This is a genomic window from Methanocorpusculum bavaricum DSM 4179 (assembly GCF_000430905.1).
GTDB lineage: Archaea > Halobacteriota > Methanomicrobia > Methanomicrobiales > Methanocorpusculaceae > Methanocorpusculum > Methanocorpusculum parvum.
Genome location: NZ_KE387269.1, coordinates 1 through 57671 on the forward strand (window position 1 = coordinate 1; position 57671 = coordinate 57671).

Annotated in this window: 50 protein-coding genes and 3 tRNA genes (1 of these 53 running past the window's edge); 30 read left to right on the forward strand and 23 right to left on the reverse strand. The window is 53.7% G+C overall.

Annotation, left to right across the window (positions count from 1 at the left end; translation table 11 throughout):
- Positions 1 to 86: 86 nt before the first annotated feature.
- The 11 genes from H575_RS07370 to H575_RS07420 form a co-directional block, all read right to left on the reverse strand.
- Positions 87 to 989 carry a beta/alpha barrel domain-containing protein gene (locus H575_RS07370; protein WP_042700225.1) on the reverse strand — a complete coding sequence of 301 codons (903 nt, stop codon included), beginning with the start codon at positions 987 to 989 and terminating at the stop codon, positions 87 to 89.
- 53 nt (positions 990 to 1042) lie between these two features.
- The gene (hycI, locus tag H575_RS07375; RefSeq protein ID WP_042700426.1) at positions 1043 to 1486 is read right to left on the reverse strand and encodes a hydrogenase maturation peptidase HycI; all 444 of its coding nucleotides are present in this window, start codon (positions 1484 to 1486) and stop codon (positions 1043 to 1045) included.
- 48 nt (positions 1487 to 1534) lie between these two features.
- Positions 1535 to 1606: transfer RNA gene (locus tag H575_RS07380), tRNA-Gly, on the reverse strand.
- Between the two features lie 67 nt (positions 1607 to 1673).
- Complete coding sequence (locus H575_RS07385) at positions 1674 to 2420, reverse strand: RNA methyltransferase (protein ID WP_042700227.1); 747 nt, start codon at positions 2418 to 2420, stop codon at positions 1674 to 1676.
- Positions 2420 to 3100 carry a phosphoglycerol geranylgeranyltransferase gene (locus tag H575_RS07390; protein WP_042700231.1) on the reverse strand — a complete coding sequence of 227 codons (681 nt, stop codon included), beginning with the start codon at positions 3098 to 3100 and terminating at the stop codon, positions 2420 to 2422. Before H575_RS07390 ends, H575_RS07385 begins: the two co-directional genes overlap by 1 nt.
- On the reverse strand, positions 3097 to 5904 hold the full coding sequence (locus tag H575_RS07395; protein ID WP_042700233.1) for a DNA topoisomerase I: 2808 nt from the start codon (positions 5902 to 5904) through the stop codon (positions 3097 to 3099). Before H575_RS07395 ends, H575_RS07390 begins: the two co-directional genes overlap by 4 nt.
- A 2-nt stretch (positions 5905 to 5906) precedes the next feature.
- Positions 5907 to 7340 carry an Asp-tRNA(Asn)/Glu-tRNA(Gln) amidotransferase subunit GatB gene (gene gatB / locus H575_RS07400; protein WP_042700237.1) on the reverse strand — a complete coding sequence of 478 codons (1434 nt, stop codon included), beginning with the start codon at positions 7338 to 7340 and terminating at the stop codon, positions 5907 to 5909.
- The gene (gatA, locus tag H575_RS07405; protein ID WP_042700240.1) at positions 7341 to 8615 is read right to left on the reverse strand and encodes an Asp-tRNA(Asn)/Glu-tRNA(Gln) amidotransferase subunit GatA; all 1275 of its coding nucleotides are present in this window, start codon (positions 8613 to 8615) and stop codon (positions 7341 to 7343) included.
- A 1-nt stretch (position 8616) separates the two neighbouring features.
- Positions 8617 to 8886: an Asp-tRNA(Asn)/Glu-tRNA(Gln) amidotransferase subunit GatC gene (gene gatC, locus H575_RS07410; RefSeq protein ID WP_042700242.1), complete on the reverse strand. Its 270-nt coding sequence runs from the start codon at positions 8884 to 8886 to the stop codon at positions 8617 to 8619.
- Between the two features lie 313 nt (positions 8887 to 9199).
- Complete coding sequence (gene speD / locus H575_RS07415; RefSeq protein WP_042700243.1) at positions 9200 to 9616, reverse strand: S-adenosylmethionine decarboxylase; 417 nt, start codon at positions 9614 to 9616, stop codon at positions 9200 to 9202.
- Between the two features lie 475 nt (positions 9617 to 10091).
- Positions 10092 to 12866 carry a M1 family metallopeptidase gene (locus H575_RS07420; RefSeq protein ID WP_052320017.1) on the reverse strand — a complete coding sequence of 925 codons (2775 nt, stop codon included), beginning with the start codon at positions 12864 to 12866 and terminating at the stop codon, positions 10092 to 10094.
- A gap of 214 nt (positions 12867 to 13080) precedes the next feature.
- Between H575_RS07420 and H575_RS07425 the strand changes: the two genes are divergently transcribed.
- Positions 13081 to 14277 (forward strand): C45 family autoproteolytic acyltransferase/hydolase, encoded by a 1197-nt coding sequence (locus H575_RS07425; protein ID WP_245554506.1) that lies wholly within the window; start codon positions 13081 to 13083, stop codon positions 14275 to 14277.
- A 266-nt stretch (positions 14278 to 14543) separates the two neighbouring features.
- Here H575_RS07425 and H575_RS09320 read toward each other — a convergent pair whose 3' ends face one another.
- The gene (locus H575_RS09320) at positions 14544 to 14702 is read right to left on the reverse strand and encodes a hypothetical protein (protein WP_155897867.1); all 159 of its coding nucleotides are present in this window, start codon (positions 14700 to 14702) and stop codon (positions 14544 to 14546) included.
- A gap of 469 nt (positions 14703 to 15171) precedes the next feature.
- Here H575_RS09320 and H575_RS07430 point away from each other — a divergent pair, with 469 nt between their 5' ends.
- Positions 15172 to 16026 carry a BRO-N domain-containing protein gene (locus H575_RS07430; RefSeq protein WP_042700247.1) on the forward strand — a complete coding sequence of 285 codons (855 nt, stop codon included), beginning with the start codon at positions 15172 to 15174 and terminating at the stop codon, positions 16024 to 16026.
- A gap of 434 nt (positions 16027 to 16460) precedes the next feature.
- Here H575_RS07430 and H575_RS07435 read toward each other — a convergent pair whose 3' ends face one another.
- Entirely contained in the window at positions 16461 to 19709 is a 3249-nt protein-coding gene (locus H575_RS07435; RefSeq protein ID WP_081406705.1) for a UvrD-helicase domain-containing protein, read from the reverse strand.
- Complete coding sequence (locus H575_RS07440) at positions 19616 to 22363, reverse strand: PD-(D/E)XK nuclease family protein (RefSeq protein WP_052320018.1); 2748 nt, start codon at positions 22361 to 22363, stop codon at positions 19616 to 19618. Before H575_RS07440 ends, H575_RS07435 begins: the two co-directional genes overlap by 94 nt.
- A 581-nt stretch (positions 22364 to 22944) precedes the next feature.
- Between H575_RS07440 and H575_RS07455 the strand changes: the two genes are divergently transcribed.
- Positions 22945 to 23685 (forward strand): protease inhibitor I42 family protein, encoded by a 741-nt coding sequence (locus tag H575_RS07455; RefSeq protein ID WP_042700260.1) that lies wholly within the window; start codon positions 22945 to 22947, stop codon positions 23683 to 23685.
- A 73-nt stretch (positions 23686 to 23758) separates the two neighbouring features.
- Here H575_RS07455 and H575_RS07460 read toward each other — a convergent pair whose 3' ends face one another.
- The 4 genes from H575_RS07460 to H575_RS09325 are packed head-to-tail and all read right to left on the reverse strand — an operon-like array spanning position 23759 to position 27374.
- Positions 23759 to 24052: a DUF3566 domain-containing protein gene (locus H575_RS07460; protein ID WP_042700263.1), complete on the reverse strand. Its 294-nt coding sequence runs from the start codon at positions 24050 to 24052 to the stop codon at positions 23759 to 23761.
- Between the two features lie 33 nt (positions 24053 to 24085).
- Positions 24086 to 26275, reverse strand: coding sequence for a DEAD/DEAH box helicase (locus H575_RS07465; protein WP_052320019.1), 2190 nt, complete (start codon positions 26273 to 26275; stop codon positions 24086 to 24088).
- Positions 26268 to 27212 (reverse strand): ribonuclease H-like domain-containing protein, encoded by a 945-nt coding sequence (locus H575_RS08990; protein WP_052320020.1) that lies wholly within the window; start codon positions 27210 to 27212, stop codon positions 26268 to 26270. The genes H575_RS07465 and H575_RS08990 overlap by 8 nt, the downstream gene beginning before the upstream one ends.
- 9 nt (positions 27213 to 27221) lie before the next feature.
- Positions 27222 to 27374: a hypothetical protein gene (locus H575_RS09325; protein WP_155897868.1), complete on the reverse strand. Its 153-nt coding sequence runs from the start codon at positions 27372 to 27374 to the stop codon at positions 27222 to 27224.
- A 239-nt stretch (positions 27375 to 27613) separates the two neighbouring features.
- Here H575_RS09325 and H575_RS07475 point away from each other — a divergent pair, with 239 nt between their 5' ends.
- Genes H575_RS07475 through glmS form a run of 8 tightly spaced genes read left to right on the forward strand, consistent with a single transcriptional unit; the run spans position 27614 to position 35926 of the window.
- Complete coding sequence (locus H575_RS07475; RefSeq protein WP_042700269.1) at positions 27614 to 28342, forward strand: ABC transporter ATP-binding protein; 729 nt, start codon at positions 27614 to 27616, stop codon at positions 28340 to 28342.
- The gene (locus tag H575_RS07480) at positions 28330 to 29439 is read left to right on the forward strand and encodes a SufB/SufD family protein (protein WP_042700271.1); all 1110 of its coding nucleotides are present in this window, start codon (positions 28330 to 28332) and stop codon (positions 29437 to 29439) included. Before H575_RS07475 ends, H575_RS07480 begins: the two co-directional genes overlap by 13 nt.
- Positions 29440 to 29970, forward strand: a complete 531-nt coding sequence (locus H575_RS07485; protein WP_042700273.1) for a cyclase family protein — start codon at positions 29440 to 29442, stop codon at positions 29968 to 29970.
- The gene (locus H575_RS07490) at positions 29967 to 30557 is read left to right on the forward strand and encodes a hypothetical protein (RefSeq protein WP_042700276.1); all 591 of its coding nucleotides are present in this window, start codon (positions 29967 to 29969) and stop codon (positions 30555 to 30557) included. The genes H575_RS07485 and H575_RS07490 overlap by 4 nt, the downstream gene beginning before the upstream one ends.
- Positions 30558 to 30593: 36 nt before the next feature.
- Entirely contained in the window at positions 30594 to 31853 is a 1260-nt protein-coding gene (locus tag H575_RS07495) for a phosphopentomutase/phosphoglucosamine mutase (protein WP_042700280.1), read from the forward strand.
- 3 nt (positions 31854 to 31856) lie between these two features.
- Positions 31857 to 33056, forward strand: a complete 1200-nt coding sequence (gene glmU, locus H575_RS07500) for a bifunctional sugar-1-phosphate nucleotidylyltransferase/acetyltransferase (protein ID WP_042700282.1) — start codon at positions 31857 to 31859, stop codon at positions 33054 to 33056.
- Position 33057: 1 nt separating this feature from the next.
- Positions 33058 to 34182: a sugar phosphate nucleotidyltransferase gene (locus H575_RS07505; protein ID WP_052320021.1), complete on the forward strand. Its 1125-nt coding sequence runs from the start codon at positions 33058 to 33060 to the stop codon at positions 34180 to 34182.
- Position 34183: 1 nt separating this feature from the next.
- Positions 34184 to 35926, forward strand: a complete 1743-nt coding sequence (glmS, locus tag H575_RS07510) for a glutamine--fructose-6-phosphate transaminase (isomerizing) (RefSeq protein ID WP_042700285.1) — start codon at positions 34184 to 34186, stop codon at positions 35924 to 35926.
- A gap of 2 nt (positions 35927 to 35928) precedes the next feature.
- Here the strand turns inward: glmS and H575_RS07515 are convergent, their stop codons facing one another.
- Positions 35929 to 37059: a glycosyltransferase gene (locus tag H575_RS07515; protein ID WP_042700288.1), complete on the reverse strand. Its 1131-nt coding sequence runs from the start codon at positions 37057 to 37059 to the stop codon at positions 35929 to 35931.
- 126 nt (positions 37060 to 37185) lie between these two features.
- Here H575_RS07515 and H575_RS07520 point away from each other — a divergent pair, with 126 nt between their 5' ends.
- The 13 genes from H575_RS07520 to H575_RS07575 all read left to right on the forward strand — a co-directional run bounded on the left by H575_RS07520 (position 37186) and on the right by H575_RS07575 (position 46598).
- Positions 37186 to 39798 (forward strand): oligosaccharyl transferase, archaeosortase A system-associated, encoded by a 2613-nt coding sequence (locus H575_RS07520; RefSeq protein ID WP_042700290.1) that lies wholly within the window; start codon positions 37186 to 37188, stop codon positions 39796 to 39798.
- A 50-nt stretch (positions 39799 to 39848) separates the two neighbouring features.
- On the forward strand, positions 39849 to 40124 hold the full coding sequence (locus H575_RS07525; protein WP_042700293.1) for a DUF2098 domain-containing protein: 276 nt from the start codon (positions 39849 to 39851) through the stop codon (positions 40122 to 40124).
- 68 nt (positions 40125 to 40192) lie between these two features.
- Positions 40193 to 41428 (forward strand): translation initiation factor IF-2 subunit gamma, encoded by a 1236-nt coding sequence (locus H575_RS07530; protein ID WP_042700295.1) that lies wholly within the window; start codon positions 40193 to 40195, stop codon positions 41426 to 41428.
- Complete coding sequence (locus H575_RS07535) at positions 41392 to 41805, forward strand: type II toxin-antitoxin system VapC family toxin (RefSeq protein WP_042700297.1); 414 nt, start codon at positions 41392 to 41394, stop codon at positions 41803 to 41805. Before H575_RS07530 ends, H575_RS07535 begins: the two co-directional genes overlap by 37 nt.
- A gap of 25 nt (positions 41806 to 41830) precedes the next feature.
- The gene (locus H575_RS07540; RefSeq protein ID WP_042700300.1) at positions 41831 to 42403 is read left to right on the forward strand and encodes a DNA-directed RNA polymerase; all 573 of its coding nucleotides are present in this window, start codon (positions 41831 to 41833) and stop codon (positions 42401 to 42403) included.
- Positions 42403 to 42621 carry a transcription elongation factor subunit Spt4 gene (spt4, locus tag H575_RS07545; RefSeq protein ID WP_042700304.1) on the forward strand — a complete coding sequence of 73 codons (219 nt, stop codon included), beginning with the start codon at positions 42403 to 42405 and terminating at the stop codon, positions 42619 to 42621. The genes H575_RS07540 and spt4 overlap by 1 nt, the downstream gene beginning before the upstream one ends.
- A complete protein-coding gene (locus H575_RS07550) occupies positions 42622 to 43107 on the forward strand; it encodes a GTP-dependent dephospho-CoA kinase family protein (protein WP_042700306.1) in 486 nt (161 codons plus the stop codon).
- Between the two features lie 44 nt (positions 43108 to 43151).
- Complete coding sequence (locus H575_RS07555) at positions 43152 to 43445, forward strand: 30S ribosomal protein S24e (RefSeq protein WP_042700308.1); 294 nt, start codon at positions 43152 to 43154, stop codon at positions 43443 to 43445.
- Positions 43446 to 43447: 2 nt separating this feature from the next.
- Positions 43448 to 43630, forward strand: a complete 183-nt coding sequence (locus H575_RS07560; protein WP_042700311.1) for a 30S ribosomal protein S27ae — start codon at positions 43448 to 43450, stop codon at positions 43628 to 43630.
- A gap of 12 nt (positions 43631 to 43642) precedes the next feature.
- Positions 43643 to 45220: a bifunctional N(6)-L-threonylcarbamoyladenine synthase/serine/threonine protein kinase gene (locus tag H575_RS07565; RefSeq protein ID WP_042700314.1), complete on the forward strand. Its 1578-nt coding sequence runs from the start codon at positions 43643 to 43645 to the stop codon at positions 45218 to 45220.
- Positions 45217 to 45774, forward strand: coding sequence for an RdgB/HAM1 family non-canonical purine NTP pyrophosphatase (rdgB, locus tag H575_RS07570; RefSeq protein WP_042700317.1), 558 nt, complete (start codon positions 45217 to 45219; stop codon positions 45772 to 45774). The genes H575_RS07565 and rdgB overlap by 4 nt, the downstream gene beginning before the upstream one ends.
- Before the next feature lie 50 nt (positions 45775 to 45824).
- Positions 45825 to 45968, forward strand: a complete 144-nt coding sequence (locus H575_RS09180; protein ID WP_011833025.1) for a 50S ribosomal protein L40e — start codon at positions 45825 to 45827, stop codon at positions 45966 to 45968.
- A gap of 81 nt (positions 45969 to 46049) precedes the next feature.
- Complete coding sequence (locus tag H575_RS07575) at positions 46050 to 46598, forward strand: DUF6320 domain-containing protein (RefSeq protein WP_042700320.1); 549 nt, start codon at positions 46050 to 46052, stop codon at positions 46596 to 46598.
- Here H575_RS07575 and H575_RS07580 read toward each other — a convergent pair.
- Complete coding sequence (locus H575_RS07580; RefSeq protein ID WP_042700324.1) at positions 46586 to 47260, reverse strand: putative phosphothreonine lyase domain-containing protein; 675 nt, start codon at positions 47258 to 47260, stop codon at positions 46586 to 46588. The genes H575_RS07575 and H575_RS07580 overlap by 13 nt on opposite strands.
- A gap of 94 nt (positions 47261 to 47354) precedes the next feature.
- On the opposite strand from H575_RS07580, the gene htpX reads away from it, so the two are divergent.
- The 6 genes from htpX (at position 47355) to H575_RS07610 (ending at position 53403) form a co-directional block, all read left to right on the forward strand.
- Entirely contained in the window at positions 47355 to 48269 is a 915-nt protein-coding gene (htpX, locus tag H575_RS07585) for a zinc metalloprotease HtpX (RefSeq protein ID WP_042700326.1), read from the forward strand.
- Between the two features lie 63 nt (positions 48270 to 48332).
- A tRNA-Gly gene (locus H575_RS07590) sits at positions 48333 to 48403 on the forward strand.
- Positions 48404 to 48422: 19 nt separating this feature from the next.
- Positions 48423 to 48494 (forward strand) — tRNA-Val (locus H575_RS07595).
- Between the two features lie 464 nt (positions 48495 to 48958).
- Positions 48959 to 50689 carry a glycine--tRNA ligase gene (gene glyS, locus H575_RS07600; RefSeq protein ID WP_042700327.1) on the forward strand — a complete coding sequence of 577 codons (1731 nt, stop codon included), beginning with the start codon at positions 48959 to 48961 and terminating at the stop codon, positions 50687 to 50689.
- The gene (locus tag H575_RS07605) at positions 50686 to 52977 is read left to right on the forward strand and encodes a DEAD/DEAH box helicase (protein WP_042700331.1); all 2292 of its coding nucleotides are present in this window, start codon (positions 50686 to 50688) and stop codon (positions 52975 to 52977) included. The genes glyS and H575_RS07605 overlap by 4 nt, the downstream gene beginning before the upstream one ends.
- 144 nt (positions 52978 to 53121) lie before the next feature.
- A complete protein-coding gene (locus tag H575_RS07610; RefSeq protein WP_143745024.1) occupies positions 53122 to 53403 on the forward strand; it encodes a hypothetical protein in 282 nt (93 codons plus the stop codon).
- A 17-nt stretch (positions 53404 to 53420) separates the two neighbouring features.
- Here the strand turns inward: H575_RS07610 and H575_RS07615 are convergent, their stop codons facing one another.
- The 3 genes in view from H575_RS07615 to H575_RS07625 are tightly spaced (at most 14 nt apart) and all read right to left on the reverse strand, a layout consistent with a single transcriptional unit that may run on beyond the window.
- Positions 53421 to 55772 carry a DUF3656 domain-containing U32 family peptidase gene (locus H575_RS07615; RefSeq protein WP_042700337.1) on the reverse strand — a complete coding sequence of 784 codons (2352 nt, stop codon included), beginning with the start codon at positions 55770 to 55772 and terminating at the stop codon, positions 53421 to 53423.
- A 14-nt stretch (positions 55773 to 55786) separates the two neighbouring features.
- Positions 55787 to 57301, reverse strand: a complete 1515-nt coding sequence (rpoA2, locus tag H575_RS07620; protein WP_095642491.1) for a DNA-directed RNA polymerase subunit A'' — start codon at positions 57299 to 57301, stop codon at positions 55787 to 55789.
- 1 nt (position 57302) lies between these two features.
- Positions 57303 to 57671, reverse strand: the 3' end of a protein-coding gene (locus H575_RS07625; RefSeq protein WP_042700340.1) for a DNA-directed RNA polymerase subunit A'. Its footprint extends 2301 nt past the window's final position; 369 of the gene's 2670 nt are visible here — the last part of the coding sequence; its start codon lies off the right edge, out of view; it ends in the stop codon at positions 57303 to 57305.

The window sequence follows — 57671 nt, forward strand, 5'->3', positions numbered from 1 at the left end:
CAAATCTTTGATTTGCGACTGCGGGAAGTGGATGCGCCCTTTGCAGATCCTTTCATCCGCACCTGAAAAATACCTGTCAAAAAAAATTATTCGAGAAGTTTGAGTGCCTCTTCAGCACTTTTCCCTTCAACTGTGACCGCATATATCGCATTGCAGAATTTGACCGCATCGTCCAGTGATTTCTGATGGATGTTTCTGCCGGTCGCGTTTCCTGAAGCTCCGCCAGTGTTGATCTGTTCATAGAGTTCCCGGATAAACTTCTCTTCGGTGGTTGCCGACCCTCCGGCACAAACAAGTTTTGTCCGTCCGGCCGCAAGGACCGCCTCTCTGAGAAGTTCAGGCGAGGTTTTTCCATCCTTTTTGGGTGCATTGACCTTGACGAAGTCGCTTCCGAGACATGCGGCCACACCTGCCGCCCCGGCGATAAGATGCGGATCCTTCTCATCTCCGACTGCCTTGCCTCTCGGGTATATCCAGAGAACGGTGACGAGTCCGTAGAAGTGCGCCTCGTTGATAAGCTGAGCGGCCTCTGCCAGCATCTCGGCCTCCTTTTCGCTGCCGAGATAGATCGTGTACCCGATACCTGCGATCTTGAGACCGTGTTCCTGCGCGATCTCAACGACCTGTTCGACGGTCCAAAGCTGGGGTGAGACCGGATCTTTCTGCGAGACGTTCACCAGATGGGACTTGGAGTTCATCTTGACAAGATACGGCACTTCGGGGTAGTCCATCGCATATCTGACAATGAGTCCCAGTTGTGCTGCAAGAACACCGATGTTTGCTTTGGCTGCAATGCGGAAGAGATGTTCCGGATCGGCATCGTCTATTGGGATCCCTGCACCATAGAAATCATCATTCAAATGTTCTATCTTCTGGTCGCCGGCAAAAAGCATCAGGCGGCCTGATCCGGCAGTAATCAGATCGTAATTGGCAATATAGACGTCCCGCATGGATTTTGGGACGTCGAGAGGGACTTTGATATCGGACATGATCGTATTAATCTCTGTTCTTCGACAGAGATTAACTTTATCTTTACCCGAAATCACAAAACAGGGATTTTCAGAAGAGTATTTTCGGCAATCATCATCTTTAATTCGTTCAATGCCGATTGAACAGACGCGCTCAGCTCCCCGCCGAATGCGAGACTCGCCGGCTGGATGCCGATTATCAGTGTTTTGCCTGCGGAATCTGCCAAATAATCGACCAGATGATACAAAGGGAGCATATGGGTGCCGACCGCCGTGTCATGGATCTTTTCCGGCGGGATGATCCGGACAGATCCCGGGGGCAGCCCCATGTCGGCGGCGTCGGCAATGAGAAGAAGGTCGGGTCTGAGTTTTCTGACGAGGCCGGTGAAGTTCTCCGGTGCGGTCCCGCAGTTGAAAGCCGTTACGCCGGGAAAATCGCGCAGCATATCCGCAAGAAAAGGTCCTGCGCCGTCATCAGAATCAAGAGGATTGCCGACCCCGAGAAGAATTACTGTCATACCGGCCTTTCTAAAAACATATCTATCCAAAATCTCAAAAACAGAAGATGCATCGACCGGGACTCGAACCCGAGTTTAGGCGTTGGCAACGCCTAGTGATAACCACTACACTATCGATGCTTGCACTAATTACAAGGACGTATAAACATTAAAAGGATTACTATTTGCAGTCATGGAGAGGGAGGTTTTACTCCTCATCTCCTGACCAGTATTCGCGGTCTTCGGCATCATATGCCTGACCCGGATGTTTGAGATGCCACTCGGTCCTTCGCAGGATTCCGTGGAGCGTGCTGGCTTCCCTGACCGTAAGCTTCGTTCTGCCGAGCACTCTCTTTGCAAGAAGGACCGTCGTCTCACGTTTTTCCACAGGGTGGCGGATCCCTTCCAGGAAGCGTTCGATGTGCGCATACAAGGCATCCATTTCGGTTTTATTCGCAAGAAGATACTCACCGCGCTGGAGGTGGGCAAGTTCATAACAGACGATTCCGATCGCATGGGAGATGTTCAGGATGGGGTACTCGTCACTGGTCGGGATCGTGCAGACGATATCACACCGGGCGATCTCTTCATTGTTCAGCCCCCAGTTCTCCCGGCCGAACAGGATCGCGATCCTGCCGTCGATCCCTTTTATCATCTCGCGGAGTTCGGCGACCGAATAATACGGCATCCTCATCGGGTTGGAAACGGATTTCGAGAGACCTCCGGTTGTCGCGATACACAGGTCGCTTCTGGCAAAGACCTCTTCAAGCGTGATGCGCTCCGCGTTTTCCAAAACATCCTTCGCATGGGACGAACGGGCCGTACACTCCATCGTGAGTTTGGGGGGGTTGACCAGGACCATGTTGTGAAAACCGAAGTTCTTCATCACGCGGGCGGCGAATCCGATATTTCCTTCGTACAGAGGTTCCACTAGGACGATGTCGATCTCGGGCATTATTTGACCGCCTTCACCGTCTCTTTGAGAACTGAAGGTCCTGCTTCGTAAACCGCATTTCCGACAATGATCGTGTCGGCGTACTCCCCCATCTCCGCGGCTTTTTCACCGGAGTTGATACCTCCGCCGTAATAGACCCGGGTCTGTGAAACCGCCTCGGAAACGGCGCGGGTGACCGCAGGGTCGCCGTACATCCCGCTGTACTCGATGTAAAACACCGGCATGGCGTAGTATTTTTCTGCGATGACCGCGTAGGCCGCGACCTCGGCAGGGGAGAGATCACATTTTGCGCGGGTGAGTCTGCCCACCGACGAGTTTGGATTCAGCACGACATAGGCCTCCTGGACCACTTTATCCCACTGGATCTCAGCATGTTGTGCCCATTCCTTGTGAAGGCCGGTGATAAAGGCCGGGTGACCGGCATTGAACACGCTTGGAACAAACACATAGTCGATGCCTGCAAATCTCGCGCAGGAGGGATCGGCCGGCTCGACGGTGAGCGGAAGACCCGCATCCCTGACATTGTCATAGAGCTGCGCCAGGTTTTCCGGCGTAACGTCCAGCGTGCCCGAAAGCATCAAAGCATCCGTTTCGCTTGCTGCGATTTCTGCGATCTCTTCTTTGGTTATGACCTTGTCGGGGTCAAGTTTGGTGATGTGACGCCAGGTTTGCCATCTCATTTTTCAGTCACCTTCTTTGCATATTTCTGCAGATCGGCGATCTGCTTTTCCTCAATGCCGGTAACGGCTTTCAGTGTCTTTACATCCGCCTTGACCAGCAGTTCCGGGCTGTAGACGCCTGCCAAGGCAAGCGGGGTGAGGAGTTCAGGGTCAGCCTTCTTTTTTAACGGGGTGATGCCGGCATCGAAAGCGGCTTTGCTGATCTTTTCCGGACATGGCCGGCAGAGTTTTTCAGCGACCAGCTTCTGATGATTGCAGATCGTCGCGACCGACACGCCGGTCGCAAGCGACAGACCTGCCGGATGGACCGATACAAACTTTTCCGGATCATCGAATCCGGCGTTGACATACTTCTTCAGCGTGATCGCCGGAACGCCGTACTCCTTCATGCGGGTGATATTGATCAGGCTTTTTGCCTCGGCTACAAGAGATGCTGCCTCTGCCTCGCTGAGTTTTGCCTCAAGAAGATCCTGCGGATCAGCACGGGAAAGAGCTTCGACATCGGCAATACCCCTGCTGATCAGGGCGGCACTCACTTTGGAGTGGCCGCGGCCGCGTTTCGGCGTGACATTTTTCGATACGAACTTTTTCAGCTCGGTCCGTTTTTTCAGGAGAGCCAGCACTTCTTCCGCCTCCCGGATAAGCTTTTCCGCTGCGGAAGTCGTGACGCCGAGATTCTTTGCAAGGACAGCAGGTCCCCGTGAGATCAGCTCGGAGACGGTATAAATATGGGCCGCATTGAGCTTTCTGACCCCCTCCTCCGTCATTGCGGGTATAAGGAGAAATGCGTCGGTGTTCGATTTGATGTGGGAGCAGAGCGGACAGCCGATCTTCCATGCGGGAGCTCCTTTTCTGAGAAGCTGGACATGGTTCAGTCCGTGGATCTCGCACACCTCATTCATTTTCACCGCATTTCCCCAGGTCGCGGGCGGCAGTCCTGCATTGAACGTACAGTCCGGATACCCGGAACAGCCGATAAACTGGGAACTGCCGACCCGTTTGATCCTGAGAGGTTTGCCGCAGACAGGGCAGGGTCCGATCGTCTGCTCCTCGCGTGTCCTCTCCATAAGATCCCTGCCGATGGCCGCTTCGTTCTTTTCGAGATCATCAAAGATGCCGGAAAGCATCTTGCGTGACTCGGAAAGCACCTTGTCGATCGTATTTTTTCCGCCGGCGATATCGCCCATATGCTCTTCAAGCGTCTTGGTCATCGTCGGTTCCGTGATCGTTCCGGCGAACTCCTCGAGCGACTCGGTCACGGCGCGGCCGATGATCGTCGGTTTCATCGGATTTCCTTCGATGTATTTCCGGCCGGCGAGTTTGCTGATCACCTCATGGCGGGTACTTTTCGTACCAAGTCCAAGCTCCTCCATTCTTTGGATGAGCCTGCTCTGGGAGTAGCGTGCGGGAGGCTGCGTCTCCTTCTCCTCGGAGTTTTTCGAGAGAAGAGGCAGCGTCTCGCCGACGGTGAACTCGGGAAGGATGTTCTCTTCCGCTTTGCTGTAGGGATAGACACCCCGCCATCCTGGTTCGAGGATCCTGCCTCCGGTTATCGTATACGGCTCGAAACCTGCCTGAAGATTGATCTTCAGCGTTTCCCACTCCGCATCGATACAGATCGTGGCAAAGAATCTTCGGACAATGAACTCATACAGCTTCCAGGATACATCGTCGCCGATCTCCTCGCGGTTTGCATGCGAGGTCGGGTGGATCGGCGGGTGGTCGGTCGTCTCTTTTTTGCCGCGGGTCGGGACACTGCGCAGATGATCTTTGACGTATCCTGCTTCCTTTGCAAATGCGCCGTGCGCAAATATCTCCATATGTTCGGCGATCTTCAGACTCTTCGGGTACACGGTGTTGTCGGTTCTCGGGTATGAGATGAATCCGCGCATGTAGAGATCCTCTGCCCGGTTCATGGCATATGACGCTGAGATGCCCAGTCTGCTCGCTCCGACGATCAGCGCCGTCGTATCAAGGGGGGCAGGCGCACGGTCGATCTTATGACCGGTAATAACGTCGGTGACTTTGACCGGGGCCTTGGTTGCCTCGTATGCGGCCTTCGCCTCGGCAGGATCGGTGAATCTTCCGTGGATATGGCGGGCCTCCACCCCGATGCCGGCCTTCTCCGTTGCGAGGGAAAGCATCCAGTACTTTGTCGGAACGAACGCTTCGATCTCCCGTTCGCGGTCAACGATCATAGCAAGGGTCGGACTCTGCACTCTTCCAACAGATAGGATACTGTCAGCACCGCGGTGGGCGGTTATCGAGAGAAAACGGGTAAGCGAGGCTCCCCAGACGAGGTCGATGATCTGCCGGGATTCGCCGGCCGCCGCCAGGTTGAAATCCAGCGCCGTCGCTTCCTGGATCGATTTGACGATCTCGTCCTTCGTGATCGCTGAGAATCGCGCCCGGTCGATAGGGACTTTGGCATTTACTGCCCGGATGAGTTCATACGCCTCTTTTCCGATGAGTTCTCCTTCGGTATCATAATCGGTCGCGATGGTAACGCGGGTCGCTTTTTTGGCAAACTTCTGCATCGCGCCGACGATCTTCTTCTCAGTCGGTTTTTTTATGATGTCGGCATTGATCAGGGATCTTGGCGGATGTTCGACACTCCGCCAGTTGTTGTACCCTTCCACGAAATCGACCTCGACCACGTGACCGCGAAGACCCATGACCACCGTATCATCGAAGACGTAATGCGCCGCCGCACCGTCCCGTGTGACCTGGACCTTCGCTTTGCCTGCCAGAAATGCTGCTACCCTTTCCGCAACAATATTCTTTTCGGCGATGATGAGGTGCATGCTTACTCTCCGAGGATTTCAGCAATCATCGCATGAATTTCACGGGGATCGGATTTTCCTTTGGTTTCCTTCATGACCTGCCCGACAATAAAGTTCAAAGCGCCTTTTTTCCCGGCCTTGTGGTCGGCTGCCGGCTGGGGATTTTCTGCAAGGATCTTTTCTACGATCCCCCGGAAACTTTCTCCGGACTCGCGGGTAAGACCGAGACGTGCCACGATCCCGGCAGGTGACTCGGGAGCGCCTTCCGTTTGGAGGGAATCGAGCCAGACACGCAGAACTTCGACGCCGGCTTTGTCGGTGATCTTCTGGTCGCGGACGAGGATGATGAGCTCTTTGAACTGGTCGGCGTGGGAGGTGACCTTCGACAGAGGCATATCACGGTAATTGAGTTCGCCGATCAGGATATCGGCGACCCAGGATGCGGCGATCTGTGCTCCGACCGGAGCAACGAGTTCGTAGAACTCTGCAAGATGCAGATCTCCCGTGAGGGTCCGGGCATGGTTTACGGCGACACCGTACTGGGACATGAACCGGTCGCGGCGTGCGTCCGGCAGCTCCGGCAGAGCGATCTTTTCCACCCAGTCGGAAACCCTGATCACGGGCAGATCCGGTTCGGGGAAGTACCGATAATCATTCGCGACCTCTTTTGAACGTGCCGAGGTGGTCGTGCCTTTTCCTTCCTGGAAGTGCCGGGTCTCGCGGGAGATCGTGCCCCCTCTTCTGATCAGATTCTTCTGTCTCGTGATCTCGAAGGTCAGCGCTTTCTCCACGCCTTTGTAGGAGGAGATGTTCTTGATCTCGACGCGTTCATGTCCTTTGATCGAGATGTTCGCATCGACACGGATGCTTCCTTCCTTTTCCGGATCGAAGACATCGAGATACTCAAGCGTCGCCCGCAGTTTGTTTAACAGACGGCGTGCTTCTTTCGGCGAGGAAAGTTCCGGCTCGGTGACCATCTCGATTAAGGGGATACCTGATCTGTTGTAGTCGACGAGGGTGTAGTGCCCGCGTTCCTTGTTCCCCATGTGAACGAGACGGCCAGGGTCCTCTTCGACATGGATCCGCGTTAAGTTGACGACCTTCGGATTTCCGGCGTCGTCTTCGATCTCGATGTAGCCGCCGAGAGCGAGAGGGTTGTCTCCCATCGTGATCTGATATGCTTTGACAAGATCCGGGTAGAAGTAGTTCTTTCTGCAGAACTCGCCTTCTTCAGGGATCCGGCAGTTGAGCGCCTTTGCAACCTTCAGGGCATACTCGATCGCCTTTTTATTCAGGACGGGCATTGCTCCGGGTAGGCCGAGACAGACCGGACAGACATGCGTGTTCGGGGCATCGGCACGGAAATCAGCCGAGCATCCGCAGAATAATTTGGAAGCAGTGTCCAGCTGACAGTGGACCTCTAGGCCGATCACGACGATGAATTCTTCATCCGCCATTTAAACCGCCTCCTCAAAAGCCAGAGCGGCATTCAGAATGGTCTCCTCGCCAAACATCCGGCCCATGAGCTGGAGTCCGACAGGCATTCCGTGTGCGGTTCCGCAGGGAACGGAGATTGCAGGTATGCCGGCGATATTTACCGGGACGGTGAGGATATCTGCAAGATACATCTGCAGGGGATCTGCAGTCAGTTCGCCGATCTTTGGCGCAATGTTGGGCATCGTCGGACCGGCGAGCATGTCGCAGGTCTGAAGAGCCGCCGCGAAGTCCTTTGCGATCAGCTGTTTTGCGTGCTGGGCCTTGACATAGTATTTGCCGTAGTATCCGGCGGAAAGAGCGAAGGTCCCAAGAAGGATCCGGCGTCTCACTTCACCGCCGAAGCCTGCCTCGCGGACTTTGGTGTAGGCATCGTGCCAGGGGAGGTTCATCTCGGGCTCCGGACCGAACCTGACCCCGTCGAACCTGCCGAGGTTCGAACTCGCTTCGCAGGTGCAGGTAACATAGTAAGCCGGAAGTGCATACTTCATCGAAGGAAGCGACACATCCACGATTTTCGCGCCAAGCTCCTCGAGCTTTCCGATCGCTTTACGGACCTGCGCCGCAACGCCTGTGTCGACGCCTTCGCCGAAGTACTCTTTTGGAATGCCGATCACTTTTCCGCTGATCTCGGGTCTGACGTTTCCGTCGTAGGGTTTATTGACCGACGTCGAGTCCTTTGGATCATGGCCGGCGATCACGGAGAAAAGTTTTGCCGCATCCCGGACATTGGCTGCCATCGGGCCGATCTGCTCAAAAGAGTTGGCATAGGCGATCAGACCAAATCTGCTCACTCTGCCGTAAGACGGTTTGAGACCGACGACCCCGCACCATGCGGCCGGACAGCGGACCGAACCGCCGGTGTCGCTTCCAAGAGCCATGGAAACAAGACCGCCGGCGATTGCGGCAGCCGAACCTCCGGAACTTCCGCCGGTCACGCGGCTCACGTCACGCGGGTTGAGGGCAGGGCCAAAAGCACTGTTTTCCGTGGTCGAGCCCATACCGAACTCATCTAGATTAGTTTTTCCGGCGATCACCGCGCCCTCTGCTTTCAGGAGAGTGATGACATGCGCATCATAAGGGGGGATATAGCCTTTGAGTATTTTTGATGCGCAGGTCGTTTCGATGTCTTTGGTGGAGATATTGTCTTTTATTGAAACACGGACCCCTGCCAGGCTTCCCGTTTTGCTTCCGGCGATCTCGTCCATATTGAGATATGCATTATAGATATCGTTCATCTCAGATCACCTTTGGCGCGCGAACATACCCGTCTTCAGGGTTGTGCGAGTTTCTAAGAGCATCGTCCTGAGAGATCGACGGGGTGACTTCATCCTCGCGAAAGACGTTCACAAGAGGACGCATCAGCGGCTCTGATGCTTCAAATGTGTCGAGAATGTCAAAATATTCGAGGATCGCGTTGAACTGCTCGGTGAATCTGCCGAGTTCCGGGGAGGAAATGCCGATGTCTGCCAGTTCGGCAATATGGAGTACGTCGTTTTCTTTTACCATGGGTGAATGTCCTTTTGAGAATTGGTATATTTTTGGTGAGTGCTTAAGGGATTATAAGGGTTGCCACTCAGGCATAGGAAATCAGGGTGATACCCGGGGTTACGCAGCATCACGACCCGGCAAAAATCCAAAAGCGCGTGAGTTGATAGTATTGTGCGGTTTTGCCGGCACAGAAAAAAACAGGTCTGCAGACACAGAATATAGCGGCCGCAAATAATTGGCCGCCATCAGTAATGATTTTCATAACAGGCGGTGCGGAAACATGAAAACAGGGTCTGAAAAAACCCGGGAGAAAAAAATATTGGGGGTTGGATTATATGGTTCTGAAGAACACTGTGGTGTTCATTCCCTTTGCGCCGAAGAACTTCTTGCAGAATGCTGAGGCGACCGAGGGTGCGTATTCTTTGCAGCTGAAGATATCGATATAGGCTGCATTGGTGTCGTTGGCGAAGTGAGCTGAGAGGAGGGAGGTCTCGATGAGCTGGGTCATCGAATACCCGGCGACTCTGTCATTTGGACCGAAGTGGATGATCTGCGGTTCGCCGAAGCGTTTCATGTCGATCAGGTCGGCAAGTTCCAGTACGAACTGGTGGATCTTCTCTGCGTCACGGATCGTTGCCGGGTCACACTCTTTCAGGTCGATAGAGGTGCAAAGACCCCAGCAGTCTTCTTTCTTAAACTCTGCAATGACCTCTGCGTCGGTCAGGTGGTTTGCTGTCATCTGTTTCATAGATAAAGTCCTTCCATCGTGGCGTGTCTGCCTCCCTTTCGGGCTGCATCCCGCCTCAGACAGACTTCTGCCTGGGGCTTCATCTATGAGGTTTAGCACCGTTTCTTCCTCGTTTGGAACACGGCTTATTTACTCCCTACAGCACACGTTGGATAATAATATGTCAGCAGTACAGCATTTAAATCTTTCTCTGAAAAATCTCTGTGCAAAATCGTCTGATTCGTCATCTGCTGACGTATTTTCCTCATTTTCACCATCTGCGGCCTATTTCATCATAAAATCAAAATCAGGCCAATTATAGACCATAGAATCAAAATCGGCATGATTAAACGCGAATAAAAAAAACACGCCGTTTCAGGCGATGCGCCCTCTAAATCAGGGGGAAAAACCGATGGCCGAAGGTCTGGAACAGAAGGTTTTGCCATATGCAAGATCAGGATAAAAAGGTGAGGGGTTTTCGTGAAACCCGCAGGCATCAGGTGATCTTATTCAGCATCTGGAGAACAGTCCGGTGAACGCATGGGGCTTTTTCCTCCGTGACCGTATTACGCAGATTTTCCAGGATCAGAAGAAGCGGTCCTTTGACAGCAGGTTCATACTCGTTCAGATGGGAGAAGACCGAAAGCAGACCGGTCGTCATGTACTCGTTGAGGGGCGCAAGACGCAGGAGGGCACTTTCCAGAAACGCCCGGCCTTCCGCCGTTTCCAGCGAGATCTTTCTGTTCTGCGCAAAACGGAGATATAGTGAACGCGCAAGTCCGGTCTGTTCCGGATCGAAGGCGTCTGACGACTCGATTATTTTCAGATAGCTGACCGTATCAGGTGAGCTGGTTGCGGAAACTGCCGAGATGAAGTTTTCAAATGCGATCGGATTATTCTTTGAACGCTCAAGTTCGGCATTCAGCATATCCATCCGGTCCAAAGCGCTGCCTGAAAGATACAGGGACAACGCGGTCATCCGGTCAGTTGAACAGACAGCGTTTTCATAGCTCTCTTTGAGCATCGCATGGATGTCGGGAGTATCCAGCGTTGCAAGCAGTGAGAGGATCAGGTTTTTCACACTCCTGGTCTTGAAAATCCTGGCAAGTTTCACCAAAGAGACGGCCGTTTCCGGAGGGGTCGAGTATGCGAAAAGAAGTGCCTGGAGTCTTTCTTTGCCGGATCTCGCAACTGCCGACATGAACCTCCGCTTTGCCTGATAGAGTTTTGTGTGTGAGCTGGCAAACTCGGGATCGCTCACCGATTCAAACAGTGTCAAAGGCAGCGCTCCTACGCGTTCCATCTCTGCAGAATCGGAGAGGGCACGGATATACTCATCAACGAGACGGGGTGAGACCTCTCTGTTCTCATCACGGCAGAGCCTGACCATCTCCCGCTCGAAAAGCGTGCAGTGGGTCAAAAATGAGATCACGACATCCGTATCATACTTAAGCTGCATATAGAGTTCGTCATCGGATGCGGCGGTCTCCATCTTCAGATAGGCGGCATGATCCAGATTCCAGACGGCAAATGAAAATGCTCCCGTGCACGGGACCTGGAAGGTCAGCCGCTCGGAATCGATTTTTTTCATGAACTCGGCAACGACCTCGCCTTTGTCATTGATGAGCCGGCCGGTGAACGGAAAGATCCAGGGGTTGCTGCCTGCCGGGATCTTCTGCGAGACAAAGATCTCGGCCGCATCGTTTTCCGGATCATAGCGGGCAGAAGCCGAAACCACCGGGTAGCCGGTCTGTTTGAGCCACCGGTCCGCCATGAAGGAGAAGTCGGTCCTGCCGACATCCTCCATGGCATGCAGCCAGTCGCGTGGAGATGCGTTTTTCCCGGCAAACCGTTTGTGATACAGATCAAGAGCCCAGGCGAACGCTCTTTTTCCAAGCATCGTCTCGATCATCCGGGTAAATTCAGGGGCCTTTACATAGGTCACGGAACTGATGAGATCGTTTGGATCATTGAAACCCGAGGGTTCTATGGGCAAGGCGACCAGACCTGTATCCAGAGAGAAGGTCCCGGTCCCGGGAGTGTACATCTGCAGGATATTTTGGAGTCTGACATACTCTTTTCCAAAAAGGAAGGCGAGATACTCGTCCTCCATCATCACAGTGACCGCTTCGTTGAGCCAGATGGAGAACGGCGTGTCCCCGGTGACGCTCGAACCGTTCAGATTGTGATAGAATTCATGCTGTTTGACCCCTATCAGATACTCAAATGAACTGTCCGTGATCTCCGGGTCCGGCATGATCCGGCTGGCGATGATCGTGGTATTCCCGGTGTTTTCCATGCCGCCGAAGTCGGAGTTCTGCATCGCGATCTCACGATAGACCTCATACGGATACTGATACCCGCAGATCAGATTTTTCATAAGGGAGGTGATCTGCCGGCGGACAGGCTCGATCGCCTCTTCCAGTTCGTCCGGCTCTGCCCCGCGGGAAAGGGCGTCACGGACTTTACAGAGCCGGTATATCTCGTTTCGCAGATCGATCGATTCATACCGCTCCGGCCCGGTGTAGAGATAGGTCCAGAGAATGCAGTCTGCCATGATATCCAGCGCTGTTTTGGCAGAGACGGGATCCGAGCCTTTGGGTCCGAGAAGTTCTAGTCTGACGGTTTTTCCGTCAGGATAGAGGAAGTCACGCGAGAAGGTATCCCAAGTTCCAACACCGAGGAAGAAGAGGTACGGGGGCATGGGTTCGTTGTTCTGATAGGTGATGGTGTCCCGGCGTTCATCATACCTCATCCGTTCGCGGATGACGTTTCCGTTCGAGATAAGGTTGGTGTATCGTGAATCCGCAATGATGGTGGTGGTCCATGTGCATTTGGCCCGCATATCATCGATACAGGGGATGATCCGCTGAAAACCCCACTGCTGGCACTGGGTGATCATGGTCCGGGGGAGACCCGGAGGGGTGACATCGAAGTAGATGCCTTCGAGGATGTGGGAGGTCGGGCGGCAGGTGGTATAGGTCACGATCTTGAATTCGGCTCCTTTGGATAAGGGGCGCTGGAGGGTTATGGTGATGAGATCGTTTTCATAGGTATAGTTTATCGGACGCGTGTTCTGCCTGACGCTTTGAATCTCAAGATTTTTGGCATTGAGAATGAGTTCGCTGAGTTTTTCAGTGCGAACGGTAAAGGTCGTTTCGGCGGAGACACTGACACGTTCTTCAGTTATATCGAATGCGGCGGTGATGTGATCGACACGAACGGGGGGTTCGGGAAATTCTGCCGGATGATATCTGTAGGTATCTGACATATTCTGCTGTTATTTCAGTTGGGCGTGATATCAGATAAAATCCAACGCCAAAACGACTCCGGGTCGTTCCCTGTCATTTTCTGTTATCTGTCCGCACGACATCCGCGAAAATGTACCCCTGCATATAATGTCCGGATGGTCAGCAGTTTGGCCGGCAGAAGATATAAAATACTATCCGGGGTGAATATCTCAAACGAACTCACGAAGTGATTCTATGGACCTGAAAAAACCGATATTTCTGATCATGCTGCTTGTATCACTCGTACTCGCAGCCGGATGTATAACATCCGTACCCGGATCGCCCGCGGGCAATCCCGAGATGACCTTCGCCTCTTCCTTCGAAGGCGGCGACCGGTATATGGCCGGAACCTATCCCGTCATCCTGCTTGAAGGATCCTATCGTGAGATGGGCCGGCAGTATGGCGGGCTTATGAAACCCGAACTTCTCGCCGAGTATGCAATGCTCACCGGCGCCCTCAAAGACCGCGGATACACGATCGATTATCTCCAAAGCTATGCGGCATCCGACACGCAGAATCAGCCCGAGCGGATGAAGGAGATCGCCCGCGGTATGGCCGAGACGACCGGACTCACCGAAGAGGATATCTCTCTGCTCTACTACGGACCGGCCCTCTATCTTTCCATGCCGGCCGGCTGTTCCTATCTCACTGTCTGGGGTGAATACACAACAGACGGCTCGGTCATCGTTTCGCGAAACTGGGATCTGCCCGATTTCGTGGAGCCGTTCAATCGGTATTATGTGCTGGCCGTGTACCGGCCGACGGACGGCAGCAACGGGGTCGCGACCATCGGTCCAGCGGGTTCCAGGCCCGAGACGCTGATGAACAGCGCCGGGCTTTTTATCGCGGATGACAACTCGGGTCTCGTTCCCGTGGGACAGGATGACCGCCCTGATATGATCTCGGAGTTTTTCCGCCTGATGCTCGATTACTCGGATCTTGCCGGTCTGAAGACGGCTGTTTTGACGACCCGTCCGGATGTTGCCTGGATCGTGGATATTGCCGGACCAAATGGAGCATATGTCTTAGAGGCCGGTCTTACCGAGACGAAGGTGCGGACAGGCGAGGGGGTCGTCGCGGCGGCGAACCACTTTGCTGATCCGAGCTGGAACCTGACGACCCCGCCGGAAGAACACTCGCTGACCAGATATACGAATCTGCTGAGCCAGGCGGAAGCTGCGAAGGGGACGATCGATGCCGAAAAGATGATGCGGATCCGCGATGTGCTCTTGGAAGACGGCGGGGCGACCTTCCGTCACTCGATCCTTGAAGGATATCTCTACTCATCGAACCATCAGGCGGTGTTCGTTCCGTCGAACCAGACCCTGTGGATGAAGGTGATCGATCTGGACTGGCAGAAGGTGGAGCTTGCTCCGCTGTTTGCGATGTGAGAGAGATCGCTGATCTCTCATTCTTTTTTTTGAATCGGACGTGTGCGGTGTGATCTCAACCGAAAAAAGCTGACGTGCGTGTAAGATGTATTTTGATTTCGTGTAAGGCATTCGTTTTGACACAAGAGAAAAAAACCAACCGCGAATCGGCGCGGTTGGCTTTATCTCATGTTTCCACACCCAATAAACGCCTTTCCGAATTGGATCTACACCACCACCACTCCTATTGGGATTAGAAAAATATCCGTCCAACCGAAAGTTCCATTTTAGTTTGGACGGGATTTATTCTCCCCCATCTTCTCCGCCACCAGCCCCTTCGCCCGCTCCTCATCCATCGTAAACGACACGACCTCGTCCGTATCTGAAAGATACAGACACACGCCCGGATCCGTCCCGAACAGACGTTTCGCCCACAGGAAATACACCGGCCGTCTACATACTGGACAGACCGGTCGATCACCTCGTTCAGCAGGACCCCTTCAAACGAAAACGCGACCGTCTGATCAGCAAGACGTTGCACCGCGTTCTGAAATAATGGGCGACGCATACTTTGCCGCTCCCAGGTCCTGGGTCTCGGACAGGCATCCCTAGTAGGGAGACCTGGAAAAACATCTGGCATTTCATTCGGTATTTTGACAGATATTGAATTTATCTCTATTTTTTGCGGCAGAGTGGGTGTATAATTAATTCACGCTATGAAGGAACGGGCTCCCCGTAGCTCTCCGATCGAGATAAAACCCTAACTTGCCTTGCATAACATCTTATGCGGGTTTCCTCTTTTTTCATCGCTTTTATATGTCTCTGTTACCTATATTCTGCTAATGATGCCGAGTGATCCGTCGATCCCTACAAGAGGGTATTCATCAGAGGACCGGATACTCCGGGGTGCAGGATATGACTGATGAAAAGAATGTGATTAAGATTTTTCAGGATAGGAAGATACGTTCAGTTTGGAATCCGGAGGAAGAACAGTGGTATTTTTCGATCGTGGACATTATTGCGGTATTAACGGAAAGTGCGAATCCGAATAATTACTGGAAGGTCCTCAAATCCAGGCTTATTAAGGAAGGTAATCAGTCGGTTACAAATTGTAACCAACTGAAAATGGCGTCCCCGAAGGACGGGAAATACTACAAGACAGATGTTTTGAATACCAAGCAGCTTTTCCGTCTTGTCCAGTCAATTCCTTCGCCAAAGGCGGAGCCTTTCAAGGTGTGGCTTGCCGAGGTCGGATATGACAGGGTTTTGGAGATCGAGGATCCGGAACGCGCCCAGGAACGGATGAAGGATCTGTATGAGCAGAAGGGGTATTCGAAAGACTGGATCGATAAACGCCTTCGGGGAATTGCGATCCGTCAGAATCTTACCGATGAGTGGAAGGAAAGAGGGATTTCTTCAGAAAAGGATTTTGCTATCCTGACTGCTGAGATTACCAATGCTGCGTTTGGTATGACGCCTTCTGAGTATAAGGTGTTTAAAGGTCTTGCCAAGAAGAACGAAAATCTCCGTGACCATATGACTGATCTTGAACTGATTTTTACGATGCTTGGCGAGCGGGTGACGACGGAGATCTCGGGGAAGGAAAAACCGTCTGGTCTTCCTGCGAATAAGATCGTTGCCAGACGCGGGGGAAATGTTGCCGGCGTTGCCCGAAGAGAGACAGAGAAGGAACTTGGTCACTCTGTTTCTTCGCCGGAAAATTATCTGAATGAAAAACCAAAGAAGCGGCTGAAGGATATGGATGAGTGATGTGAGGTCCAGAGACTGGTTAGTTGGTGGAAACTGCTGAATGCTCGATCGATCTGATCTTTCTTTTTTGAATAGGAGTTACGCGGTGTGATCTCAACCGAAAAAACTGACGTACTTATGAGATGCACTTCGATTTCGTGTGCGGCATTAGTGCAGACTCAAGAAAAAAACCAACCGCGAACTGCAAAGCAAAGCTTTGCGGTTCGCGCCGATTCAAGCGTGCGAAGCGAGTCGGAGAGTAAATCTCTGATTTGCGGTTCGCGGTTGGTTTTATCTCATGTTTCCACACCCAGCCATACCCTTCCCGGATTGAATTGAGAATAACATCGCGTAAGTCCTATTGAAAAACACCTGTATGAGTAAAGTGCGAAACGTGTGTTTGTCCAATTACTAATTTGACAGATATTAGTAATAGATTAGTAATTGGGAGTTCCTCACTCCACTCCTCTTTCCCCCATCTTCTCCGCCACCAGCCCCTTTGCCCGCTCCTCATCCATCGTAAACGGCACGACCTCATTCTGGTCAGCGAAATATAAACACACGCCCGGATCCGTCCCGAACAGACGTTTCGCCCACAGGAAATACACCGCGAGCTGGCTCTCGTATCTCTCCAGCTCCCTCGCCGAAGGCTTACCTGTCTTGTAATCGATGATCATCCAGCTCCCGTCCGCATACTGAACGAGCCGGTCGATCACGCCGTTCAGCGGCGCTCCCTCGAAGGAATACGCGACCTCCTGCTCGCAGATGCTTTTAACCGCATTCTGCATAACGGGCGACGCAAGAAACGCCGCATACTTCGCCGCAAACTCTTCCGCCGCCGCGGGGTGAAGTCCGTAGCGTTTCACCACTGCCTCGGCCGGCTTTCCCTCAAACACCTCGTGAAGAGCCGTTCCCCGCAGCATCGCCGCCTCTTCCGCAGCTGACGGGGCACGGTTTTTCACGGCCGCGGTCAGGCTTTGGAGAGCCCCCTCCTCTTTTGCCGGCAGAGGAGTATCCGTCCAGCCGTCAGGGACCTTAGGCCGGATCCGGGAAAGTTCACCCGGCTCCGTGATCACCTCGGTGATCAGCTCCGGAAGATACGGATATCCGCCTATTCCCGCGTCATACATCGAAAGGAACGAGTTCGCCCCCGGTCCTTCTTTTCCATTCGTTCCCGAGATCACCAGATGATCGCGTGCCCGTGTCATCGCAACGTAAAACAGCCGTTTCCGCTCCGCAAGCAGCTTTTCCCTCTCTTTTGGAGCAAGACACACCTTCACAAACGTTTCCCCGGTTTTCTCTCCCGCAAGCTTCAGCGAGATTCCGGCACCCAGCTTCGCATCGAACATAAGCTCCGGGACCCTCAGCTTATTCTCATTCCCGGCAAAACAGAGAGCAAGAACCGGATACTCCAGCCCTTTTGCGGAATGCACCGTCAGGATCTTCACGCGGTCGTCCTCCCCGCCTGCGATCGTTCCCTCCCGCTCATCGAACTCCTCCTCCATGCAGGTGTCCAGGATCCCGAGATACTCATACACCGAAAACGGCCGGTTCATCGAACGCGAACGGGCGATTCCGACCAGCTTCTCCAGATTGGCGGCCGCTTCCCGCCCGAACGGGAGCCCTCCGTAGACCGCCGCGATCCCCGACTCCGCGATCAGCCGGGAAAGGAAGGGAACCAACGGTTCGCCCCCGATCTCCGCATGCCAGCGGGCGAAATCTCCGACCGCTTTCCCGATCTTCGAGTCGGGATGTTCGGCCGCATATTTCCGCAGCCGCCAAATCAGCGGCCCCCCGCTGTTTGATGCGGCCCGGCATAGTTCCGCGTCCGAGATCCCGAAGTAGGGAGATCTCAGCACGCCGTAGAGCGGGATGTCCTCTTCGGGATACACGATCGCTTTTAAGAGGTTCGTGAAGTCGAACACCTCCTGCTTTTCGTAGAAACTGAATCCCTTCTCCTCGGCATAGGGGACCCCGTAGCTCTCCAGAGCGTGCCGGAGTTTGTCCATATGGGTCCGTGCCTCGATGAGGACCGCGATGTCGCCGAAGCGTGCGGCCCGGCAGGTTCCGTCTTTATCGTAAACGCTCAGTTTTTTGCGGGACACCGTGTCGAAAATCCAGGACGCGAGGGTTCGGGCCTCACGCCGCATCGACTCGGCCTTGGTCTCGCCTGCCGGAAGTCGGATCAGGGTCACCGTTCCCGAGTGGCCGACCCGATGGGGGGTGAGTTCGCCGTATCCGGCCTCCCAGATCTCTTTTGGGTCCGCAAACACTGACGAAAATACGTGGTTCACCAGCCGGATGATCTCGGGCACGGTCCGAAAACTCGTGTCGAGTTCCACGGGGTCGTTTGCAAAAACGGTCTGGAAGGCGTTGAACCCGGAGACGTCCGCTCCTCTGAAAAGGTAGATCGACTGCTTCGCGTCCCCGACGATGAACAGCCGGTTGTTCTCCTTCGGGTCGCCGCAGAGGATCTTGATGATCTCTGTTTGTGCCGGGTCGTTATCCTGGACCTCGTCGATGAGGATGTATCGGTATCTGGCGTTGAGTGTTTTCTGGACGGCGTCGTTTCCGATCAGATCCCGGGTCTTTTTGATCAGGTCGTCGAAGTCGAGGACGCCCCTCTGCTGTTTTTCGCGGACCGTTCTTTCATACACCGCGGAGGCGACCCGTCCGAGGGCCGCGAGGATCTCGAGCGTGAGCCGCGTTCTCGGATCGGATTTGGTTGGGCGATCCGGGAACTCTTTGAACACCTCGCGTTTTTCCTTGAACCGTTCAAGGCTTCCCTCAGGAAGAGGGGCTTTGTAGGGGTTCGTATTGATGCCTGTGAGGAGTTTTCCGGCGGCATACATCTCGGCCGGCTCGTTTGCATCGCAAAATGCCGCAAAGGCCGCCGGTCCCGCTTGGAAAAGCTCGCCTTTTCGTTCGGGAGCGAGGGCCCGCAGTTCGTTCATCAGGGCGTTTACGAGCCCGTCGCCGGCAAGATCGTTTCGATACGCCGTGATCTCTTCGTCCCAGGCGTTTTGCCAGACCGCGATCACGGCCGATGGGTCCTGTTCCAGAACGGCAAACCAGTCGTTGGCCCCTTCGATCCGCATCAGGCTCTGGAGATATCCCGCGATCGTCGCCTCCCGCAGATGATCGAAGAGGGTGACCACATCATCGAAAAGGGCGGCCGGCGGATGTTCCAGCATCTCGCGGATCGTGCCGGTCACGAGTTCGTGGGTGTCGAGCTCGTCCATCACGGAAAATCCCGCGTCGAGTCCTGCCTCGTAGGCGAACTCTTTCAATAGCGAGAGGCAGAACCCGTGGAACGTGCTGATACTGCACCGCGAAAAACTCTCCCAGACCTCTTCGAGCGCCGGATCATCTTTTGCGGCTTTTTTGAGTTCCCGGCCGATCTTCGTCCGCATCTCGGCAGCCGCCTTGTCGGTGTAGGTGAGGGCGAGGATGTCGCTTGCCCCGGTATGCATCGTCTCCTGCCGGTAGGTGAGCGAGGCAAGATACCGCTTGGTCAAAAGGAACGTCTTTCCGGTCCCGGCGCCGGCGGTCACGCAGACGCTTTCTTCCATAAAGAGCGCCCGTCTCTGGGCCTCGGTCAGTTCGGCGGTCATGCCTCCTCCTCCCGGAATGGAACGAACCGGCAGATCCGTTTGTACGGGCAGTAGTCGTCCGGGCACGTTTCGCCGGACACGCCGCCGCATTTTCCTGCCTTCATCATCTCCCGCGTCTCCCGGCAGAATGCGAACGCCGCGTCGCCGACCTCTTCGACGCTTTTCTGCTGTTTTCCTCTAACAAGGTAGGGATTTTTGTCCTTCACTTCGTCCGGGGCGATCTTAAGATAGGTCCCGGGCAGCGGGCTGTAGTTCGTCATCTGCCGCACGGCCTCGGTGTAGAGAGGGATCTGGAGTGCGGATCCTTCCTCGAGCTCCTTCCAGGTTTTTACGTTCCCGGTCTTGTAGTCGACGACCGCGAATGCCCGGGTCTGTTCGTTGAACATCACCCGGTCGACCCATCCGGAGACCGTGAACGGATCTCCGCCCGGGATCTCTGCCGTGACCTTCTGTTCCAGCCACTCGGGCAGGGTGCGAAATCCTGCGGCGTAGAATCCGGTCTCGAGTTGGATGATCAAATCACAGCTGCTCTCAAGCCCGCCGTTTCCAAGATATCCGTTCAGCATCGACTGCCAGGAAGGCGTTTCGATGTGCCGGTTTTTGAACTCCTCCGTCACGAGTTTTTTCAGGAACTCCGCGGCGTCTGATTCGTTTTCCTCGGTCAGGGGGGACGTGTATTCCCGGAAAAACCGCTCCATTGCTTTGTGCATGACGGTGCCTACAATGATCCTCTCCGCACTGAAATCCGCGGGGTTTTCGAGGCGGAGGTGGTCGGTGAGATACCATTTGAACGGGCATTCCCGGTAGCGTTCGAGCACGGTCGGGGCGAACTCGGTCTTTTCCGTGTAGGCCGCGGCGAATGCTTCGGCGATTTCGTCGCCGGCAAACTCCGCATCGTAGATGCCGGGCGTTCCGGTCCGGTCCACGGTTTCGATCCCGATGATCTCTGCCGCGGTCTCGAGGGATGGGATGCCGAAGAGACCTTCGCATTCGTTTTCCCTGCCGGCGGCGAGCAGTTCTCCGGCCTTCGTCTGGTTCGCGGTCATCGAATGGGCCAGAAATCCCGGGCTCTTTTCCTCCGGCTCGGCGAGGCGGGTGAGATACGGGGACGGGGTCAGGCTTTTCTCGCCGTCGTGGCCGGCGCAGGAGAGGATGAGCTGTTTTTCGGCGGCAAGCCCGGCGGCGTGGAAGTAGTATCGGCTTGCATCCAGCAGATTCTGGACTCGGTCCGGCTGTATGCGGGCGGTCTCCTGAGCGTTCAGGAGAGGGATGGCCGCCTCGATCCTCGGGATCCGGTTGGCGGAGAGGCCGGTGATAAAAACGTAGGGCCGCTTCGTGCCGGCGACGGAGCGCAGATCGCCCGCAAAGAAGGCGTTCTTTGATTCTGGGTAGCTGATCTTGGTGGTTTTCTCACAGAACCGGGAAAGCATCGCGTAGAATTCGCGAATGGTGTAGGAAACTTCGGCAAGCGAGGTGAGGGCGAGTTTGTCGAGCAGGCGGAGGAAGGCGTGGCGGGCCGCTTCGTCCTGCGGCTTCATCTGGATCTTCGTCCACCCAAGAGCGGAGAGGTCGGCTTTCAGGGCCCGGCAGTGTCCGGCAAGGGTGCCTGCGTGTTCGAGGTTTGCGTCGAGCCGGTCAAGGAGCCGGTCGAGGCTCGCCTGGAATGCGGCGTCGTGTTCGCCGATCTCTTTTTTCCGGGCAGCGGCGAGCCGTTCGGCGACGGTCCGCCAGGCGGCCCTGCCTTTTTCGGTTTTGGTGATGATGCCGGCTTTTTCGAGTCTTCCGGCGGTGAGCCAGTCCTTCTTGAGGGCAAAGTAGGGGCTTTCGATGATGATTTTCAGGTCGTCGATTCTGCAGTCGAAGGCGAATGCGGCGAGCCAGGCGAGGGCACAGCGAACAGGCGGGAGGTTTTCGATCGGGATGTCTTCGCCGGCAAAGAATCCGAGGGGGCGGCGTGTTCCGCCTATAAGGACGCTGAAGTCGGGGACGAGTTCGTCGAGGAGAGGCAGAGCGGACGGGAGGGAGGGCGTAAGGAGGGCGATGTCTTTTGGCGGGACGCCTGATTCGATGAGTGCGGCGATGGATTCGAGAGCGGAGCGGAGTTCGGTGCGGGTGTCGGTGTATTGAAAGACGCCTCTGCAGGTTTCCGGGAGGCCGGGGATTTCAGTAACCGGCGGCCGGGTTATGATGGTGCCGGGAAGTGCAAGGAGGAGGTCGACGGCGAGGGGGGTTGGTTTGTATAATGCGTAGCAGAGGACGGTGCCGATTTCCATTTCGCTGGCGATTTCAGCGGCCTTTTCTATTGCGAGGATGGAGTCGCAGCAGTCGTTTTCGCGGCAGAACTCTTCATAGCGGGAAAATATTTCCCGGAAGTCGTTGAATTTATCTTCACCCTCCGGGAGGACGAGTTTGTTTGTTTTGAGGGTGATAAAAAGGTTGACGAGGTTTTCTGTCTGGGTGTCGGTGATGCGTTTTTTCCCGAACACGTCTGACCCGATCCGGGCGAAGAGGAGGTGCTGTTCTTCAGGGTCGATGATCCGCGTGGCTGGGGAGAGGGTTGCAAGGATGCTTTTTGCAAGGCCTTTGACGGTTGTGATATGGTCTTTGAGGATGGCTCCTTCTTCGCGGAGTTTTTGTATAGCGGTGTTTGCAAGAGAGGTGTTTTCGAAGAGGATCCAGGTATGGAGGGGGTCGGTTTTCGCGAGGGATGTGTATTCGGAGAGGATGGCGGAGAAGGTGTCCATATGTGATTCCATTGGGTGTGGAAAATATTTAAGATGCGGGGTGAGCCGTCAAGCGAGGGTCGTAGACCCGAAGCGGAGAGCAAATCTCTGATTTGCGAACAAGTGAGCGAAGCGAAGCGGAGGCGGGTTGGCGACGAAGTCGACGACCTCAGCCGAGGCGGGGACCTTTAGGTCCCTCAGCTGAGCAAGTCGATAGACTTGCGACCAAATCTTTGATTTGCGAGGCCGTTCGGGCAAATCCTGTCGCCGCCCCGGCGGCTCCCATTATTGATTTGCCTCTTGATCTTATGTCATGATTATATGTTGTGATTGTCAGTAAAATGGATATTATTCAGATTAAGAACTGCTCAATGAATCTCTCCCTCACGGGAGGCGCAGGGACGCCGACAGGATTTGCCCGAACGGTCTCGCAAATCTAACGATTTGCTCCGCTAAGGTCGTCGACTTGTTCACAAACCTTAGGTTTGCTCTCCGACTCGGGTCTACAGCCCTCGCTTGGTCGCCAACCCGCTCCCGATGAGGGATGACCCCCCCTTTTTTTCTAAAGAACATTCTTATACCAGTTTGTTCCATCATTCATCATGAACAAAATGATTCTGATGGGTATCGGAGCATGTCTGGTCATCTCCTGCATGTTTTCTGCCGGGTGTATTTCCCCGGATGTCCCCGTACAAATCGATGATCCGGTTTTGACCTTAACGGTAGAAAAAGAAGGAATGATGGTTCCGGTAAATGCCTTAATGACCTTTATTCTTCCGGCAAATCCCACGACCGGCTACAGCTGGACGGTTATGGAAAGTGACGGACTGATCGTCAAAGAAGAGTATAAGGCGACACCGGTCCCCGAAGGCTGGACCGGCGGAGGAGGCTGCCAGTATTATACACTGACTGCAGAAAAAGCAGGAACCTATACATTCAAAGCAGGATATGAACGGCCCTGGGAAACTGATACGGCCCCGATCTGGACTGTCACCCAGACGTTAGTGTTTTCCGAGGCGGAAAACGATGACTTTGCCGGTGAAAACATGCTGACCGTACTGTTTAACGGCGTGGTGAACCCGAAAGCCGGAGAAGTCGTAAAGATCTGCACTGCAGGAAACCCGACGACCGGATATTACTGGCAGGCGTCACCTAAGAACGAACTGACCGTTCTCAAGGACGAATACATCGCCGACACAACCGCGGGTCTTGTCGGCGCCGGCGGAACATATGTGTGGTATGTTACTGCAAAAAAAGCAGGGACCTATCAGTTTGAAGCAGCATGTCAGCGGTCAGGACAGGATCCGGTCAATCTCTTCTTCTTTGGTCTGACGTTCGTTTGACCGGAGAGAAAATAAAAAAATAGGGGCCAACTTTTCCCCCTTTTTTCAGGAGGAAAACGGTTGAGATCTTTTTTTATTCTTTCAGTGTGATCTCGAGTCCGCCGAAGAGTTTGACGGTTTTGTTGTATGCAGCCGCCGAAATCGCGCCGGCAACTGAGCCGATGATGAATCCGGCGATCGCGTACACAATAAAGTAGACTAAAATCTCAAGAACGCCAAGGCCAAGACCAAGGGTGAATCCTATGTCGAACTGAAGATCAAACATCAACAGGATTCCTTTGATCAGTCCAAGGATCGCTGTAAGGACGCACAGAACTCCTCCCGAAACAAATGCTGCGGAAGATACACCAATATGCTCAATTTTCATGGTTTATACCTATAGTAAGAATTTACATCTGAATTATTTATAGACAACGGTTTTTCCGGATTCGGTTTCCAGATAGGCAAGGAGGTGTTTTGTGCCCGCCTTGTCCAGCGGCTGGTTGTTGTTTCCGCATTTTGGCGAGTGGAGACAGGAAGGGCACCCCTCTTTGCAGGGGCAGCCGTCAACCAGTTCACGGGCAAAGGTCAGGATGTCGGGAAACAGCTCCGATGCCTTTTCTGCAAGACCGATGCCGCCGGATACGCCGTCATACAAAAAGATCGTCGGGGCGGCTGTGTCGCTGTGAAACGGTGTGGATACGCCGCCGATGTCAGACCGGTCACACATCACAAAACGCGGCATGGCGGCAATTAGGGCATGTTCGGTCCCGTGCAGTGAACCGGGAAGGGCCTCCGGTCTGATGCCGCAGTCATCGTCGATCGTGATCCAGCAGGCTTTTGTCACGAATCTGCGCGGAGGCAGACTGAGTTCACAGTTCGCAGTGATCTGATCATACTCTAGTACAGAGTAGCCAAGGATCTGTGACGAGACCATCACCTCGCCGAAATGCACAAGGAGGTCGTTGTGTCTTTTGGTCTTTTCTCTGGACGAGATGGTGATCTCCGTAGTTGAGATCGGTCGTGTATGACAGGTGTCGGCTGTTTTCTCGACTCTGATGATCCGGTTGTCCTGGTCAACGGTTTGAACACGATACCGTTGACCCTGATGGAGGATAACGGCGCCGGGGTATGCCTCCCGGTATGCCTGATTTTCATCCATGGTCTCAAGGAGGGTCTTGTCCAGACGCACCGACCAGGCATTTCCGGTCATCCCAAAAAGCGGTGTTGTCTGGGCGGGATTTTCCACACCGCAGTACACATACCCTTTCGGCGTGCTGGAAACGAGCCGGTCGTTTTTGAGACCCGCAAGAATTTCGTTTGCAAGATCGCCGAAATACTTCTGGTCACGCTCCGGTCTGTATGGAAGTTCGGCGGCTGCGCACAACAGATGAGAGGAGAGAAGATACGGATTGTCCGGACCGAGGATCACTTCTTCACAGGGCGCTTTGAAAAACGCTTCCGGGTTTCGCGCATAATACTGATCGAGCGGATTACTGCCGGCGACAAAGGTGATGACCGCGTCCCGCCCGTTCCTTCCGGCACGCCCAGCCTGCTGGAGAACGGAGACCATCGAACCGGGAAATCCGCAGATGACAACAGCGTCAAGACTGCCGATATCAATGCCGACTTCCAAAGCATTGGTGCTGATGACCCCGGAGATGTCTCCTGATTTCAGTGACGACTCGATCTCTTTACGCTCATTTTGGCGGTACCCTCCCCGATATGAGGCGACCTGGCCGGAAGGATGACGCGACCGGCACTCAACGGCGGCGATCTCGGCGGCATTTCTCGAGCGGGTGAAGCACAGGGTCTGCATGCCTGCATTTATTTGGGATGTGATCAGATCCGCCGCGGCGGTGATACTGCTTGTGTTTTCCGGCGCGCAGATCCGGAATGTCCGTCTGGCTCGCGGGGAGCCGTCGTCATCGACCTCGGTAAACGGCAGGCCGGTCAGCGTTTCGGCAAACGCGGCTGCATTGCCCAATGTGGCAGAGGAAAGAATGAACCTGGGATCGGCATCATAAAAATTACAGATCCTGCGAAGTCTTCTCAAGAGAAGCGCGGTGTTCGAGCCAAAGACCCCCCGATATCTGTGCGCCTCATCGATGACAACAAAGGAAAGGTTCGCCCAGAAATCCCCCCATTTTGCCCGCCATCCAAGGATATGATGGAGTTCATACATGTTGGTGAGGATGATCCGCGATCCTGCGCGGATCTTTGGCCGCAGCTCCGCTTTTGTATCTCCGTCATAGATCGCGGGTTTTGTGCGGGCGTGAAGAGCTGCATCGGCATCCTGAATGAAGAGCAGCTGATCACGGGTCAGGGCTTTTGTCGGATAGATGAACAGGGCGGAGGCATCCGGATCGCTGATGAGCCGTTCCAGAACAGGAAGGACATAAGCCAGGGTTTTGCCCGAAGCGGTAGGTGTTGTGAGGATGACATTTTTTCCGGCCGACACCCGGTCAAAGGTTTGCGCCTGATGCGTGTAGAGTCTGATGTTTTTCTCTGCAAGATACCGGGAGAGTTTTTCAGAAACTGGGCAGGCAGGTATCTGATATCTCGGATCCCGTGCCTCCTCACAGGTCACATACATATCCTGGTCATCCATAGACTGCCTCACATTCGGTACAGAGAAGGAGAGCGAGATTTGCCACATCGAGTTCATTATGCTCGATGATCGGCGTGAGGTTTGAGACATCCCGGGTACGAAGATACTGCTGATAATACGCCGGGATCAGATATCCCGGAAGATCATCTGCCCGGGGTTTTTTCAGGATATACGTTTCCACCGTTCCTAAACAGCAGTCCGAAAGGGCACTACGGTATAACCGCCGGGTCGGGTAGAGCAGATCGAAATGAAGGTCAGGGTGCACCGTCCTCTCACCATAATACGAGAGACGATTGTTCAGATAAGGAACATCGAAACCTTTTCCATTATACGTGACAACATGGGAATGCTCTTTAAAAAGCCTGGCCGTCAGACTCAGAGCGGCTGGTTCATCTTCGATATCCCTGAGAAGGTACTGGACAACCGTAAGCTCTGTTCCTTTGCGAAAACCGCAGCCGAACAGAATGATCGGCGACTGAAACATGCCAAGCGTTTCGATATCGAAGTACAGCAGTTCCTCTCCCGGAAGTGCATGGGAAAACCCCAGAAGAAGCGGATCGTTTCCGCGATGAGCATCCTGAAAGATGCCAAAGATCTCAGAGGGCGATCCATTTTGGATCACGTCTGCGATCTCATATGCACTGTCTCTCCAGACGGTATGTCCAAGATCGGTCAGATGCCTGGATCCTTTTTTGCGCAGCACGTCGGCGCGTGCCGGACCGATGCCCGGAATCAGCGTCAGTTCCTGCATGCAGCGATTTCGAATCGTGTCTTCAGAGATCCGGTACTCCGGACACGGCCAGACGGTCTCTTTTGCAAGACATACACCATCCGGTGTATCCATCTCAACTGTTCCGGGCAGACCGCCCGGACATCTTTTGCTGGTCTCGGTCTTCAGAAAAATACCGGGAGTGAACGCCTTGCTGAGTACCTGCATACAAACGTTTCAGCAGATAAGGTAATCCTGATCCTTTTCCATCATTCCTGATTCACACCGGTCTGACGCAAACCAGCAGAGCTTTGAGAGCTGATTTTTTCTCTGGATAACGGTGTATCCTTCTGCACGTTTTGCGATCGAGTTTAATGCAATGCTCGTCATACACAAAAATCGACCCTGAAGTATATATACCCCAAACCGCGCGGTGCGATAATGCCTCGGGACCCGTTTTTACCGAGGTAAAATAACCACAAAATGAGGGTATTTTATGTATCAGGATGCGCATATGGCGCAGATCACCCTGCAAAAAAATGACAGAAACCAAGCATTCCAGGCCAGAAACGCGGGTCTGAATACACATCTTTACAATTACAGACGACAAAACAATTACTTGATTTTTCATGCTTGAGATTGAAAACCTGCATGTGGAAGTTGGCGGACGTGAAGTTCTGCACGGGATATCTTTGATCGTGCCGGATGGACAGACCCATGTCCTCCTTGGTCCAAACGGTTCAGGAAAAACCACTCTTCTACGTACGATAATGGGCTTTGCCTCCTCCAAGGTGACCGCCGGCAAAATACTTTTCAACGGCGTCGACGTTACGCATAAACCTGTCCACGAACGTGCAAAACTCGGAATGGGCATCATGTTTCAGCGGCCTCCGACGATTTCCGGTCTGAAACTTGGAAAGTTCATTGCGGCGACAAATAACATCGATGAGGCCCGCATACCGGTCATCGTGGAAAAACTGCACATGACCAAATTCCTCGACAGGGATGTCAATGCAGGTTTCTCCGGCGGCGAGATCAAACGCAGCGAGATCCTGCAGCTCACCGTTCAGAATCCGTCGTTTGTAATGCTCGACGAGCCGGAAAGCGGTGTGGATGTGGAAAATATGGCACTTCTTGGAAATGCCGCAGCATCCCTTCTGGAAAAGGAGATCCACATGAAAAACCGTACCAAATCAGGACTCATCATTACGCATACAGGATACATCCTTGATTATCTTGAAGCGGATGTCGGGTATGTTCTGATCGACGGATATCTTCAGTGCACCGGAAACCCGCGTGAAATTCTTAAAAGTGTGAAAACATCAGGATATAAGGACTGTATAGCATGCCGGAAATGAATGGATTCTCGGGGATCAGCCCCGAAGATAAAGAACGCCTTGCCCTGACAGGGATCCATACCGATTCCATGGAAGGACGTGCAGGAAGTTTCCTCCTCGTAAATGACCACATCCTTCACGCCGGTTCCCAGACAGAGGGTGTTGAGGTGCTGATGATCGAAAAAGCACTCGAAAAATACGAGTGGCTTAAAGAATACTGCTGGAACCTCGTCCCAAAAGACAAAGATCAGTACACAAAATACGTCGCAGACCACCCGCAGAGAGGGTATGTCATCATCGCCCATAAAGGGGCGAAAACCACCTTCCCGCTTCAGAGCTGTATGTTCCTGCAGGGAGACACGATCCAGACCGTGCACAACATCGTCATTGCCGAGGAAGGGGCAGAAGTTCATCTGATCGCAGGATGCGCAAGCTCTCTGAAAACAAAAGAGGGCGCCCACTACGGGATCAATGAGATATATGTCGGGAAAAACGCCAAAGTGACCTCGACCATGATCCATACCTGGGGCGAAGAGATCGAAGTCTTCCCGCGTACGGCGACCGTCGTCGAAGAGGGAGGAACGTTCCTTTCCAACTACGTCTGTATGCGCCCGACCAAAATGGTCCAGATGTATCCGACCGCTTTTCTCAAAGGTGAAGGCGCGGTCGCCCGCTTTTCGAGCGTCATCGTCGCCGGAACCGGCTCATACATCGATGCAGGATCGAGAGCCGTTCTTCAGGCGCCGAACACCAGCGCCGAACTGATCACCCGCGCCATTACAAACGGCGGAACGATCATCTCCCGCGGCGCCATCATCGCCGAGGTCCCGCAGACGAAAGGGCACATCGAGTGCCGCGGACTGATCCTAAAAGACGGAGTCATGCACGCGATCCCTGAGATCGACGGCCGTGTCGTCGACATCGAACTTTCTCATGAGGCAGCGGTCGGAAAGATCGCGAGAGATGAGATCGAGTATCTCATGGCACGCGGACTTTCGGAGGAAGAAGCTACGGCGACGATCATCCGCGGATTCTTGGATGTCAGGATCGAAGGTCTGCCGGATGCCCTCCAGAAGCAGATCGAAAATGCGATCGATTCGGCTGACAACGGATTTTAGATGAAGATCCATGATGTGAGTGTCGGTCTGCATCCTGAGATGTATGTGTATCCCGGAGACCCGGAATTTTCTTTGACCAGGATGAAAACGGGAGATGCCTTCATCTCCTCCCTCTCTCTTGGCACGCACACCGGCACCCACATCGATGCCCCCGCACATTATTTTGAAAATGGATTTTCCGTTGACGAACTGGATCTGAAAAACCTGATACTTCCTGCAGAGATCGTAACCTCTCCCCTTCAGCCGACACAAAACTGTAAGGCGGTCCTTTTTAAAAATGCCGTCCCCCTATCTCTGGAAACGGCTGAACTCCTCCTGATGAAAGGAGTCAAAACAGTTGGGTGTGATACCCCTTCGATAGGGGATGATGATGTTCACCGGTTTTTACTGAAAAATGCGATCGTCATCATCGAGATGCTCGACCTCACGGAAATTTGCGACGGCGTGTATCAGATGATCGCTCTGCCGCTAAAAATCGAAGGGGCGGACGCTTCGCCCGCACGAGTTGTTTTACTGGATGATATGCTATGATATTACATGATGCTGTTAAAAAACTGCACGAAGTTGCTGCCGGAATGGGTGCCGAAGACGGCGACCTTGTCTATATAAGCCGGCCTGAGAACCACATCTGTCAGTTCTGTTCCGGCCGCTGTCTGCAGGTATGTTTCGGCGGACGCATCGCCGAGATCTCATCAACAGACCCGTTCTGTGCAAAAATGCGGCTCGAAAATCTGTATGATGCTCCGCTGAAAACCGCAAAAACAAAAGCCGCCGCTGCAGGAGCGTTGACGGCGGTCGCAGGTTTTCTCATGCTGATTCGAAAACTCTGCCCCTGCCCGACAGTAAACTTCGAGGACTGCCGTGAGGAGCTCATCATGGAGCTCCAGGGAAAAAATGTGTACATCCTTGGCCGCGACATACCCGGACTCAATCAGGCATTACTTCTGGAAGAGGCGGAGGTTGTTCTTGTGACCGGTGATGCCCTGCTGGATACGGATCTTTTAGAAGAGATCGACCAAGCGGTCATACTGGAAAAAGAACTGCTGTTTCTCGGCCCCTCATGCACGGGTGTCGCCGCTCTTCTTGGAAAAAAATGCTGGTGTCCCTACGGGACCTAATAATTTAATTCTATAAAACACGTAAATACAATCACTATGCTTTTTGGTTCGTCCGGTATCAGACAGATGTTTGATCAGCGCCTTCTTTCCCTTGCTCCAAACGTCGGAGCGGCCGTTGCACAAACTGCAAAACACGTTGTTCTTGGAACCGATTCACGAACCAGCAAGGATATCCTTGCCCATGCCGTGATCTCAGGGCTCATAAGCGGCGGGGCGGACGTTATATACGGAGGGATCTGCCCAACGCCGACCGTTGCTTTCGGCGCCGGATCTGCCGACGCGGGCGTCATGATAACGGCCTCCCATAACCCCGAGCCCTACAACGGAATAAAATTGTTCCGGTCCGACGGATCTTCCTATACTCTCGCCCAGCAAAAAGAGATCGAAGATGCAGTAGATCGGCCTGTGTGGAGCAGGTGGGACGAGCAGGGAGCATTAACGAATGGCGACCTTCTTACTCCGCACAAAGAGGCGATCCTTGCTTCGGTCCGGATCCCGGAAGATCTTCTGGTCGTCGTCGACTGCGGGAACGGAGCCGGCGGACAGATCACGCCGAAGCTTTTTGAAGAGTCAGGCTCACGGGTCATTTCCGTAAACTGTGACCCCTCGGGAAAATTCGCACGCCCGTCCGAGCCGCTGGAGAAAAACCTTCTCCATATCCCCAAACTCATGAAAAGCGTCGGTGCCGACTGTGCGGTCGTGAATGACGGGGATGCCGACAGGATGATGGCATTCGACAACCGCGGACGCTACGTTGACGGCGATCATCTTCTCATGCTCTTTGCAAAGTATCTGGATGCAAAACAGGTCGTGACCACCGTTGACGCTTCTATGGCGATCGAAGAGATCGCCGAGGTTAGAAGGACGCCGGTCGGCGACAGCTTTGTTTCAGAGGAACTCATTTCGTGGGGAACGTTTGGAGGAGAACCGTCAGGGAGCTGGATCTTCCCGAAACACTCGCTTTGTCCCGACGGACCCTATGCAGCGGCACTTTTCGCCGAGATCTCAGGGGAATGGGATGTGGCAGAGGAACTTGATTCGATGCCGAGATATACCATCCTTCGTGATGCTCTGGAGACGCCGCATGCAAAAGAGATCCTGTCGGGACTTGGTGCGGACAAACCCACAGACGGGATCAGGCTCACTGAAGAAAACGGATGGTGCCTGATCCGCGCAAGCGGGACCGAGCCGAAGATCCGCTGTACAGCCGAAGGAAAAACCAATGAAGAGGCAAAACGGATGCTGGATGCAGGAATGAACAGGATCCGCGATGCTGTTCGCCAGATCAAGGAGTAATATATGCAGTGTGTAATTCTCGCCGCAGGTGAAGGGTCCCGTATGCGTCCCCTCACGACATCACGCCCAAAGGTCATGCTGCCTTTGGCCGGAAAACCGATGCTTGAACATCTTATTCAAAATGTGCGTGATGCCGGCATCACAGAGATTTACCTTGTTGTCGGCTATCATGAAGAGGCGATCCGGACCTGGTTTGGGGACGGGGCTGCATTCGATGTCCTGATACAGTATGTGGTTCAGCGAAAACAGCTGGGAACGGCAGACGCTTTACGCTCCGTCGAACCGTTCATTCATGACACGTTTCTGATGCTGAACGGCGATATGATCCTCGAAAGATCCGACCTGGAGAAGATCATCAGTCTTCCATGTCCGGTTATGGCCACCTCGACGACGACACACCCGGAAAGCTTCGGCGTGGTGACGGTAGAAGGCGAAACGATCACCTCTCTGGAAGAGAAATCCCTTCACCCGAAATCAAACATCATCAACGCCGGCGCCTACCTCTTTGATGCCGGGATCTTTTCCATCCTGAAAAAGATCGCGCCTTCTTCCCGCGGGGAGTATGAACTCACCGATGCTTTGACCGATTACATCAGTGAAAGAACGCTGAAAGCGTATCCCTTATCTGTATGGATGGATGTCGGCTACCCCTGGGACATGCTGACGGCAAACGAACATCTCCTTTTGGATCTGACCGGAGAAAAAGCGGGGACGATCGAGGAAAATGTGATCGTCAAAGGTCAGCTGATCCTTGGAAAGGGTTCCGTCATAAAATCCGGAACATACATCGAAGGTCCCTGTATTATCGGCGAAAACACCGTTGTCGGACCCAACGCATATCTGCGGCCCGGAACGACGATCGGAAACAACTGTCATATCGGTCATGCGGTCGAAATAAAAAACTCCATCATCTTTGATGATACAAAGATCCCGCATTACAATTACATCGGCGACAGTGTGATCGGAAGCAGATGTAATTTCGGCGCCGGAACAAAGATCGCCAATCTTCGTCACGATCACGGGCCGGTAAAAGTGGGCGGGATGTCCACCGGACGAAAAAAGTTCGGCGCCGTTATCGGAGATGATGTCCTGTTTGGGATCAACTGTTCCATAAATACCGGATCCTCGATCGGCAGCGGAACAAAAGTCGCTCCCCACACCCTTGTCACAGGAACGATCGCAAACAACACGGTGGTGAGATAAGATGCCGGAGATACAGGCGGTCATCCTTGCTGCCGGAGAAGGAACACGGCTTCGTCCGCTGACAAAAAACCGTCCGAAGGTCATGCTCCCGGTCGCAAACCGGCCCATTCTCGAACATGTTCTCAACTCGGTCGTTGCCGCAGGCATTCGTGATATCACAGTAGTTGTCGGATACAAAAAGGAACAGGTGATGACGTTCCTGAACACCTATCCGATTCCCGTGAACGTGGTCGTCCAGGAAAAACAGCTGGGAACGGCGCATGCCCTTTCACGCGCTAAGGAGTATATCCATACAACGACACTTGTGCTTGCCGGAGACAACTACGTCGATCCGCAATCTCTGCGGGCCATAATGGATAAAGAAAATGCCCTGCTTGTCGCACCCCACTCATCGCCCGGAAACTTCGGCGTGATCTCCAGAGATGACGGAAGACTGACAGGAATCATGGAAAAACCGGCTGGTGTTGAACCGGGTTCGCTGGTCAGCTGCGGGATTTATATCTTCACGCAGGAATTTATTCTGAAGATCCGGGAGAATACGATACCCGAGTCCCTGCAGAACCGGATGAACGAAGGGATGCGGATCTCCGTCGTCACAGCAAATGACTGGCAGGATGCGATCTACCCGAAAGATCTGCTTTCAGTAAACAAACACCTGCTCAAAGATCTGAAGGGATACATTTCCGGCAGTATCGACAAAAGCGTCACGATACAGGGACGTGCAGCCGCCGGCAGGAAAACCAGCATCGGGCCGGGGACCGTACTTCTCGGGCCGGCGATGATCGGAGAGGGAAGCGTGATCGGCCCTCATGTATGCATCGGGCCAAACACGTCCATCGGTTCCCGCGTCACGATCGAACCCTTCACCTACATTGAAAACAGCATCATCATGAACGACTGCAGGATCGGCTCCCACTCCCGGATCGTCGATACGATCCTGGGCGAAGGATGTCTCTGTATGAATCATCTCTCCACCGTCTCGGAGCCCTTCGGCGCAGTCTGCGGCGACCGGACGACGATCGGGCCGTTCACCGTCATCAAAGGCGGAGTGATCGGAAACGATGTCACCATCCAGGGCGGAAAGACGCTGGAAAAAGAGATCCCCGACAACAGCATGGTGATCTGAGATGTGCGGGATCGTCGGCTACATCGGATACCGTCAGGCAGCTCCGGTCTGCACGAGCGGTCTTCTTAGTCTGGAATACCGGGGCTATGACTCATTTGGCATTGCAACGCTTTCTCCCGCGCTGTCACTCTGCAAACATCTCGGCAAGATCTCAGACGCCAAAACATCTGCGAACCATCTGGAAGGCCAGATCGGGATAGGACATACCCGCTGGGCAACCCACGGGGTTCCAAGCGAGATAAACGCCCACCCGCATGTCGATAGGAACAAAAAGATCGCCGTGGTCCATAACGGGATCATTGAAAACTATGCGGAGCTGAAACGCGGACTGGAAGAGCGCGGTGTCGTTTTTGCATCCCAGACCGACACCGAGGTCATTCCTCATCTGATCGCAGAAAAGTATACAGGAGACCTTTTAGCCGCAGTAACGGCTATCCTGCCAATCCTCAAGGGCTCCTATGCTCTTTTGATACTCGCCGAGGACAACGAGACGCTCGTTGCTGCCAGAAAAGGCAGCCCTCTTGTCCTGGGTCTTGGAGATAAGGAGTATATCCTTGGATCAGATGCGCTTCCTCTTCTGGAGTATACCAAAAAAGCAGTGTATTTCGAGGACGGGGATGCGGCAGTAATCAGAAAAGACGGATACGAAATCTATAATGCCGGCGCGCCCGTCTCACGTCCGGTAACGGAGCTTGAATGGAGTGCTGACGTCGCCAGAAAGGGAGGGTTTCAGCATTACATGCTCAAGGAGATCTTTGAACAGCCGGACGCTTTTGCAAACACCCTCTCGGTAGTAAAACGCTGCAATGAATTCATCGATCAGATCAGAAACGCACATTCCGTAACGGTCGTCGCCTGCGGGACGTCGGCAAATGCTTCCATGGTCTTTTCCTATCTGATGGAACGTGTATGTCATATCCCAACACGAGTGGTGCTCGGATCCGAGTTCAAGTACTTTCCAACTCCGGGAACTGATCTGGTGATCGGGGTTTCCCAGTCGGGAGAGACGGCAGATACGATAGCAGCGCTCAAACTTGCCAAAAATCTCGGCGCCCAGACGCTGGCAGTAACAAATGTTCTTGGAAGCTCCATAACACGCGTCGCCTCCTCGGTTCTTTATACCAGGGCCGGTCCTGAGATCAGTGTTGCCGCAACCAAATCCTTCATCTCCCAGGTCGCGGCATTTATGCAGATCACAAATCTCCTCTCCGATCACCAGATCGAATTTGAGCTTGCAGAGATCAGACGGTATCTTCCCGATGTCCTTAGCCTGGATCTCTCAAAAGCGGTCGAACTATGTACGGCGGCGGACACGCTGCTGTATATCGGGAGAGGTATGTTTTATCCGGTTGCAATGGAAGGGGCGCTCAAGATGAAAGAGATCTCCTACATCCATGCGGAAGGATATGCTGCGGGAGAGCTGAAACACGGGCCGTTTGCACTGCTCTCTCCGGAAACACCGGTCATCGGGATGTGTTTTCCGGATGCCGTGTATCCGGTGATGATGTCGAATTTAAAAGAGATCAAGGCACGCAGCGCCCCCCTCATCGCTCTTGGAAGAAAAGATGATAAAGATCTTGACGAGGTGGCCGATGTCTGTATCTCTCTTCCTGCAGTTTCAGAGTACGGGGCAGTCGTTTTATCGTCGGTGATCCTGCAGCAGCTCGCATATCACACGGCAGTAGCTCTTGGAAGAGATGTCGATATGCCGAGGAATCTGGCAAAAAGCGTGACGGTCGAGTGAGTCTACTCGCCCACTTTTTTTGAGGTGCTTTTCCAGAGGACGGCGTCTTTGCGCCGTGAATACAGACCGGCGAGCAGATAGAACTGGTTTGTGATAAAGGAAGTGACCAGATTTCCCGGCCTGACTGCGCTCAGCAGAAGGAAAAAAAGAGCAAGCAGGAGAAAGATGAGCGGCGCGCTGAGGATCAGGCCGAAAGAAAAGATCACGCCGCCGATCAGCAGCATTGTCGGCGTTATCACATACATCCAGAACCGAAGCGGATAAAATATCCTGCAGAAGGGACGGTCGATCTTCATCAGATCGCGGTTGGCAAGCGTCGTCTGGATGAGCCCTTTAGCCCGCCGTACTTTTTGGGTGTACTGTTTTTTGAGATCTTCCGGTAATTCTTCGTAGATGGCAGCCCTTGTTTCATAAAAAGTCCGATATCCTTTTCGTATAGCTTCATAGGCGAGATTCGCATCATCTGCACCGCTCGTTTCATTGACTCCGCCGACGATGCTTTTTCTCAAAATAAGCAGACAGCCGTTGAATGCCGGCGTGGCATCATGCGCAGATTCCCATTCCGCCATCCGGCCGAAGTATGACCGGTAGGTTTTTTCCATAGAGGTGATCCGGTCCGCGCCGGGATTTGGCTGCAGATCACCGGTCCCTGCCGCGCAGTTTTCGTCGGCCAGGATCCTTTGAACGAGATACTCCACACTTCTTTCATCCCATACCAGATCCGCATCCGTTGCGACGACCAGTTCGTTTGAGGTAAGACCGATACCGGTATTGAGAGAGGTATTTTTCCCTGATCTCTGCTTATTCACATGTATCTTCCAGGAAAAGTCAACATTCTCCAGTTCACTTCGTGCGACCTCTTCGGTTTTATCATCCGAACAGTCGATAACTAAAACTGCCTCTGTCAGTTCATCCGGATACGTGCTGGAAGAGATGCTTTGTATCTTGCGTGCGATGGTCAGCTCTTCATTGTAGGCGCAGATCACAATGGAGACAGGAGGTAGCGTATCTGGTGATTTCAGCTCCAGTTCTGCGGGTTTTTTTCCGAATGTCACGCCAAGCAGATATATGATATAGGGGATGACAGCAAGAAGGATGAGCCCTGCGCCGACCGGAAGAGAATACAGATACATTATCCATAATTCATTGCACTGGATTCCTACTTAGAGATATTCCAGATTTTAGTGTTAACTTTCCAATTATTTTATCATACAAAAAACCCAGATAATACATATCTAATATCCAACCCGTGATAGACTATGGATCTGAAGAGTTTTTGGAACGATGCACGATATCGTTATGGAATAATCGGGATATCCGTCCTGCTATGCACACTGATCGCATTCCTGATACGGATGATCCCGATGGCCGGACTTGCCGGTACCGGGGATATGACTGCCGGCCCTGATGCATGGTATAATCTCCGGCTGATCGAAGTGGCTCTTGCCAATACTTTTGGCTACATCTTCTTTGAACCGATGACTCTGTATCCTACTGGACAGGACATCGTCTGGGGGCCGCTCTTTACCTATATTGCCTCGTTCTTTGCAGTTATCGCCGGCGCAGCATCACGAACCGAGGTGATCACGGCTGTTTCCTGGGCGCCTGCGATTCTTGGAACTCTGATGGTTCCGGTGATGTTCTTCCTTGGAAAAAAGCTTGGTGACTGGAAAACAGGGATCATCTCGGCGCTTTTCATTGCAGTGATCGGCGGCCAGTACCTCTCCCGCTCATTATACGGACATCTGGATCACCATATCGCAGAAACCTTCTTCTCCTGTCTGTTCTGTCTCTGCTACGTGCTCGCTCTGTATGCCCTGAGTGATAAAAAAATCGATTTGAACGATCGTTCGACATGGAAACTGCCGCTGATATATGGAGGTGTCTGCGGTATCGCCTACTACCTCGGGCTTCTGACCATGACAACCATGGTCGTTTTCGGACTGTTCGTATCGGTATTTACTCTGATCCAGTTTGTAGTCAATCAGTATTCCGGCAAACCGAGCGAGTATCTTCTCGGCCTGAACGTGATCACGTTCATGATTGCCGCGCTTGGCCTGCTGCTCTACGGAATACGCGATCTCAGTTTCGGGTTTGTCAACTACTCACTGGGTCTGTTCCTTGTCCATCTGTTCATCGTTTTCGGCACGATCATACTATATCTTATCTCGCGCACCATAACAAAACTTGAAAAACCCTGGTATTATTATCTGCTCACGCTCGTTCTTCTTCTGGCTGCAGGTTCCCTGCTTCTGGCAGTTGTGCTGCCGGATCTTTTCGGTTCGCTTATGGGAAATCTTGCAGGTTTCTTTACTAACAATGCCACGGCCGCGACCGTCCAGGAGATGTCATCATGGTCCTTTGCCAGTGCCGTTTCCGCATACAACTGGGGGATTCTTCTTGCCGCGGGAGGATTTGTCTGCCTCCTCTGGAATATCTGGAAACGTCAGACGCCTGCAGCTCTCTTTGTTCTCATCTGGTCACTGTTCATGTTCTTTGCGACCTGCGCTCACGTTCGCTGGGAGTATTACTTTGCCGCAAATGTCGCGTTACTCGCAGCCATATTTGTAGGATGGGCGATCAGTTTTGCAGAAAAGGATCTGGCGCTGCTTCTTGGAAAACGCACCGGGACCAAAAACCCTGCTGAAGTTTCTGACAAAAAGCAGACCGAAAAAACCAAATCCAAAAATAAAACACTGCCCCCGTCGGAAAAACCTGATCCGATCAAACTGGCCGTTTGCATAATCGTCCTGATCATAGCAGGAGTATTTGCAGGTTCGTCGTCGGTCTATGCAGTTGAATTAAGTTCCGCATCTGCCTACGGAGGGACATCAGAGGACTGGATCGGTGCATGCGAATGGCTTGCCGAAAATACGCCGGACACCGGTGTGGATTATCTCACGATCTATGACGGATCATCATTTACCTATCCGTCAGAGTCGTATGGTGTTCTCTCCTGGTGGGACTACGGTCATTATATCACAACGATAGGCAAGCGGATCCCGAACAGTAATCCGTTCCAGGCAGGAGTCGTCGGCGAATACGGCGTTGCCGCTGTCTTGACCAGCACGAATGAATCGGCGATAGCAGAAAAACTGGACTATCTCGGCACGAAATATGTGATGACCGACTACCTGATGGCAAACGGCATCTTCGGCGCAATGGCGATCTGGAATGATACCGTACTGCAAACCGCCCCTTACTACTACACCTTCCTGCAGAAGGGAACAGACGGCACCTACTCCTATGTTTCGGCAGGAACACCAGCGTTCTTCAACACACTGACGGTGCGGCTGCAGAACTTTGACGGTTCGATGACGAACTCTGGAAGTGTTTACGTCGTAATAACCGACTCATCAGCCGGTTACGGTGCGCCGGTAGTCGCCTCCACAAAAGCATACGCCGAGGCGGATGAAGCCTGGGCCGCGGCAGAGAACTACAATGCCAATGCGGCAGGCGGAAAACACGCATACGTTATTTCGGCTCCGACCGATCTTACCAACTATAATCTCCCGAGTGTTGACGTTCCCGCACTTCAGCACTTCCGTTTAGTGTATGAATCCCCGACGTATGTCGTCGGAGGCTACATCACAGGAGCGAACGAAGGAGGAACGGCCTATGTAAAGACATTCGAGTATGTTCCCGGAGCCGTGATCAAAGGAAACGGGATCATCGAAGTCGATGTTGTGACAAACAACGGCCGGACCTTCACCTACCGTCAGGAGAGCGTGAACGGCGAATTCATCGTCCCCTACGCGACATCAGGCAGCTCCTATGACGTTAAGACCACCGGACTGTACACCATAGTCGGAACCGGACAGACCTTCGCCGTCTCAGAAGACGCGGTGCAGAAAGGTCTGATCATCAACTAATTTTTTTCCCACACTTTTATCATAGACCACTTTCCATACTAATCATAAGTATGTTCAAAGTTGGAGATACGGTGCGTTACGGACGGACCGGCACGGTTGGAAAAATCGTGACGTTCACTGAAGAACGGGGTGAGACATTTGCCGAACTTGACAGTACAGGCATGTACTACCGCATAGATCAGCTGACCGCGATCAAAGAAGAGAAAACACGTGTGGAAAAACCGCGCGACTTAACACGTGATTTCAAGGAAGAACAGGAAAAGATCCGGGAAATGCAGGAAAATGCCTGGAGAAATACCGATCAGAGCTGTGAAGGCGGGGGATAAACCCGGTATCACACACATATATCAGTCTTGAAGTCAACTATATAGGGTTAGAGGAGGTTTTGGTTTCTTTGCATGATCCTACAATACCAAACGTAAATATCGGCGTAGTTGGTCACGTTGACCATGGCAAGACTACATTGGTCAGCCAGCTTACCGGCTCGTGGACAGACCGTCACAGTGAAGAACTGAAGCGCGGTATCTCGATCCGGCTCGGGTACGCCGACGCAACGTTTTATAAATGTCCAAAATGCGGGGGTGCAGATCTCTGGACAAATACAGAGGTATGCCCCGCCTGCGGTGAAAAACTTGAAGCAGTCAGATCTGTTTCATTCGTAGATGCGCCTGGCCATGAAACACTCATGGCAACGATGCTTTCCGGCTCTGCCATCATGGACGGCGCGATGCTCGTTATCGCAGCAAACGAACCATGTCCGCAGCCGCAGACAAAAGAGCATCTGATGGCTCTGGAACTGACCGGCATCAAAAACATCGTTATAGTTCAGAATAAAATCGATGTTGTTCCCCAAAAGAAGGCGCTGGAAAACTATAAGCAGATCAAAGCGTTCATTAAAGGAACGGTCGCTGAAAATGCGCCTATCATTCCGGTGTCAGCGCAGAAGAGAATCAACTTCGGGATGCTCCTGGATGCTCTGAACACCACCATTCCTAATGTGGAGCGCGCTGCAGATGTTGCGCCGGTCATGCTGATCGCACGATCGTTCGATGTGAACCGCCCGGGAAGCTCGTGGCGTGACATCAAAGGCGGTGTCATCGGCGGATCACTGATCCGCGGCGAGTTCCACGAAGGAGATGAGATCGAGATCAGACCCGGCAGACAGTATATGTCTGAGAACAAAGCCAAATGGGAGCCGATCACGACCAAGATCACTTCGATGAACAAGGCATCCCACAAGGTCCAGACAGCAACCCCCGGCGGACTTGCGGCGATCGGAACAAAACTCGATCCGTCAATCACCAAAAGTGATACACTTGTCGGACAGGTCGCCGGTATCGCAGGATCTCTGCCGCCGGTCTGGGAAAAACTCAGATTCGATGTCACCCTTATGGAGAGGGTCGTCGGCTCATCAGCCGAACTGAACATCGATCCCCTTCGACTCAAAGAACCGCTGATGCTTTCTGTCGGGACCGCGGTCACTGTAGGAATCGTTCTTGCAGTAAAGAAGAATCAGGCTGAAGTTATGCTGAAGCGTCCGGTCTGCGCCGAAGTCGGTTCGAGGATCGCAATCAGCCGTCAGGTCGGAGGCAGATGGCGTTTGATCGGCATGGGTCTTCTGACCGAGTAACGGTCATCTTAGACACAAATGCGCTGATGATGCCTGCGCAGTTCAACGTTGACCTTTTCGAAGGTCTGCGTGAACTCCTGGGCGCCTATGACGCGCTCGTACCTGCCGAGGTGGTGTACGAACTGCGCGGTCTTTCGACGGGAAGGGGAAAGGATGCGGCAGCTGCGCGGTTCGGTTTGACCGTCGCGGGCCGCTGCACGACTCTTTCAGAACAGCCGGAAGATATCTCTGTAGATGACAAAGTCATACGTTGTGCAGAGATGTTTAATGGTATAGTAGTTACCAATGATAGAGAATTAAGAAACCGTCTGATACAACGCCGTATTCCCGTCGTTGTTCTCAGATCGCGCTGCAAACTAGAACTAATCGGAAAATAAGCACAACAGGCGAGGAGACAAAAATATGTATTATAAGCTGAAACTCAATGACAAAGTCAGAGTCCCCCCGGAACGCATGGGTGAAGATCTTAACTCCGTTATTCTTGACGTCCTGCAGGAACAGTTCGAAGGGAGTGTCGACAAAGAGATGGGTATTTTCATCGCGGTCACGGCTGTAAACCGTGTCGGGGACGGAGAAATCATTTACAGTGACGGCGGCGTCTATTATGATGTCGACTTTGAAGCTGTAGTGCTTCGCCTGTCCCTGCAGGAAATCATCGAAGGCGTCGTCGTCGAGACGACAAGCTTTGGAGCCTTCGTTTCCCTCGGCCCGATCGACGCCATGCTCCACATGAGCCAGATCTCCGACGAATACATCGATTATGATGAGAAAAACTCACGCCTTGTCTGCAAAGACAGCGGGAGAACGATCGGCGTAGGAGATACGCTCCGTGCGCGTGTCGTCGCTCTTTCATTAAACGAACGTGACCCCCGCGAATCGAAGATCGGTCTGACGATGCGTCAGCCGGGACTTGGAACTCTTGCATGGATCGAAGAGGACATGCAGAAAGAGAAGGCAGAGAAGGAGACAAAGTAATGGCGGCAAAACGTTCAACACAGAAAAAAGTTCTTCAGGCCTGCCGAAACTGTCATAAAGTCCTTGAAGCAGATAAAACCGTCTGTCCGGAATGCCAGGGCAATGCCCTGACGCCCGAATGGTTCGGCTATCTGGTCATCATCGATTCGCGCCACTCTGATGTCGCTGAAAAGATGAACATCGAATATAACGGCAGATACGCACTCAAGGTACGATAAATGCTCACGCTCCCGCCAGAAAACCGGTGGCTCTTCAGAGAGCCGTTCGGTACTGTTTTTTCAGATTTTTCCATGGTCCTCCCCTACATAGAGGGAAAGATCTTCTGCACTGTCGGGGATGTGGTGACGCATAACGCATTGTCGGCAGGCCTCATCCCCTCGATCGGGGTCATAGACGGATTTACCAAACGTTCGCCGTATCTGCGGATGCCCGAGATCCGGGGTCATATCATGCACGTGACAAACCCTGCCGGGACGATCACCGATGAGCTGATCGCCGCGCTCCGGGTTGCAATGGACAAGATCCCCTGTGTTGTCATGGTGGACGGAGAAGAGGATCTCGCAGTTCTGCCGCTCACAGAAATCCTGCCGGACGGCGCGGTCATATTATACGGCCAGCCGGAAGAAGGGCTCGTTGTCTGCGAAGTGAACAAGCAGCTGCGTGCCAATGCAAAAAAACTTCTGACCTATTTTGTCAGTCTGTGACGCCAGTATTAAATATACTGCATTCCAATAATTGTGGGATATCGATGGAGATCAAGATTACCTCTAATACCAGGAACGAGCTTTTAAGCCGTAACGAACTTGCATTCACCGCAAGTTATGATGGTGCTACCCCGGCACGCTCAGACATCGGTGCAAAGATCGCAGCGATGCAGAATACCCCGGTCGAAAACCTGATCCTTTCCCCGCTGAAAGGACGCTTTGGAACAAAAGCAGTTACCGGCGTTGCCCGTATCTACGACACCCCGGAAGCGCTCAAAGCAACTGAACGCGAATTTCTGATCGCACGCGGACAGGCCAAGGCAGAAAAGGAGGAGTAAACATGGCAGCGAAGAAGGTAGTAAAAGCAACCCCGAAACGCAGCGAACTCTACACCGTTGATGCTAATGGAAAAGCAACCACTTCCCGCCGGGCATGCCCGCGCTGCGGAGCCGGTGTCTTCATGGGCGAACACAAAGACCGGTTTGCCTGCGGAAAGTGCGGATACACCGAGTTTAAACAATAAAATACGTTATCTATGCCCGAAAAAAGGGTCATCGGCATTGAAGGGACAGCATGGAACTTCAGTGCCGCTGTTTTTGCAGACGATTTAGTCTGTCTTCATTCCGCACCATACGTTCCGCCATCCGGCGGCATTCATCCGCGCGAAGCTGCCCAGCATCACGCCTCGGTCGCATCCGATGTCATCCGCAAAGCCTTAAATGAGGCGGGAGGCAGAATAGACGCCGTGGCATTTTCCATTGGTCCGGGTCTTGGTCCGTCACTTCGGATCGCAGCCACCGCAGCCCGTACCCTTTCACTCAAGCTTGGCGTACCGCTGATCGGTGTCAATCACTGTGTGGCCCATGTCGAGATCGGCAGATGGTACACGAAGTTTGCCGATCCGATCGTTCTGTATGCATCCGGCGCAAACACGCAGGTGCTTGGATTTCTGAACGGCAAATACCGGATCTTCGGCGAGACGCTGGACATCGGACTCGGCAACGCGCTCGACAAATTCGCGCGGAGTCACGACCTCCCGCATCCGGGCGGCCCCATCATCGAAGATCTGGCAAAAACCGGATCGTACATCCCCCTCCCCTACACGGTGAAAGGGATGGATCTTGCATTCTCCGGTCTGATGAGCGCCGCAAAGGAAGCCACCATGCGCGGAGCATCCATGGAGGATGTCTGCTTCAGTTTTCAGGAAACGGCATTTGCCATGTGTGTGGAAGTGACCGAACGCGCCCTTGCCCATACCGGAAAGGATGAGGTAATATTGGTCGGCGGTGTCGGAGCAAATGCGCGTCTGCAGGAGATGCTTGGCATCATGTGTGCCGAACGCGGCGCGAAGTTCATGGCCCCCCCGCGAACCTATATGGGAGACAACGGAGCAATGATCGCCTACACCGGAAAGATCATGCTCGAAGCAGGCTCCACGATCCCAGTCTCCGATTCAGTTGTAGATCCCGGATTCAGGTCCGATCAGGTCGATGTGACCTGGAGACAGGATGCCGGCAGCATCTTTGCCCCAGGTCAGTCGGAAACAGCCGAGCGCGGCGCCGAGGCGGCCGCAGATCTCACCGGAACCGACGTGATAAAAACACGCATGACCAAAGGCTACCGGGTCCCTCAGCTTGACAGGCACCTCATCACCGAACGCACGCGTGCCGAGGCGCGTTCCATCGCCGCGGCAAGACGCGCCGGAGTCCCCGTCCCCGTGATCCGCGATGTTACCGACCGCGAGATCGTGATGGAAAAGCTCGACGGTGACGTGCTCAAATACGTCATCAATCCGACGTATGCAGAAGGCGCGGGGATCACTGTCGGAAAACTGCATAAAGCAGGGATCGCCCACGGTGATCTGACAACATCCAACATGATCTGGCACAACGGCCGCGTGTATCTGATCGACTTTGGTCTTGCGCAGATAACCGGCGAGATCGAACAGCGCGGCGTGGATCTCCATGTGCTCTTCCAGACCCTGGAAAGCACGACCGAGGACCCGGAGACGCTGAAAAACGCGTTCATCGCCGGCTACTCATCAGTGTTTTCCCAAGCCTGCGAGGTCATCCGGCGCGAGCATGAGATCGAACTGCGCGGGAGATACTTATGATAACCGTCGTTACCGGAAACAAAAACAAAGCTGCCGAGGTCGCCGCATTCTTCAGCGGGATCACGGAAGTATCCCACATCGCCTTTGACTGCATCGAACCGCAGGCGGAAGACATTGCCGAAATCGCCCGGGCCAAAGCAGAACAGGCGTATGCTGCGCTGAATATCCCGCTCATCGTTGACGACACCGGACTTTTCATCGAAGCTCTGTCCGGGTTTCCCGGCCCGTATGCGGCCTATGTGCAGGATACGCTTGGCAATGCAGGCATTCTGCGCCTGATGGAGGGCGCCTCCGGCCGCCGCGCATACTTCGCCACCTCGATCGCCTACATCGACGAACGCGGCATAGAAACATTCGAAGGACGTGTCGACGGCGAGATCACGGCCGCGCCCCGCGGGACAGAAGGATTCGGGTATGACCCGGTCTTTTCCATTTCCGGAAAGACGCTTGCTGAGATGGATATGCATGAAAAAAACACCGTTTCTCACCGCGCCCGTGCCCTTACTTCCTTTCGTGAGTGGTATATTTCAGCACGGTCTGAACGGAATCGTTAATATGAACGAGAGCATACATACTAGAACTCAATATACGGGGTTATTCATAGATGAGATTCCCAGAAGCAGAAGCCAGACTTCTTAATGTTAAAGTTTGCATGAAATGCAACGCACGTAACGCTGTTCGCGCAACGACCTGCCGCAAATGCGGCTCAACGTCCCTTCGCCCGAAGAATAAAGAACGCAAAGCATAATCTTTCTGATAGACACGGTGCGATATTTTTGCACCGCTCCTTTTTCGAAAGATCATGTTTGCACCTTAAAGAGACTCCGGCATGAAACATTCATTTTCTGATCTGACAATGTGGGTCGTCTCCATCTGCGTTTTTGCAGCTGTTTTTATCTGTATTATCTGCAATCTGGCAGTAACGAACACGATCGGCTGGCTGGTCTATCCTGTCTGTTCACTGTTATTCGGCTGGCTTGTACTTATGCCGGTCCTGTATTACAAAAAGCGCGGGCTCAAGGTCTCGCTTGGGATCATCACGGCACTCCTGCTGCCTTTTCTTTTGGTACTCGACCAGTTCAACGGCGCCGCCGAATGGTTCCTGCCAATCGGCGTCCCGATTGCGGCCACAGGCATCATATTCATGTGGGTCCTCTATGGTCTGCTGATGAGGCAGCGAAGCATCTGGCTCACGCTGCCGGCCGTTATTTTCCTCAGCGGCCTTCTATGCATCTGTATCGATCAGATCATCAAAAATGCTCTTGGCGAAGCAGGATTTCCCTGGGGATATCTGGTCGCCAGCATCACGAGCCTGATTGCGATCATCATCTCGGTCCTTGGGTTCGTGCTGAAAAAGAGAAGTGTTCAGACCGAGTAATACGCCACGCGTTTGCCTTTTTCCCGATACTCGCCTGCGTAGGTGTCGAGATTTCTTTTATAGCCGATCCGATCGGCAAACCCGAGCTCTTTGAGCTCCGCACGAACCCGCATCACATCAGGTTCATCGGCCCAGTCGGGCGTGAAAACATAGATGACTTTGCGATCATCATGCGCATCTTCATTTTCTTTTGCGGTGCTGACCTTTGCGCCGATCCCAAGCCTGCCTTCGATGGTGGCATTGCGGATCTTCTGCCAGGCTGCGTCCACGTCATCCGGCTCAACGAAGATCAGCCATTTGCCCGCTTCTTCGGCTCCCGCGGCGCCGGGATCGACTCCGGGTCTGTCCTGCTGGATCCAGTAGGATCTTCTGGTCTTAGAGGGGACTATCCCTTCGCCGCTGCGGTACAAAGCCGCTATCTCCTGCGCGGTCCCGATGCGTTCCAGGGCAGGAGCGAGCGGGGCATACTCGGCGGAAAATGCCGTCAGAACTCTTGTGCAGAGTTCTTCAATATCGCCGCCGGACTCGACTTCACGGAAAAGAAACGATCCTTGTGATTCCTGATGTTTTTCGATGAAGATGGTGAACATCCCAAATGCCAGGTCGGCAAGTTCGTCAGCCGGGAACTCCTCTTCGATTACTTCGAAATCATCTGCAGTCATTATTCAATATTATGTCCTTCAGGTAGTTTATAGTTCGGATTGAATCTGCAGGGTCAGGAAAGCTATTATTCCGGGATTATCCATACTAAGTACAATGATTTGGAAACGTGACTGGGGGCTGGTCGGTCGTCAGGTTGTCGCCTGGATGATCATGCTCCTGCTGTATGTGGTCATACTGACAGTGATCATGGTGTTCCTGCAAGGGACAATGATGTACTTCTTAGTGGGACTGGTATTCGTGATGGCGTTTGTGCAGTACTTCTTTTCAGATAAGCTGGTGCAGAGAAGTATGCAGGTCATGCTGGTCGATGAGGATGAGGAGCCAAAGCTTTATGCGATGGTCCGGCGGCTGGCCGATGAGGCGGGTCTTCCTATGCCGAAAGTGGGGATCATTCAGCATAAGGCGATGGCAAATATCCCCAATGCCTTTGCGACCGGCAGAAGCCCGAGAAAGGCCGTGGTGGCCGTAACACCGAAGATCCGGCATCTGCTGACGGATGATGAACTGGAGGCGGTATTGGCCCATGAAATGGCCCATGTGAAGAATCGTGATATGCTCACGATGACGGTGGGAAGTTTTGCGGTGATGGTCGCTTCGATCATTTTGAACAATGCGTTTCTGATGGCGCTGTTCGGCGGGAACCGGGATAGTGAAAACGGCGGAGGGATCCTTATCTTTATCGCAGCGATGGCCCTGACATTTGTTGTGTACATGGTCGGAACGATCGTGACGATGGCGATCTCCCGATACCGGGAGTTCTCCGCAGACCGCGGAAGCGCCTACCTTACCCGCGATCCGGATGCGCTGATCCGCGCTCTGAAAAAGATCAGCAGCGGCGTGAATGCAGCGTCTCCTGATGCGAAGAGGGCGGTTTCCGGGACGAATTCGTTCTTTATCATTCCGGCTATCTCAGGGGAGTCCGTTATGGAGTTATTTTCCACGCACCCGTCGCTGGAGAAGAGGATCACCAATCTGGAAAAGGTCCGTGCCGAGATCAGAGGATACTGATCACCCAATATTTTTTCGACAGGTTTAATTAGGTCAAATAGAAACATAAGTGACGCAAAGATTGCACTGATGGTCTAGAGGTATGACTTTGGCCTTCCAAGCCAATAGCCCGGGTTCGATTCCCGGTCGGTGCATTTTTCATCCTTTTTGTATGGATTCGTGGTCTAGTGGTATGACGTCGCCTTCACACGGCGAAGGTCAGGAGTTCGAATCTCCTCGGATCCACTGTTGTCTTTTTTCCTTTGAATATCTCCCTCTTCTTTCACCCGAATAGACTCAGGTGACGGATGGTGATGGATCGGTGACGGATCTGGTGATGGGTTGAATCCCTCAAATTATCCTTGAAATTACAAACGAGACATTTATTCACGTCAAAATGAGAATGGTGACGGGTGAGCGAAAATCCATCAGCTCCGGAACATAAATCTCTATAGTATCACCATAGTTTTACCTTTCCTATATCCCTGGACCAAAAACAACCGTCAACCCGTCACCACCATATAAATCGAGCGTAAAATCAAAAACAGAGCAATAATATGAGCCTGATTGGTGACGGATCATCCGTCACCAACCCGTCACCTCCGTCACCCTTACCCAAAACAGACCTGCTGACTCCCCCTCTTCCCCGCAAATATAAAAACACAGTATATCTATATGGCTGCAAAGCCCATAAATATCCAGATATCTCCATGGCAGAATACATAGACACCTACGAAAAGGTCATCGAACTCGCACGCAGAAGAGGATTTGTCTGGCCCTCCTCGGAAATATACGGCTCGGTCGCCGGCTTTATCGACTACGGACCCCTCGGCGCGATGCTCAAACGCCGGGTCGAATCCATCTGGCGCCGCTTCTACGTCGTACAGGAAGGATACTACGAAATCGAATGTCCTACCGTCGGCATCGAACCCATCTACGTTGCCTCCGGCCACGTCGGCGGATTCTCCGATAAAATGTTCCAGTGCCCGAACTGTCAGGAGTTCCTGCGTGCCGACCATGTCGCCGAAGCATTCGGCATCCCGCATGCAGGAACCATGTCCAAAGAGGAACTGCACAACGTCCTCGTCGACAAAGAATGCCCTGCCTGTAATAAAGTTCTCGGCGAAGTAGAGGTCTTTGACTTCAACCTCATGTTCACCACCTCGATAGGACCCGGCGGACAGAGAAAAGGCTACCTCCGCCCGGAAACTGCCCAGGGAATGTTCGTCGACTTCGCAAGACTTCTCAGATTCTATCGTGACCACCTGCCGTTCGGCGCTGTTCAGATCGGCAAATCCTACAGAAACGAGATCTCCCCCCGTCAGGGCATGATCCGCCTCAGGGAGTTCACCCAGGCCGAAGCCGAGATTTTCGTCCACCCCGAAGAAAAGGATCACCCGAACTTCACCAGATACGCAGACTATAAAATGCCGCTGTGGGGCATCGCCCAGCAGGAAACCGAAGCGCCGGCAGTAATCAAATCCATGCGGGAGGCAGTCGATGAAGGCATCATCGCCAACGAATACGTCGCCTACTACGTCGCCATGACCCACGACATTCTCTGCACGGTCGGATTCAACCCCGACAAGATCAGATTCCGCCAGCACATGCCCGACGAGCGCGCCCACTACGCCACGGACTGCTGGGACGCCGAGGCGCTTTCCGACCGGTTCGGCTGGGTCGAGATCGTCGGTATCGCCGACCGGACAGACTACGACCTCAAGGCCCACGCACGGGTCTCGGGTCAGAAAAACACCGTCTTCGTCCAGTACCCGGAGGCAAAAAAGGTCCACCACAAAGCCATCGTCCCGAACTTCGGCAAACTCGGACCCGCATTCAAAGGCAAGGCAAAGATCATCTCCGAACAGATGCTCACCGCGACTCCCGAAGCAGACGGGATCCGTCTGACGATCGAAGGCGAGGAGATCCTCATCACCCCTGACATGTACACCGTCAAAGACGAGATCGTCGATGTCTTCGGCGAAGAAGTCATGCCGCACGTCATCGAACCGTCCTACGGTATCGACCGGATGTGTTACATGGTCCTCGAACACGCCTACGCAGAAGACGTGGCCGACGGAGAAGCACGCACAGTCATGCGGTTCCAAAAGGGTGTCGCCCCGATCCAGGCCGCCGTCCTTCCGCTGATGGCCCGCGACGGACTCGACGAGATCGCAAAACAGCTCGTCCTTGAACTGCAGAACGAAGGCATCCAGACCGAATACGACGACGCCGGCGCGATCGGACGCAGATACAGAAGACAGGACGAGATCGGAACCCCATACTGTATCACGGTCGATTACGACACCAAAGAGGATACGACCGTCACTTTGCGTGACCGCGATACGATGCAGCAGATCAGAGGGCCGGCGGCATCCGTTCTCAAAGCACTCCCGGATCTCCTCAAAGGAAAACTTCCCTTCGATACATCCTCGTTATGAGTTATATCACCCGAAAAAACATCCCTGAAAACACGCTGGAAGAACGGGCATACCAGACGAATATTGCAAAACATGCCCTTTCGGGAAATACGCTCGTCGTTCTTCCGACCGGTATGGGAAAAACCGCAGTCGCTTTGCTTGTCGCGGCAGAGCGGATCCTGACCGGAAAAATTCTGATGCTTGCCCCGACCAAACCTCTGGTCGAGCAGCATCTCCGCTATTTTTCTAAAAATCTTCTAATCGACGCTGAAGAGATCATCATGTTCACCGGCACGACGCCGCCGGCGAAACGGGTCGATCTGTGGAAAAAAGCACGGTTCTGTATTTCAACGCCGGAGGTCATCAAAAACGATCTGATCGCCGAACGGTATGATCTCACCGACGTTTCGCTTCTGATCGTGGACGAATGCCACCGGACGGTCGGGAACTATGCCTATGTCTTCATCGCGGAACGCTACAATGCCGAGGCATCCGACCCGCTTCTTCTCGGCATGACGGCATCGCCGGGTTCGGACCCTGAACAGGTCGCGGAGATCTGTCAGCATCTTTCGATCTCGGTCGTGGAGAGCCGGGTCGAGTCAGACCCGGATGTCAGGCCGTATGTCCATGAACGCGAGATCGAGTACCGGACGGTCGACCTTCCCGAAGATCTCTGGCTTGCGGTCTCGGTTCTCAACTCGATGATCGATGACCGGCTGACGAGTCTTGCGGCCCTCAGCTACCGGGTGCCGAAACGTGAAGCCCTTTCCATGAAAGCGCTGAACGCTCTTATGGCGCAGATCCAGACCAGGATGCAGGCGCGGGATCCTTCGGCGTATTCGGCGGTCTCGATCCATGCCGAGCTGATGAAGCTCCGGCATGGGATCACGCTTGCCGAGTCTCAGGGGACGACCGCGTTCAAAGCCTATCTTCTCCGGCTGGAGGCGGAAGGAGCGGGAGGCGCCGGCAGCAAAGCGGCAAAACGGATCTATGAGGATGAACGGTTCCGGCGGCTGCTTGCTCTCTGCCAGAACTGGGACAAAGAGCTGCACCCCAAAGCCGCGGAAGTCGTCAGAGTGATCCGGGAACAGCTGATCACGGAACCGGAGTCCCGGATCATCGTTTTTGCGACCTACCGGGACGGGGTCTCGATGCTCGTCGATCATCTGGCGCAGGACGGGATACCGGCGATACGGTTCGTCGGGCAGGCTTCACGCGATACGGAGAAGGGGCTTTCGCAGAAGGAGCAGATCGAGGCGATCCGCCAGTTCAGCGAAGGCGAGTTTCCGGTCCTGGTCGCGACCTCGGTCGGTGAGGAGGGGCTCGACATCCCTTCGACGGATCTCGTGATCTTTTATGAGGCAGTCCCTTCAGAGATCCGCAGTATCCAGAGGAAGGGGCGGACCGGCAGAAACGCTACCGGAAAGATCATTGTGCTGGTCACCCGCGGAACAACGGACGAGACCTACCGCTGGGTGAGCAGCACCCGCGAAAAACAGATGCAGAAAGGCGTGAAGGCGATGCGTTCCGGCGGCGTTCCCGTCTCGTCAGCGCCGAGGATCCCGGCGGCGGGAGAGCCGGCATATGCTCCGCCGGAGGGTCAGCTGACCCTCGCGGATGTAGTGATACGGGCGGTCTCGGAAGAGAATGACGACCGGCCGGCGGTTATGATCGACAACCGGGAGACCCATTCGCGTGTCGCCGAATACCTGAGCAATCTCGGCGTGAAGATCACGCTTGCGCAGATGCCGGTCGGCGATTACGCAATCGGAGACCGGATCCTGATCGAACGAAAAACCGTGCAGGATTTCGTGGATACGCTGGTTGACCGGGATCTGTTTGGTCAGATGCGGGATCTCGCCGATTCGTCGATCCGCCCGGTGCTGATCATAGAGGGAGGAAGCCTTGCGGATCTGTATGAACTGCGGAACCTTCACCCGAACGCGATTCGAAACACGCTCGCGTCGATTTCGGCGGACTTCGATGTCTCGATCCTGTTTACGAAGGATGCGAACGAGACGGCGGAGATGATCCATGCGTTCGCGAGGCGGGAAGCAGGATCGACCGGCTCGCCGCGGAGCCTCCATAAAGCTAAGACGGGGCGAACTGGCAAAGCCGCCGTCGAATACATCCTGACGGCATTTCCGGATGTGGGGCCGAAAGCGGCCCGCGATCTTCTGCGGGAGTTCGGGTCGCTTCGGGGAGTGATGAATGCTTCAAAGGAGCAGCTGATCGCGGTGAAGGGGATCGGAGAAAAAACCGCGGCCGGTATTTTGCAGACGCCGGATATTGAGTGGCGGGAGAAGTAAACCGGCCCGCGGGGCCGGTAGCTTCCTCCTGGTCCTCCTGTCCATGCAGAGGGGAGGAGATATTTTTCGATTTTTATCACGGCCAATAGATTAATTATAGTGAAATATTACATATTATCCTATTGCCTTATGGATAATCATGCATTGAGGGTTAAGATCCTGACATTTTATCTGGCAGATGCAAACAGCAGAGGGCATGCAAATTTCTGTCCGTGCGCACATCTTGCCGATAAACTGGGTGTTTCCGGGATCGATCTGGACAATGAGGTCGATTATCTGAAGAGGAAAGGGTATCTGAGCGGGAGTCATGTGTACGGGATGAAACCTGCCGAGGGCGAGTACAGGATCACGGCACAGGGAAGAGATTTTCTTGCGAGAAAAGAAGGACCGAAGGATGAGACGACGGTCTTTAGAAGAATATTCTAATACGTATCCAAAAAAAATTATTCTCTGACGACACCGCGCAGGTAATGCCCTGCCGTGATGCCGCCGGACGCGATATCTTTTATCTGTTCTTTCAGCTCTTTTGGATCCCCGTCACCGGAAGCGACCGCTGAGTAGATCGCCGTCATCCGCCGGATATACTCCGGGCTTCTCCCGCGGGCGTCGATCGAGATGACCGATACGCCGGATGATGCGAGTTTGCCGACATACTCGATCAGGCAGGTCTCGGAGGAGTTCAGGATATGGGTCCGGCACTGGAGATCGGTCCGGACGCGGAATATCCGGTTCGTTTTATCCTTCAGCGCCCAGGACTGACTGCAGCTCCTGCACCCTTGAGCAGTTGCCGGAATACAGTTCTCGGTGATCATCACCTCAAGACTGCCCTGAACGATCACCTCGGTCTTCGGCGGATGAGCATATGCGGAAAGCTGCTCCATCAGCGTTCTGATCTGTTTCCCGGAAAGTTCCGGCGAGAGGCAGACCTGACGGCAGCTTTTTCCGTAGGTCATGGCCGAGCGGGCATTCGTGATGTTCAGACCTGAGCCTCCGTATTTTGGAATGCCCTTGATCAGCTCGGCAGCACCGACACCGTCGACCATCACGCCGGCGGCGGTCGCGGGAATCTTGGAAAATGCTTCGGAAATCTCATGCTCCAAAACGATCCTCGGCAGCTTGTAGATGATCGGGAGATCATAGATCTCCTCGACGCCTTCATACACGACCTGACCTGCTCCGGCCGAGTGGGCGGCCTTTGCCCCGATGACCGAGTCTGTATAGACCTGGACGATCGGAACGATCCGCTCCGGGACCGCGGAGCCTTTCTCCTGATACGGACGGGTGGTCCGGGCAGGTTTTCCGGCCAGCGCCGCTTCATCCAAAAATCTCCGGCGAAGATCGGTGATGACGCTCATCGGGAGAAACATCGTTCCGTCATACTTCATCGAAAGGTTTCTGACGTAAAACGGCGTGCCGCCGGTCTTTCGCATCTGGGTCTCGACCGACTCCTTGGAGACGGGTTTGTTCAGCGCCTCAAGCATCGGCATCTCGGTTTTGACCTTGACCGAACCGGAGGAGACGGTGAGCCGTCCCGATTTGTCGACGGAGACGGTGATGTCGAGAGGGATCCGTCCTCCGGATGGTTTTGCAAGGATCGCGGCTGCTTTCCGTTCGGTCTTCATCCGGCGGGTGATCCAGAGTTCGCTGCCGAGAACAACATCTGCCGGCGCCGGGATCTTGTAGGCGTCCCCTTCCGGAAAGATATAGGGTTCTTTATTCAGAGCAAAACCGCTTTCCCGGCCGGCGATCTTGAACACGAGCCCGTCGCCGGTATCAGGCACCGGACCTTCGATCTTGACGATAACCTTGCCGCGGGACTCATCGAGTCCGGAAACAAATCCTGCAAAGACACCGCGGTTGTCCGGCTTTTTTGCATTGATGAACGTCCCCCACTTATCTCCGAAAAGATATCCTTTCGTAAACCCGCGGTTGAACGCAAAGGCGAGGTCTTCCATCGTCTCGTTTTCCACAACGAACTCCTCTCCTGCTGCTATCGTATCAAGCGCCCGGCGGTAGGCATCGGTGACGATCCCCACATACTCGGGGGTCTTCATCCTGCCTTCTATCTTGACTGCCGCGACCCCGAGACTGCAGATCTCTTCGAGATAGGGATAGAGACAGAGATCCCGCGGCGAGAGAAGATAATCGCCCTGGGTCGGGACGGTTTCTCCGTCGGCAAGGAGGGTGTAGGGTTTTCTGCACGGCTGGGCGCATGCCCCCTGGTTGCCGCTCCTTCCGCCGATCACGGAAGAGAAGAGGCACTGTCCCGAGTATGCATAGCAGATCGCTCCGTGTACGAAGATCTCGAGCTCGACGCCGGCTTCGTTTGCCGCTTCGGCGATCTTTTTCACATCATCGAACGGAAGTTCGCGGGCGAGGACCACACGCGAGACCCCGTGTTCCGCGGCGAACCGGATACCGGCCGCGTTATGGATGGTCATCTGCGTGCTTGCATGGAGGGGGAGATCCGGCACGATCTCTCTCGCGAGAGAGAGGACGCCGACATCCTGCACGAGGATCGCGTCAACGCCGATATCGGAGAGGAACCGAAGATATTCGGCGATCGCCGGCATATCGTCATCGTATGCGAGCGTGTTGACGGTCACATAGACTTTGACGCCGTACTGATGGGCGAATATGACGGCATTTTTCAGTTCATCATTCGAAAAGTTCGCGGCGTACTGGCGTGCGCCGAAAAGTTTTCCGCCGAGATATACAGCATCAGAGCCGGCATAGACGGCAGCTTTCAAAGCATCGGGCGAACCCGCAGGAGATAAGAGTTCAGGAATAACCATGATAAAAAAAAAGATTACTGGGGTGCCACGCGGCGGACCATCAGTTTGACATCGCCGGTACCGAGAAGGATCGGCTGACCGACGATGACGTTTTCCGTAACACCGGAAAGTTCATCAAATTCGTGAGCAACCGCCGCATCGAGCAGGTGGTTGACCGTAACTTCGAAACTTGCACGGGAAAGGACCGATTCCTTCTCGCCGGCAATTCCGTGACGACCGATCTGTTTGACTTCGCCGTCCATGCACATGATGTCTGCGACAAGCATGATGTGGCGGAGATCGACCGAGATACCCTGTTCTTTTAAGGTGGAGAATGCTTCGTAGATGATAGCCGAACGGGCTGCCTCAACACCGAGCGTGCTCGCGATCTCGGAGATGTTGTTTGTACGGGTCCTTGTACAGTCGACTCCGTCGATCTCAAAGACATCTTTGAGGTTGGAGCCTTCAGTATGGAGGATGTACTCATCGTTTTCCTTTCGAACGACGACCCTCTTGATATCATCGATACCCTGAACGATGACCTGACGGACATGTTCTGCGAGCTGGAACAGGTTCTGATAGGACTCCTCGTTTTTCGGGAGGAACTTCAGGATGCCGTTTGTCTCGTCGATCTCGACCTCAAAGTCACGGTAGTGACGTTTGTCTTTGATCTTCTGGGGAGCGCGGGCGAGAACTTCGGAGACGGCGATCTTTCGTTTCTTGCAGACCTCTTTGTTGATCTGGACAAGGACGCACATCTCTGCGATGTCGGTCTCGATATCGCCGAACTCATGAAGGGGAGCTGCTTCGATCTTCCAGGAAACCTCACGGGCCTTATCACGGCTTTCGCGGTAATCGGGGTCCAGGAAGATGGTCATGGTCGGTGTCGACGGCTCTTTTCTGGCGTCCATGATTTCGATAAGACGCGGCAGACCAAGAGTAACGTTGATTTCAGCCACACCTGCGTAGTGGAAGGTACGCATGGTCATCTGCGTGCCCGGTTCACCGATGGAGTGGGCGGCGTTGATACCGACCGCTTCACAGGGCTGAACACGGGTGCGTTCATACTCGGAGTTGATCCTTGTGACGATGTTCTCGAAGTTGTCTTCGGTTACTTCCTTGCCGGCATCATGCTTTGAGGTGAGGATCTTGGTGAGCTCCGTAGTCGTGGAGACCGGCATGTTTTCATCGACCAGTCTTCTTACGCGGGACTTCAGACGAACGAGATCGATTGCCTCGAGCTCCTCTTCGGATTTGCCTTCGAGCCAGACCTTGATCTGCTGGAAGAGGGTTTTGGGGAGGTCCCAGGTGTGAAGCTCTGCTGCGATCGCAGATTCAGGCTCGATAACGACCTCTTCGGTCTTCTTTGCTTTCTTTGCCCGGGGCTTCTTTTCTGCAGACTCGGCGGGGGTTTCCTCGGCAGATTCTGTTTCAAGGACTTCTTCGACCTTTTCCGCCAGGGACTTCTTTGAGGTCTTTACGGGAGTTTCTTCGATGACTTCTTCGAAGGTATCGAACTCCTCGTCGAACTCATCATTGTTTGGAACCATGTTAGATCTCCTCCTTGAGAACGGATTCGGCAATACCTTTCACATCGACCGGCAGACCGGATGCGGACTTGGCCGGATCGGTCCCGTCTTCTCCATACACGAACTGGATGATCTTGCCGCCGGTACTGCGGACAGTTCCGTCGTATGCGACTTTGAGATCCTGCAGCGCGTTGATCATACGGCGCTGGAGGTAACCGGACTGGGATGTACGAACCGCAGTATCCACAAGACCTTCACGACCACCGATCGCGTGGAAGAAGAACTCGGTCGGGTTGAGACCGGATTTATAGGAGTTGCGGACGAATCCGTGCGCATCGGCGCCTTTGTCGCTGCGTTTGAAGTGAGGAAGGGTCCTGTCTTCATATCCACG

Coding starts and splice junctions, on each gene's coding strand:
- H575_RS07505 (WP_052320021.1), top strand. CDS start 33,058: ATGCCGGAGATACAGGCGGTCATCCTTGCTGCCGGAGAAGGAACACGG.
- H575_RS07480 (WP_042700271.1), top strand. CDS start 28,330: ATGCCGGAAATGAATGGATTCTCGGGGATCAGCCCCGAAGATAAAGAA.
- htpX (WP_042700326.1), top strand. CDS start 47,355: ATGATTTGGAAACGTGACTGGGGGCTGGTCGGTCGTCAGGTTGTCGCC.
- rpoA2 (WP_095642491.1), bottom strand. CDS start 57,301: ATGGTTCCAAACAATGATGAGTTCGACGAGGAGTTCGATACCTTCGAA.
- H575_RS07580 (WP_042700324.1), bottom strand. CDS start 47,260: ATGACTGCAGATGATTTCGAAGTAATCGAAGAGGAGTTCCCGGCTGAC.
- H575_RS07370 (WP_042700225.1), bottom strand. CDS start 989: ATGTCCGATATCAAAGTCCCTCTCGACGTCCCAAAATCCATGCGGGAC.
- gatA (WP_042700240.1), bottom strand. CDS start 8,615: ATGAACGATATCTATAATGCATATCTCAATATGGACGAGATCGCCGGA.
- H575_RS07535 (WP_042700297.1), top strand. CDS start 41,392: ATGGCGTTTGATCGGCATGGGTCTTCTGACCGAGTAACGGTCATCTTA.
- H575_RS07460 (WP_042700263.1), bottom strand. CDS start 24,052: ATGAAAATTGAGCATATTGGTGTATCTTCCGCAGCATTTGTTTCGGGA.
- H575_RS07495 (WP_042700280.1), top strand. CDS start 30,594: ATGCTTTTTGGTTCGTCCGGTATCAGACAGATGTTTGATCAGCGCCTT.
- H575_RS07520 (WP_042700290.1), top strand. CDS start 37,186: ATGGATCTGAAGAGTTTTTGGAACGATGCACGATATCGTTATGGAATA.
- H575_RS09325 (WP_155897868.1), bottom strand. CDS start 27,374: ATGACGAGCATTGCATTAAACTCGATCGCAAAACGTGCAGAAGGATAC.
- H575_RS07555 (WP_042700308.1), top strand. CDS start 43,152: ATGGAGATCAAGATTACCTCTAATACCAGGAACGAGCTTTTAAGCCGT.
- H575_RS07515 (WP_042700288.1), bottom strand. CDS start 37,059: ATGTATCTGTATTCTCTTCCGGTCGGCGCAGGGCTCATCCTTCTTGCT.
- H575_RS07390 (WP_042700231.1), bottom strand. CDS start 3,100: ATGAGATGGCAAACCTGGCGTCACATCACCAAACTTGACCCCGACAAG.
- H575_RS07395 (WP_042700233.1), bottom strand. CDS start 5,904: ATGCACCTCATCATCGCCGAAAAGAATATTGTTGCGGAAAGGGTAGCA.
- H575_RS07475 (WP_042700269.1), top strand. CDS start 27,614: ATGCTTGAGATTGAAAACCTGCATGTGGAAGTTGGCGGACGTGAAGTT.
- rdgB (WP_042700317.1), top strand. CDS start 45,217: ATGATAACCGTCGTTACCGGAAACAAAAACAAAGCTGCCGAGGTCGCC.
- glyS (WP_042700327.1), top strand. CDS start 48,959: ATGGCAGAATACATAGACACCTACGAAAAGGTCATCGAACTCGCACGC.
- spt4 (WP_042700304.1), top strand. CDS start 42,403: ATGGCGGCAAAACGTTCAACACAGAAAAAAGTTCTTCAGGCCTGCCGA.
- H575_RS08990 (WP_052320020.1), bottom strand. CDS start 27,212: ATGCAGGTACTCAGCAAGGCGTTCACTCCCGGTATTTTTCTGAAGACC.
- H575_RS07565 (WP_042700314.1), top strand. CDS start 43,643: ATGCCCGAAAAAAGGGTCATCGGCATTGAAGGGACAGCATGGAACTTC.
- glmU (WP_042700282.1), top strand. CDS start 31,857: ATGCAGTGTGTAATTCTCGCCGCAGGTGAAGGGTCCCGTATGCGTCCC.
- H575_RS07430 (WP_042700247.1), top strand. CDS start 15,172: ATGACTGATGAAAAGAATGTGATTAAGATTTTTCAGGATAGGAAGATA.
- H575_RS07455 (WP_042700260.1), top strand. CDS start 22,945: ATGAACAAAATGATTCTGATGGGTATCGGAGCATGTCTGGTCATCTCC.
- H575_RS07485 (WP_042700273.1), top strand. CDS start 29,440: ATGAAGATCCATGATGTGAGTGTCGGTCTGCATCCTGAGATGTATGTG.
- speD (WP_042700243.1), bottom strand. CDS start 9,616: ATGAAACAGATGACAGCAAACCACCTGACCGACGCAGAGGTCATTGCA.
- H575_RS09180 (WP_011833025.1), top strand. CDS start 45,825: ATGAGATTCCCAGAAGCAGAAGCCAGACTTCTTAATGTTAAAGTTTGC.
- H575_RS07615 (WP_042700337.1), bottom strand. CDS start 55,772: ATGGTTATTCCTGAACTCTTATCTCCTGCGGGTTCGCCCGATGCTTTG.
- H575_RS07560 (WP_042700311.1), top strand. CDS start 43,448: ATGGCAGCGAAGAAGGTAGTAAAAGCAACCCCGAAACGCAGCGAACTC.
- H575_RS07490 (WP_042700276.1), top strand. CDS start 29,967: ATGATATTACATGATGCTGTTAAAAAACTGCACGAAGTTGCTGCCGGA.
- hycI (WP_042700426.1), bottom strand. CDS start 1,486: ATGACAGTAATTCTTCTCGGGGTCGGCAATCCTCTTGATTCTGATGAC.
- H575_RS07465 (WP_052320019.1), bottom strand. CDS start 26,275: ATGGATGACCAGGATATGTATGTGACCTGTGAGGAGGCACGGGATCCG.
- H575_RS07420 (WP_052320017.1), bottom strand. CDS start 12,866: ATGTCAGATACCTACAGATATCATCCGGCAGAATTTCCCGAACCCCCC.
- H575_RS07525 (WP_042700293.1), top strand. CDS start 39,849: ATGTTCAAAGTTGGAGATACGGTGCGTTACGGACGGACCGGCACGGTT.
- H575_RS07425 (WP_245554506.1), top strand. CDS start 13,081: ATGGACCTGAAAAAACCGATATTTCTGATCATGCTGCTTGTATCACTC.
- H575_RS07575 (WP_042700320.1), top strand. CDS start 46,050: ATGAAACATTCATTTTCTGATCTGACAATGTGGGTCGTCTCCATCTGC.
- glmS (WP_042700285.1), top strand. CDS start 34,184: ATGTGCGGGATCGTCGGCTACATCGGATACCGTCAGGCAGCTCCGGTC.
- H575_RS07605 (WP_042700331.1), top strand. CDS start 50,686: ATGAGTTATATCACCCGAAAAAACATCCCTGAAAACACGCTGGAAGAA.
- H575_RS07550 (WP_042700306.1), top strand. CDS start 42,622: ATGCTCACGCTCCCGCCAGAAAACCGGTGGCTCTTCAGAGAGCCGTTC.
- H575_RS07435 (WP_081406705.1), bottom strand. CDS start 19,709: ATGCGGCGGCGTGTCCGGCGAAACGTGCCCGGACGACTACTGCCCGTA.
- gatB (WP_042700237.1), bottom strand. CDS start 7,340: ATGGCGGATGAAGAATTCATCGTCGTGATCGGCCTAGAGGTCCACTGT.
- H575_RS07540 (WP_042700300.1), top strand. CDS start 41,831: ATGTATTATAAGCTGAAACTCAATGACAAAGTCAGAGTCCCCCCGGAA.
- gatC (WP_042700242.1), bottom strand. CDS start 8,886: ATGGTAAAAGAAAACGACGTACTCCATATTGCCGAACTGGCAGACATC.
- H575_RS07440 (WP_052320018.1), bottom strand. CDS start 22,363: ATGGACACCTTCTCCGCCATCCTCTCCGAATACACATCCCTCGCGAAA.
- H575_RS07385 (WP_042700227.1), bottom strand. CDS start 2,420: ATGCCCGAGATCGACATCGTCCTAGTGGAACCTCTGTACGAAGGAAAT.